Annotated in this window: 46 protein-coding genes and 1 CRISPR repeat array (2 of these 47 running past the window's edge); of the genes, 12 read left to right on the top strand and 34 right to left on the bottom strand. The window is 32.9% G+C overall.

Annotated features, from left to right (window positions below; all coding sequences use genetic code 11):
- On the top strand, positions 1-428 hold the 3' portion of the coding sequence (locus GCL57_RS06395; RefSeq protein WP_152212514.1) for a DDE-type integrase/transposase/recombinase. It extends 151 nt beyond the left edge of the window; the window shows 428 of its 579 coding nt (coding positions 152-579); its start codon lies beyond the left edge, outside the window; it ends in the stop codon at positions 426-428.
- A 120-nt stretch (positions 429-548) separates the two neighbouring features.
- On the opposite strand, the gene GCL57_RS06390 is transcribed toward GCL57_RS06395, so the two are convergent.
- Positions 549-1325 carry an IS3 family transposase gene (locus GCL57_RS06390; protein ID WP_281349644.1) on the bottom strand — a complete coding sequence of 259 codons (777 nt, stop codon included), beginning with the start codon at positions 1323-1325 and terminating at the stop codon, positions 549-551.
- A 181-nt stretch (positions 1326-1506) separates the two neighbouring features.
- Between GCL57_RS06390 and GCL57_RS06385 the strand changes: the two genes are divergently transcribed.
- On the top strand, positions 1507-2295 hold the full coding sequence (locus GCL57_RS06385) for an IS982 family transposase (protein ID WP_161597632.1): 789 nt from the start codon (positions 1507-1509) through the stop codon (positions 2293-2295).
- A gap of 238 nt (positions 2296-2533) precedes the next feature.
- Here GCL57_RS06385 and GCL57_RS06380 read toward each other — a convergent pair whose 3' ends face one another.
- A complete protein-coding gene (locus GCL57_RS06380; RefSeq protein WP_152212511.1) occupies positions 2534-2812 on the bottom strand; it encodes a transposase in 279 nt (92 codons plus the stop codon).
- Positions 2813-2826: 14 nt separating this feature from the next.
- Here GCL57_RS06380 and GCL57_RS14765 point away from each other — a divergent pair, with 14 nt between their 5' ends.
- Complete coding sequence (locus GCL57_RS14765) at positions 2827-2976, top strand: hypothetical protein (protein WP_161597631.1); 150 nt, start codon at positions 2827-2829, stop codon at positions 2974-2976.
- 163 nt (positions 2977-3139) lie between these two features.
- Here the strand turns inward: GCL57_RS14765 and GCL57_RS06375 are convergent, their stop codons facing one another.
- The 13 genes from GCL57_RS06375 to cas3 form a co-directional block, all read right to left on the bottom strand.
- The gene (locus GCL57_RS06375; protein WP_152212510.1) at positions 3140-3715 is read right to left on the bottom strand and encodes a hypothetical protein; all 576 of its coding nucleotides are present in this window, start codon (positions 3713-3715) and stop codon (positions 3140-3142) included.
- 9 nt (positions 3716-3724) lie between these two features.
- Complete coding sequence (locus GCL57_RS06370) at positions 3725-5119, bottom strand: hypothetical protein (protein WP_152212509.1); 1395 nt, start codon at positions 5117-5119, stop codon at positions 3725-3727.
- A gap of 12 nt (positions 5120-5131) precedes the next feature.
- Positions 5132-5872, bottom strand: coding sequence for a hypothetical protein (locus GCL57_RS06365; protein WP_152212508.1), 741 nt, complete (start codon positions 5870-5872; stop codon positions 5132-5134).
- Positions 5873-5902: 30 nt separating this feature from the next.
- Positions 5903-6487, bottom strand: a complete 585-nt coding sequence (locus GCL57_RS06360) for a Hint domain-containing protein (RefSeq protein ID WP_152212507.1) — start codon at positions 6485-6487, stop codon at positions 5903-5905.
- Positions 6488-6531: 44 nt separating this feature from the next.
- Positions 6532-6885: a hypothetical protein gene (locus GCL57_RS06355; protein ID WP_152212506.1), complete on the bottom strand. Its 354-nt coding sequence runs from the start codon at positions 6883-6885 to the stop codon at positions 6532-6534.
- 733 nt (positions 6886-7618) lie between these two features.
- A CRISPR array of direct repeats spans positions 7619-13330; the repeat unit is 29 nt; unit sequence CGGATCATCCCTACGGGCGTAGGGAAACT.
- Positions 13331-13425: 95 nt separating this feature from the next.
- Complete coding sequence (cas2e, locus tag GCL57_RS06350) at positions 13426-13704, bottom strand: type I-E CRISPR-associated endoribonuclease Cas2e (RefSeq protein WP_152212505.1); 279 nt, start codon at positions 13702-13704, stop codon at positions 13426-13428.
- Entirely contained in the window at positions 13685-14611 is a 927-nt protein-coding gene (cas1e, locus tag GCL57_RS06345; RefSeq protein ID WP_152212504.1) for a type I-E CRISPR-associated endonuclease Cas1e, read from the bottom strand. The genes cas2e and cas1e overlap by 20 nt, the downstream gene beginning before the upstream one ends.
- 1 nt (position 14612) lies before the next feature.
- Positions 14613-15296: a type I-E CRISPR-associated protein Cas6/Cse3/CasE gene (gene cas6e, locus GCL57_RS06340; protein WP_161597630.1), complete on the bottom strand. Its 684-nt coding sequence runs from the start codon at positions 15294-15296 to the stop codon at positions 14613-14615.
- Positions 15280-15987, bottom strand: a complete 708-nt coding sequence (cas5e, locus tag GCL57_RS06335) for a type I-E CRISPR-associated protein Cas5/CasD (RefSeq protein ID WP_152212502.1) — start codon at positions 15985-15987, stop codon at positions 15280-15282. The genes cas6e and cas5e overlap by 17 nt, the downstream gene beginning before the upstream one ends.
- Positions 15988-15990: 3 nt before the next feature.
- A complete protein-coding gene (gene cas7e / locus GCL57_RS06330) occupies positions 15991-17175 on the bottom strand; it encodes a type I-E CRISPR-associated protein Cas7/Cse4/CasC (protein ID WP_152212501.1) in 1185 nt (394 codons plus the stop codon).
- Positions 17176-17178: 3 nt separating this feature from the next.
- Positions 17179-17817 (bottom strand): type I-E CRISPR-associated protein Cse2/CasB, encoded by a 639-nt coding sequence (gene casB / locus GCL57_RS06325; protein ID WP_152212500.1) that lies wholly within the window; start codon positions 17815-17817, stop codon positions 17179-17181.
- Positions 17795-19294, bottom strand: coding sequence for a type I-E CRISPR-associated protein Cse1/CasA (locus tag GCL57_RS06320; RefSeq protein ID WP_152212499.1), 1500 nt, complete (start codon positions 19292-19294; stop codon positions 17795-17797). The genes casB and GCL57_RS06320 overlap by 23 nt, the downstream gene beginning before the upstream one ends.
- A gap of 131 nt (positions 19295-19425) precedes the next feature.
- Positions 19426-22410 (bottom strand): CRISPR-associated helicase Cas3', encoded by a 2985-nt coding sequence (cas3, locus tag GCL57_RS06315; protein WP_152212498.1) that lies wholly within the window; start codon positions 22408-22410, stop codon positions 19426-19428.
- 367 nt (positions 22411-22777) lie between these two features.
- Here cas3 and GCL57_RS06310 point away from each other — a divergent pair, with 367 nt between their 5' ends.
- The gene (locus GCL57_RS06310; RefSeq protein ID WP_152212497.1) at positions 22778-23167 is read left to right on the top strand and encodes an ACT domain-containing protein; all 390 of its coding nucleotides are present in this window, start codon (positions 22778-22780) and stop codon (positions 23165-23167) included.
- On the opposite strand, the gene GCL57_RS06305 is transcribed toward GCL57_RS06310, so the two are convergent.
- Complete coding sequence (locus GCL57_RS06305; RefSeq protein WP_152212496.1) at positions 23146-25989, bottom strand: DEAD/DEAH box helicase; 2844 nt, start codon at positions 25987-25989, stop codon at positions 23146-23148. The two genes, GCL57_RS06310 and GCL57_RS06305, sit on opposite strands and share 22 nt — an antisense overlap.
- Positions 25990-26542: 553 nt before the next feature.
- Here GCL57_RS06305 and GCL57_RS06300 point away from each other — a divergent pair.
- Positions 26543-28054 (top strand): SGNH/GDSL hydrolase family protein, encoded by a 1512-nt coding sequence (locus GCL57_RS06300; protein WP_152212495.1) that lies wholly within the window; start codon positions 26543-26545, stop codon positions 28052-28054.
- Positions 28055-28152: 98 nt separating this feature from the next.
- Here GCL57_RS06300 and GCL57_RS06295 read toward each other — a convergent pair whose 3' ends face one another.
- The 5 genes from GCL57_RS06295 to GCL57_RS06275 form a co-directional block, all read right to left on the bottom strand.
- Positions 28153-29574, bottom strand: coding sequence for a leucine-rich repeat domain-containing protein (locus GCL57_RS06295; protein ID WP_152212494.1), 1422 nt, complete (start codon positions 29572-29574; stop codon positions 28153-28155).
- 476 nt (positions 29575-30050) lie between these two features.
- Positions 30051-31286, bottom strand: a complete 1236-nt coding sequence (locus GCL57_RS06290) for a M13-type metalloendopeptidase (protein WP_152212493.1) — start codon at positions 31284-31286, stop codon at positions 30051-30053.
- Positions 31287-31489: 203 nt separating this feature from the next.
- Entirely contained in the window at positions 31490-32665 is a 1176-nt protein-coding gene (locus GCL57_RS06285; protein WP_152212492.1) for a thiolase family protein, read from the bottom strand.
- A 9-nt stretch (positions 32666-32674) separates the two neighbouring features.
- The gene (locus tag GCL57_RS06280; RefSeq protein WP_152212491.1) at positions 32675-33175 is read right to left on the bottom strand and encodes an EVE domain-containing protein; all 501 of its coding nucleotides are present in this window, start codon (positions 33173-33175) and stop codon (positions 32675-32677) included.
- Positions 33176-33179: 4 nt separating this feature from the next.
- Positions 33180-34277 carry a Glu/Leu/Phe/Val family dehydrogenase gene (locus tag GCL57_RS06275; protein WP_152212490.1) on the bottom strand — a complete coding sequence of 366 codons (1098 nt, stop codon included), beginning with the start codon at positions 34275-34277 and terminating at the stop codon, positions 33180-33182.
- A 520-nt stretch (positions 34278-34797) separates the two neighbouring features.
- Between GCL57_RS06275 and GCL57_RS06270 the strand changes: the two genes are divergently transcribed.
- Positions 34798-36084, top strand: coding sequence for an MFS transporter (locus tag GCL57_RS06270; RefSeq protein ID WP_152212489.1), 1287 nt, complete (start codon positions 34798-34800; stop codon positions 36082-36084).
- Here GCL57_RS06270 and GCL57_RS06265 read toward each other — a convergent pair.
- The 4 genes from GCL57_RS06265 to GCL57_RS06250 form a co-directional block, all read right to left on the bottom strand.
- A complete protein-coding gene (locus GCL57_RS06265) occupies positions 35984-37063 on the bottom strand; it encodes an aminopeptidase (protein WP_152212488.1) in 1080 nt (359 codons plus the stop codon). The two genes, GCL57_RS06270 and GCL57_RS06265, sit on opposite strands and share 101 nt — an antisense overlap.
- A gap of 21 nt (positions 37064-37084) precedes the next feature.
- The gene (locus GCL57_RS06260) at positions 37085-38938 is read right to left on the bottom strand and encodes a hypothetical protein (RefSeq protein ID WP_152212487.1); all 1854 of its coding nucleotides are present in this window, start codon (positions 38936-38938) and stop codon (positions 37085-37087) included.
- Positions 38939-39081: 143 nt separating this feature from the next.
- Entirely contained in the window at positions 39082-40683 is a 1602-nt protein-coding gene (locus GCL57_RS06255; protein WP_152212486.1) for an APC family permease, read from the bottom strand.
- Between the two features lie 191 nt (positions 40684-40874).
- Complete coding sequence (locus GCL57_RS06250; RefSeq protein ID WP_152212485.1) at positions 40875-41756, bottom strand: MBL fold metallo-hydrolase; 882 nt, start codon at positions 41754-41756, stop codon at positions 40875-40877.
- A 224-nt stretch (positions 41757-41980) separates the two neighbouring features.
- On the opposite strand from GCL57_RS06250, the gene GCL57_RS06245 reads away from it, so the two are divergent.
- Positions 41981-42730: a substrate-binding periplasmic protein gene (locus GCL57_RS06245; protein WP_152212484.1), complete on the top strand. Its 750-nt coding sequence runs from the start codon at positions 41981-41983 to the stop codon at positions 42728-42730.
- A 29-nt stretch (positions 42731-42759) separates the two neighbouring features.
- Here GCL57_RS06245 and GCL57_RS06240 read toward each other — a convergent pair whose 3' ends face one another.
- Positions 42760-44352 (bottom strand): FMN-binding glutamate synthase family protein, encoded by a 1593-nt coding sequence (locus GCL57_RS06240; RefSeq protein WP_152212483.1) that lies wholly within the window; start codon positions 44350-44352, stop codon positions 42760-42762.
- Between the two features lie 327 nt (positions 44353-44679).
- On the opposite strand from GCL57_RS06240, the gene GCL57_RS06235 reads away from it, so the two are divergent.
- Both GCL57_RS06235 and GCL57_RS06230 read left to right on the top strand, forming a co-directional pair.
- Positions 44680-45570 (top strand): ABC transporter ATP-binding protein, encoded by an 891-nt coding sequence (locus GCL57_RS06235; protein ID WP_152212482.1) that lies wholly within the window; start codon positions 44680-44682, stop codon positions 45568-45570.
- Between the two features lie 3 nt (positions 45571-45573).
- Positions 45574-46281 carry an ABC-2 transporter permease gene (locus tag GCL57_RS06230; RefSeq protein ID WP_152212481.1) on the top strand — a complete coding sequence of 236 codons (708 nt, stop codon included), beginning with the start codon at positions 45574-45576 and terminating at the stop codon, positions 46279-46281.
- 25 nt (positions 46282-46306) lie between these two features.
- On the opposite strand, the gene GCL57_RS06225 is transcribed toward GCL57_RS06230, so the two are convergent.
- The 4 genes from GCL57_RS06225 to GCL57_RS06210 form a co-directional block, all read right to left on the bottom strand.
- On the bottom strand, positions 46307-46894 hold the full coding sequence (locus GCL57_RS06225; protein WP_152212480.1) for a superoxide dismutase: 588 nt from the start codon (positions 46892-46894) through the stop codon (positions 46307-46309).
- Between the two features lie 168 nt (positions 46895-47062).
- The gene (locus GCL57_RS06220) at positions 47063-48625 is read right to left on the bottom strand and encodes a DHA2 family efflux MFS transporter permease subunit (RefSeq protein ID WP_152212479.1); all 1563 of its coding nucleotides are present in this window, start codon (positions 48623-48625) and stop codon (positions 47063-47065) included.
- A gap of 25 nt (positions 48626-48650) precedes the next feature.
- The gene (locus GCL57_RS06215) at positions 48651-49838 is read right to left on the bottom strand and encodes an HlyD family secretion protein (protein WP_152212478.1); all 1188 of its coding nucleotides are present in this window, start codon (positions 49836-49838) and stop codon (positions 48651-48653) included.
- 25 nt (positions 49839-49863) lie between these two features.
- Positions 49864-50949, bottom strand: a complete 1086-nt coding sequence (locus tag GCL57_RS06210) for a hypothetical protein (protein WP_152212477.1) — start codon at positions 50947-50949, stop codon at positions 49864-49866.
- A gap of 202 nt (positions 50950-51151) precedes the next feature.
- Between GCL57_RS06210 and GCL57_RS06205 the strand changes: the two genes are divergently transcribed.
- Both GCL57_RS06205 and GCL57_RS06200 read left to right on the top strand, forming a co-directional pair.
- On the top strand, positions 51152-51658 hold the full coding sequence (locus GCL57_RS06205; protein ID WP_152212476.1) for a hypothetical protein: 507 nt from the start codon (positions 51152-51154) through the stop codon (positions 51656-51658).
- A gap of 590 nt (positions 51659-52248) precedes the next feature.
- Entirely contained in the window at positions 52249-52515 is a 267-nt protein-coding gene (locus GCL57_RS06200; RefSeq protein ID WP_152212475.1) for a hypothetical protein, read from the top strand.
- A gap of 20 nt (positions 52516-52535) precedes the next feature.
- Here GCL57_RS06200 and GCL57_RS06195 read toward each other — a convergent pair whose 3' ends face one another.
- The 3 genes from GCL57_RS06195 to GCL57_RS06185 are packed head-to-tail and all read right to left on the bottom strand — an operon-like array spanning position 52536 to position 55660.
- Positions 52536-54062, bottom strand: a complete 1527-nt coding sequence (locus GCL57_RS06195) for an aldehyde dehydrogenase family protein (RefSeq protein ID WP_152212474.1) — start codon at positions 54060-54062, stop codon at positions 52536-52538.
- Positions 54063-54093: 31 nt separating this feature from the next.
- Entirely contained in the window at positions 54094-55164 is a 1071-nt protein-coding gene (locus tag GCL57_RS06190; RefSeq protein ID WP_152212473.1) for an A/G-specific adenine glycosylase, read from the bottom strand.
- Positions 55165-55210: 46 nt separating this feature from the next.
- Complete coding sequence (locus GCL57_RS06185; RefSeq protein ID WP_152212472.1) at positions 55211-55660, bottom strand: histidine biosynthesis protein HisIE; 450 nt, start codon at positions 55658-55660, stop codon at positions 55211-55213.
- Between the two features lie 225 nt (positions 55661-55885).
- Here GCL57_RS06185 and GCL57_RS06180 point away from each other — a divergent pair, with 225 nt between their 5' ends.
- Entirely contained in the window at positions 55886-56953 is a 1068-nt protein-coding gene (locus GCL57_RS06180; RefSeq protein ID WP_152212471.1) for a D-alanine--D-alanine ligase family protein, read from the top strand.
- A gap of 51 nt (positions 56954-57004) precedes the next feature.
- Here the strand turns inward: GCL57_RS06180 and gap are convergent, their stop codons facing one another.
- Positions 57005-57671: the 3' portion of a type I glyceraldehyde-3-phosphate dehydrogenase gene (gene gap, locus GCL57_RS06175; RefSeq protein WP_152212470.1), read on the bottom strand. 341 nt of this gene lie beyond the right edge of the window; 667 of the gene's 1008 nt are visible here — the last part of the coding sequence; its start codon lies beyond the right edge, outside the window — the gene reads right to left on this strand; its stop codon occupies positions 57005-57007.

The raw sequence follows: 57671 nt of genomic DNA, 5'->3' as shown, positions 1-57671 counted from the left end.
CGTTTTCTTTAGACTGTAAGGATAGAGAAGCTATTAGTTACGTTGCATCTAAGGAACCATTATTAGGAAAATCTATTCAAGAATTAATGATTCGTTCTGTGGAAAAAAGATTTAAAAGTTACAAGACAAAGCGGCAAATAGAATGGCTCAGTGATCGAGGCTCGATTTATAGAGATAAATCAGTTCAAAATATTGCGAGAAATCTTGGTTTAAAGCCATGCTATACCGCTCCATACAGCCCTTCTAGCAATGGAATGGCTGAAGCATTTGTAGGCACATTTAAAAGAGATTATGTTTATGTCAATGATTGTTATTCTGCTGATTGGGTTTTAGAGCATTTAGAAGAATGGTTTTACGATTATAATCATTACGCACCTCATTCAGGACTTGCAATGATGAGTCCAGTGCAGTATCAAAATTCACATTAATCATGTGTCAATTGAATTGGGGGCCATTGCAAATATATTGTGAAACATGCATTTATTCGCGGTATCGAAAATGTGTATATAGTGTCCCCCATCGTCAAGACAAAAAGACATCAAATTTCATTAAAGCATAACATGGCTGCATGCCTCTATACTTCTTATCCCATTTAAACTAAAATAATCTTCATGCAAACCTCTTAGTGTTGTAATTTTTTTCCAGTGAACTGACGCTGGTGTGTTGTAGTCTAAAGATTGATGTAATCTATCGTTATTATAAAATCTAAAATACTCTGAAATTCCTATTTTGGCATCTACAAAAGTTTCGTATGAATTAGGATAAACATTTTCGTATTTTAAACTCCGCCAAAATCGCTCGACAAATATATTATCAAGCGCACGGCCTCTGCCATCCATACTTATTTGTATGTCCTCTAAGAGAAGCCGATTTGTAAATTCATTGCTGGTGAATTGAGAACCTTGATCTGTATTGAATATCTTAGGCTTACCATGCTTTAAAGCCTCTTCAAGAGCTTCTAAACAAAAAGCTGTGTCTAAGGTATTCGATAATTTCCACGATAAAATGTAACGACTACGCCAATCAATGACGGCACAAAGATAAACAAAACTTTTTCCTAGCCTAATGTAAGTGATATCCGTACTCCAAACCTGATTTACTTCAGTAATATCCATACCAGACAATAAATAGGGGTATTTTTTATGCGCTAAATTTGGAATAGAAAGGTTATTCTTTGGATAGATTGCTTGCAATCCCATAAGCTTCATTAAGCGATCAACTTTTTTAATATTGATTTGCTTGCCTTTTACCTTGCAAAGATATTTAGTAATTTTCCTTCTTCCGTAAAAAGGACATTTAGTATGCCAGTTAAGAGTTGAAAAAATTATTGATGGTATTGAAAAAGTAGCTTCAATTTGTTAAATAGTTTTTGCAAAAAAAACGTAACAAAAGGAGCTACCAATGGACTAGCAGAGCCAACTCATCAAAATCTATCTTACAACCTGCAATTTCTTTTCTCAACTTTCTCCTCACACTTTTTTAAAAATAAGTCCCAATTCAAACCCCTTGTTTACTGATGAAGAAGTCATCAGTATTTATATTTTTGGAATTTTGAATGGACTTAAAAATGTTAAATCTATTTTTAAGTTTATAAAAAATTTCCTTTTCGAATGGTTTCCTCATTTGCCTTTTTATGAAGGATTTTTATTTAGACTAAACTCTTTAAATTTAGTTTTTCCTGAACTCGTAAAATTTTTACTTAAGTATGATAAATTTAAAAATGCATTCAATTCTTTGGAAAACATTACATTAGTTGACTCACAACCTATTATGCTCACAAAAAATTCAAGAGCATATAAATGTAAGACTGCCAATGATATCTCTTCTGTAGGTTACTGTTCCTCAAAGGAAACTTATTACTATGGATTAAAGCTTCATCTCATTGCAACATACAGAAATCAAAAACTATCTGCCCCCAAACTCGTTAAAGTTACACAAGCAAGTACTCATGATTTAACTGCTATTAAACAAGATCTTTTAACTCAAAAAAATACTAAAATCCTAGCTGACAAAGCTTATATAGATAAAAAAACAAAACGCAATTTAGGATTTATTGGGTCAGAAGTGCATACTCCAATTAAACTTTTAAAATCAAAAAAAGAGCTTTCCCATGATGAAGAAGTGTATTCAAAAATAGTAAGTTCTTTTCGACAATCAATTGAAATCCTTTTCAACTGGTTAATAGAAACGAGTGGAATTCAAATTGCATCAAAAGTTCGATCCACTAAAGGACTAATAGTTCACGTTTTCGGACGATTTTCTGCATGTCTATTTAAGTACATGTTTATATTTTAACTTAACATTCTCAACTCTTAACTGGCATTTAGTATAAACTTCATCAATAAGGTTCATGGTTTTAATGTCGCTATCGTCTTTTTCAACGGGCTTATAATAAAAAGAGGAACGGGGTACACCTAAAATTTCGCATTGCCTTGATATTGAAATTGTTAAATTTTCTTCTTCTATCAATGTTTTTCTATCCTTAACCTTTGATACCAGATTTTTTTTTCAACCAGTCAACTTCGACTTTAAGTTATCCTATTTGTTGATATAGCTGAGGAACTAAAACTTCATCAAGCTTTGCTTCCTTCTTTCTTTTATCTACAAATATGCTCCCAATTCCATCAAGAAGTTCTTTTTTCCAAGTGCAAACTTGATTAGGAAATACTTGATATTTGTTGGCAATTTCATTAATTGTCGCTAGTTCCTCTATTGCTTCTAAGGCAACCTTACTTTTAAACTCTGCTGAAAAACTTTTGAGCTGAATCGGACTCCCCAAAATTAGCAATTCGCTTATTCTTACCGCAGCCATGATTAAATGTCATCATGTACAGTTTTCGGGGGGCATTATACGGATCGGCTGATGCATTTGCTTCTGTACATGGCTTTAAAGGAGCGACTTTACTTTGGATAAAAGAATTGATTTCATTTGTAAGTGCTGGGTTTGGGTCTTCCCAATTAATAGGAAAATTATAATAATCAATAGTTGAGTCTCCCTTGGCAGGCCCACAGCTTGTAAATATAAAAAAGAAGAAAAAAAGAGAGAGTTTAATTTTTATTTTATTAAGTTTTATTAAGAGTTTAATTATCATAAATGTTTTCCAAATAAAATTAAAAATTTATCTCTTTAAATTTGTCATCAATGAATTACATCGACAGCTAACGAACTAATAAAAATCTCAGTTCTTTCAGATACATTTTCTATGCAGAAACTTATCCTTCCATCTGCATAACTTTTATTAAAATTAAGTTTTGAAACTATAAATTCATCATTTTCTGTTTTTGCTTTAATATAAGATCCGTTATCAAAATAAGATATAGTTTCTATGTCTCTTAACTCTTTAAGGTAAAAAGGTGCTGAAAGAATTTCTTGATATCCTCTATCATTAGCATAAGCTTTTAGTTGGAAGAGTTGAATTTTAGTCAAATCAGCTGGGGATGCAATCCATGTGTAAGCTGTAGATTTGATTTCTAATTGAGGATTAAGTTGAGCTTTTTGAGTCAAAAAAATAGGCACAGTTGATAAAGCGCAACCCTTAATAGGTCTAAAGTCAGAATAATGCCAGTACATATTATTTATGTTTCCATAATTCGAATAAAAATCGCTTGGGTCAAAGATAAATCGAGTGAAGTTATTATTTGTTTCACTTTTAAGTGCATTTGCATACGGGCCATAAGAAAAAATGGCTAAGAATAATATAAAATTACGTGACAAAAAAAATCCTTATTTTAAGAGTTGAAGTTCGTATATTGGCAATTGCTTATGTAAACTAGGATCGAATATAAAATTATTATTTTCATATAGTTTTTTTAAAAGCATGTTGTTCGAAAGCTCATTATTAGGGTAATCATTTTTTAATTGCATTTTTAAATTAATTAGATAAGAAACTGCAACTGGGGTGGCAAATGAAGGTGAAATCGCGGTTCCAGAAGTTGGATAAGCGCCAATGTTATATTTTGAAAAATGAATTACTCCTTTATTATAGCGAAATGGTCTTTTTATTTCAACAGCAAAATTGATATATAAATCTGTACAGAGTTTTGCATTCTTCTCGTATTCATTTAGATATTCTATATTTTTACTTCCTTCAAATGGAAGGGGTTGCTCAAGAATATTGGCGGTTCCAACCCGAACTCTATTGGTTAATTCTTGGCAATCAGAATAAAAATCTTTATCATGTTTTGATTTTATTAAATAATCTGATCCAGAGTTTGCTTGTACTAGAAGTGCTTTTGATTTTGTGGTCAATGGTTTTAAAAAATACTCAAAATATACTTTATTGATATTTGTAATTAATTTAGTTGAAACTTCTCTGCACCTATTATTTTGTAAGATTTGTCGCAATGTTCTTGCGCTATAGCCTTGAGAATAGGAGATAAAATTAATATCATATTGTTTTATTTTAGATAATATACTATTTGCTTGTCTGTCAAATAATTTACTAATTTCTTTTATTTTATTGTCTTCTGAATCATTTCCGCATAAAATGCTATTGAATTTACTATCATTTTCATGCACTAAAACAAATTGGCTATTGGGTGAATTATTGGCTATATAATTGAAAATAATAACTCCATGTCCTGTGCTAGAATTTAAAAATGGAAATTTTTCAATAAATGTATCCAAACTTGGAGTTAAAAGCTCAGAAGGTATTTTTTCATAGGCTGGATTCTGAAAAGAGTCTAATAAAATTTCCTTTGCAGCTTGAGGAATATATAAAGCTGGTGGTCTTGCATTATATTCTCCAGTCTTTTCATCTTCGAATAAATTTTCTAAAACTCTATTTCGATAGCGAGTATATGCAGCTAGCATCATGCCTTGGCTATCTATTAGCATAACTCGGTAACCTTTACTACTTGGCAGTGGTTCCGCTGTTCCTGCTTCAATTTTTTCAAGCCTGCAGTTTGGATGATTTTTTACATTCTCTTCTGTACAGGTGGGTATATTATTCATTTTACTTTGCAAAAATGTATTGATTTCACTCGTTAGAGCAGGGTTCGGATCGTTCCAATTGTTAATTGTACTAAAATTTTCAGTTGCTCTGAATTCAGTTTCCGCAGGTTTGCATGAAGTTATAAAAGTTATTAAAAATATGATTGCTAAATTAAAACCTCTCACTCAGAAACTCCTTTATGAATCTATATGTTTTTCTAATAATTTTTTTGCTTTTTCTCGGCCAATTTTTCCAACAAGATAAAAATAGAAAGAATTATCGTAAATACCTACAATTTCTTTATTTTTAATATTTTTATTGAATCCGAGTGTTTTTAAATGTTCTACTATATTTTCTGTAATTTCTTTTGTGTCATTTATATCAAGATATTCATTTAGTAAATCTTCTAGATCAGCCTTCTCACCATTATTCAAAATATCTCTATTTTGCAAATGAATGCTCAGTTCTTGAATAGTGCTAACGAGCGGTTCTTTATCACCCAAAAGTGCGATTTCTTTTAACGCTTTAATTGAAAAAACCCGCGCATAAGCCTGCTCTTCCTCGCTAATTTTTTTAGCAAAGCTATTATCGAGTAATATATTCTTAAAAATTAAAGATATTAATTTTTTTCTCTCATAGAGTTTTGAAATCTCTTCTTGAAAATCTTTGTCAAAATTGAGCTTCGAATAGTTGTCTTTCATAGTCATAACGAATTCTTTAATTTCTTTTAAATCAGCTTCTGAGATTTCATTTTCATTTTTTGGTATATCTTGAGTGTGTTTTATAATTATAGGTTTATCAATATTTACTTCTTTTTTTTCTTTAATATAGGATGCTTTCTCTATATTTTGTCTACTATTAGAGGGTAAGAAAATGTAAAAAATAAATATTAATGTGATAATTACAAAAATGGGAAAAGCTAAAGTTATTTTCTTCATAATAGTCCTAAATGTAGATTGCGATAAGGATTATTTTCTTATCGCAATAGCATTTAACTGCTTTTGTAAATTATTTTGCCAAGCTAAATCTCCAACTATAAGGCCTTCTGCAAAGACTGTATGCTCAATATTTGAATTGCCAGTAGTAAGAACATTGAGGACATTTTTATTTGTTTTAAGAGATTCAATGGACTTAATTCCTATTGGATTTCCATTTGCAAGAACTAATTGATCGGTCAATTTTACATTTTTAGCAGCAATCATTCGGCCATCTGCAAGCAAAATTGCATGTTCAGAGGTTACTGCTAAACGTAAATTATTGTTAGTCTTAAAGACAGAAACTAAATTATCGAATCTATCGCAAGTTGGAAAAGAATTTAATCGAACTAAGGAATTAAACTCATCTTGATTTATACAACCAATTTGCAGTGCATAATCCCTTTCTTTTTTACAGTAGCTTTCCTCCGGCACAAAGCCTGGAAGGCATCTACCGTTTCCGCTGGCTTTATCAATTCTATTTCCCGGAGGTGCTGCAAATGTTTGTATTGTAAGCAAGAGAGAGAAACAAAATATAAGAGATTTAAAGAAATTCATTGAGAAAACTTTATTGAGCATAATAAGCTCTCCTTAGTGCGGGTTTAAATTAAGTAATTGACTTTTTACTTAATATCGAAAATATTTAAATCGTGATTCTCAAAATTATTATTTGTTGTATCGCTACCGCAATTGCACCATGCTATTAATTCATTATTTCTATTACAAGCAGGAATTGCGCGATATATAACAAGCGAGTCATATTCATCTTGATTAATACACTTTTTTTCCAGAGCAAATATTCTTTCCTTATAGCAGAAATCTTCATTCATACTATCAATTAAGCATCGTAAACTGCGGTCAATTGGTCCATCTATCCGATTTCCCGGAGGGGCTGCATAAGATTGAACAGCAATTGAAATGGAGAGCGTTAAAAAGAAGCTTTTAGCAAGTTTTTGCAGAAATAGCTTTTTCTTCAAAGTAAGTCTCCGAAAATTTTAGAATTTTACTTCTGTGGATAGTTAATTTTTTTAAATGAATGAACAAGTTGCAGTCAGTTTGTCCAAAAAAATGACATTCATTTAACTTTAGTGTCGAGTTATCAGTATTTAAAAAGAAAAAAAAATTGTATGCATTTTTAGTAAAAAAAATGTGAGAGTTTTTACTAAAATAGTATGTCAAAATTTTGACGATTTTTTGGTAAAAAAGCATTTTTTTGTAAGTAATTAAATTTTTAAAGTACAATCAAAAACTCTTTTTTTAAGTTACAAATCTCTATTAAAAAAGATTGGATAAAAGAAAAATTCAGGGATTATTATTGAGAGTTCTATAATCAGAAATAAGTTTTAAGAATATTTAATTTCTTTGATTAATTTAATGCTATTTTATTGCGGAATATTTTAATTTTGGAAGAGGAATTAAGTAAAATAGGCCTAATGTAACAGATAAAAAAATATTTTTTACATAATTAAAATATTCTTTGTTCGAAATAAAAATAAGTTAATTATTATTATGACTATTGGAATTAAAATTATCATGAGATAAATTACTATTTGAATAATAGTAATTACCGCAAGGGCACCAAGCTATTAAATTATGACCTCTGTCACAAAGGGGAATAGATTGTTGCCAACAGATGAAAAAAGTTTAATGAAATTTTCCCTACGCCCGTAGGGAAACTCTGTTTTTTTATTTCCAGAACTAGCACCTACTCGGATCATCCCTACGGGCGTAGGGAAACTGCCGCAGTAGACCAGTGTCAGTATAACCACAGACCGGATCATCCCTACGGGCGTAGGGAAACTTTAGTAAGAAAACTTGATATTAGTCCGTCAAAGCGGATCATCCCTACGAGCGTAGGGAAACTGCCGCAGTAGACCAGTGTCAGTATAACCACAGACCGGATCATCCCTACGGGCGTAGGGAAACTGTAATAGACACTCATTCAATATCTCATAAATACGGATCATCCCTACGCCCGTAGGGAAACTTTCGACAAAATTCTATACGATATAAAAAAATTCGGATCATCCCTACGCCCGTAGGGAAACTAGGCAGCTTTCCACTTAAATCTAAATCCCGAACGGATCATCCCTACGCCCGTAGGGAAACTTTGATTTTCAGAATGATTTGTATTTTCTGTACCGGATCATCCCTACGGGCGTAGGGAAACTGCCACTTTTTTTTAAATTTCGTCGATCAATTGCGGATCATCCCTACGGGCGTAGGGAAACTGGTAATCTGATTTTTATTTGATGGTCTGTCACCGGATCATCCCTACGGGCGTAGGGAAACTGAATTTGCATTTTTGCTTTTGAGTGATTTAAATGGATCATCCCTACGGGCGTAGGGAAACTAATTTTTCCAATACGAACTCTTTCTTTCATTACGGATCATCCCTACGGGCGTAGGGAAACTAATTTTTCCAATACGAACTCTTTCTTTCATTACGGATCATCCCTACGGGCGTAGGGAAACTCTTTCCCTGGTATTTTCAAACCCTGAAATATCCGGATCATCCCTACGGGCGTAGGGAAACTTTTATTCCTATTTTTCGTTATTATTTCTTATACGGATCATCCCTACGGGCGTAGGGAAACTTACGTCAGGATTTAATATGAAATTATTTAAATCGGATCATCCCTACGGGCGTAGGGAAACTACTGACCCCTTGGATCCACAATAAGGCATTTGCGGATCATCCCTACGGGCGTAGGGAAACTTTTATTCAATATATTTAATACTGCTCAAGAAAACGGATCATCCCTACGGGCGTAGGGAAACTGATATTTCGTCTATTAAATCTCTAATTGAAATTCGGATCATCCCTACGGGCGTAGGGAAATTATGCTAGAAAAGTTTTAATTACTGACTCAGATCGGATCATCCCTACGGGCGTAGGGAAACTGATATTTCGTCTATTAAATCTCTAATTGAAATTCGGATCATCCCTACGGGCGTAGGGAAACTATGCTAGAAAAGTTTTAATTACTGACTCAGATCGGATCATCCCTACGGGCGTAGGGAAACTGATAAAAAGTTATGTACTTTGTGATAGTCAATCGGATCATCCCTACGGGCGTAGGGAAACTGCTGTACCAATAAGGAGCTCGATCAATGATAACGGATCATCCCTACGGGCGTAGGGAAACTCGTGTTTTGTTGGTATTCGTTCTGATGAATCCCGGATCATCCCTACGGGCGTAGGGAAACTTTTTTTTAATTCGTAAATAATGGCATGGTTTAACGGATCATCCCTACGGGCGTATGGAAACTGATACAAAAAACAAGGAAGTTCTGAAATAAACGGAACATCCCTACGGGCGTAGGGAAACTTTTAAATATTTTGTCTCAAAATAATTTTTTGCCGGATCATCCCTACGGGCGTAGGGAAACTTCACGACGCATATGATCAATGCTCGATCTGAGCGGATCATCCCTACGGGCGTAGGGAAACTTTTAATCCTTTTAATATTAAATATTTCCAAAGCGGATCATCCCTACGGGCGTAGGGAAACTTTTTTAAATTATTGAAGGTATCCATTTTAGCTCGGATCATCCCTACGCCCGTAGGGAAACTTTTATTAACTCTAAAAAGGAATTACAATCTAGCGGATCATCCCTACGCCCGTAGGGAAACTGAAAATATTCAATTTAAAATTGAGACAGGAAAGGGATCATCCCTACGCCCGTAGGGAAACTTTTTTTGTCGCTAATGTTGTCATTTTGTATTCCGGATCATCCCTACGCCCGTAGGGAAACTATTTTTATCTGGCCACAATGCACTTGCAATACCGGATCATCCCTACGCCCGTAGGGAAACTCTTTTAGGAAGGAACTGCATTTTAATTCATTTCGGATCATCCCTACGCCCGTAGGGAAACTTATTAATCGTATCTCTGTCTTTTATGAGATAACGGATCATCCCTACGCCCGTAGGGAAACTCAACATTGCTTTTTTTAAATATTAAATCGCATCGGATCATCCCTACGCCCGTAGGGAAACTTATTATCATCAGTCAAGTGTTTGAACTCAGTTCGGATCATCCCTACGCCCGTAGGGAAACTCTCATTTGAGTTTATATATTCATGTTTTGATACGGATCATCCCTACGCCCGTAGGGAAACTCCCACTGTACCAAGCAATCGAAGACTCGAAAGAGGATCATCCCTACGGGCGTAGGGAAACTGAAGGCTCTTCTTTAAAGAAAACCCAGGTGAACGGATCATCCCTACGCCCGTAGGGAAACTGAAGTACTTGGCTGAAGTATCAGATGCAAAAGCGGATCATCCCTACGCCCGTAGGGAAACTCTTACCGTGCACCAAATAGAGGGGGAGACGGGAGGATCATCCCTACGCCCGTATGGAAACTTGCTGTAAATGGATATTTTGATAAAGCCGAAACGGATCATCCCTACGCCCGTAGGGAAACTTCGATTTAAATTTGATTTCTGGTTCTAAATCATGGATCATCCCTACGCCCGTAGGGAAACTTTCAGGGTCGCCCCTTATGTGGGCGGTAGTAAGCGGATCATCCCTACGCCCGTAGGGAAACTATGTGTGTGAAACTTCCCAAGAATTATCATAGCGGATCATCCCTACGCCCGTAGGGAAACTTAAGTGGAAAGCTACCACGGCTCCACTTAAATCGGATCATCCCTACGCCCGTAGGGAAACTCTTGGTGGATTTACTTTTAAAGATATGGATAGAGGATCATCCCTACGCCCGTAGGGAAACTCTGAATACTACTCAAGTATAATTCTAAATTTTCGGATCATCCCTACGCCCGTAGGGAAACTTTATTTTCAGTATTAAAAATTATTTTCAATTACGGATCATCCCTACGCCCGTAGGGAAACTATGATAGTTTCTCCATTTTATTCAGGTCCAACCGGATCATCCCTACGCCCGTAGGGAAACTCCTCATCTACAAAAGTAGCGCAACAAAAAAACGGATCATCCCTACGCCCGTAGGGAAACTTGAAAAAAATGAATTTTTATTATCAGAAATTTCGGATCATCCCTACGCCCGTAGGGAAACTGTGTCTTTTTTGGAGATATAGGAAGAGGACAACGGATCATCCCTACGCCCGTAGGGAAACTTTTATTTGTCTGGTTATGAACAAGATTCAATACGGATCATCCCTACGCCCGTAGGGAAACTTGTCCCCATGCTTGTAATTGCACCCGAAAGGGCGGATCATCCCTACGGGCGTAGGGAAACTTTCACCAATTAAATTTGTTGCAACACCATCAAAGGATCATCCCTACGGGCGTAGGGAAACTTTCTTTTTTTTCGGATTTTGTGATTTTCAACTCGGATCATCCCTACGGGCGTAGGGAAACTACACGTGCATTGACTACGTCAGACTTTCCTAACGGATCATCCCTACGGGCGTAGGGAAACTGCGAGTTTAAATCTCGAATATTTTGAATAAAACGGATCATCCCTACGGGCGTAGGGAAACTGCCGCATTTTGCTTTCGCAATCAATCCCCAGACGGATCATCCCTACGGGCGTAGGGAAACTTATAACCTCCATTTGTTTCCTCAATTATACCATCGGATCATCCCTACGGGCGTAGGGAAACTATTCCAAACAATATCCGCTTCAAACTCGGCAGCGGATCATCCCTACGGGCGTAGGGAAACTCTCATATCCCGATGAAATGTGAGAAATAACCCCGGATCATCCCTACGGGCGTAGGGAAACTGAGGAAAAATAACTTTGACAGATTTAAACATGCGGATCATCCCTACGGGCGTAGGGAAACTGGATCTTGAGACAAATTTTAAAACAGAAGGATCGGATCATCCCTACGGGCGTAGGGAAACTAAGCTCAAGCAATGCTACAAACCACGCTGGAGCGGATCATCCCTACGGGCGTAGGGAAACTAATGATATTTCATGGTTTTATATCTGCGATCTCGGATCATCCCTACGGGCGTAGGGAAACTTGTGTGGAATCCTAAGTCGATTCCCACACATCCGGATCATCCCTACGGGCGTAGGGAAACTCTGCCAATATATTTCTCGGGATTACTCATCACCGGATCATCCCTACGGGCGTAGGGAAACTCCTTCATATATGGGTTCGTGGGGAGTCATGACCGGATCATCCCTACGGGCGTAGGGAAACTAAAATCAATATCATTATTTATCATATAGTAATCGGATCATCCCTACGGGCGTAGGGAAACTAAAAGAAACAATCGGTGCATTAATTGGCACTTCGGATCATCCCTACGGGCGTAGGGAAACTGTTTAATTGATGATCAAAATCAATTAATAAAACGGATCATCCCTACGGGCGTAGGGAAACTCAACTGAGATATTGGGTATCAGTATGCAGTTTCGGATCATCCCTACGGGCGTAGGGAAACTACACTATTTATGAGAAATATACTCTTTAACAACGGATCATCCCTACGGGCGTAGGGAAACTAATGTTAAAATATTATTTGGGAAATATACTTCCGGATCATCCCTACGGGCGTAGGGAAACTTTCATTGTGCTGAGTTGTATACCTTCATTTCGCGGATCATCCCTACGGGCGTAGGGAAACTACAATTTTCATATTTAGAAAGTAATTGATAAACGGATCATCCCTACGGGCGTAGGGAAACTTAAAACTGTTAAATCTCTATTTTTAGAAAGATCGGATCATCCCTACGGGCGTAGGGAAACTTCTAACATCTCATCTACGTCAAGCCAAATCGCCGGATCATCCCTACGGGCGTAGGGAAACTTTGATTTGGACGAAATCATAAAACAGCTGACTCGGATCATCCCTACGGGCGTAGGGAAACTAAGGACGTCCTCCGCCCGACTGGCTTTTAGATCGGATCATCCCTACGGGCGTAGGGAAACTTAGATGCGCAAAATTAATGCAAATAAAGCTCGCGGATCATCCCTACGGGCGTAGGGAAACTATTATGGCTATATGTTCAGTTATTCTTGCAACCGGATCATCCCTACGGGCGTAGGGAAACTCTCAGATTGTTCAGTGCGTCCACTCGTGTTTCCGGATCATCCCTACGGGCGTAGGGAAACTTCGTTTATTTTCCATGAAATCAACCTCGCAATCGGATCATCCCTACGGGCGTAGGGAAACTAACAAAAAAATGGAAATATAAGGGGATAAAATGGGATCATCCCTACGGGCGTAGGGAAACTTGTATGTAACAAGCCTTTTGGTTTTCCTGTTGTTGGATCATCCCTACGGGCGTAGGGAAACTAACTTGGAATTAGAAACTATGCCTTAATTCAGCGGATCATCCCTACGGGCGTAGGGAAACTGGATTTTTGCGTAAAATTTCGCATAAAAATATCGGATCATCCCTACGGGCGTAGGGAAACTTCTAGCTATACTGTCGCAGTTAATATAAATATCGGATCATCCCTACGGGCGTAGGGAAACTATTATGATAAGATTAGAGTTATCAAAATATTTTATATTTTATGTCTTATAAAATATAAATTTACGACTATTCTTTTATCAAATAGCATAGATAACCTACTTTTCATTGAATCGAATTAAAGAAAGTCCCTCAAAATCAACAATTTGCCTTCTTGCATCGCCAAAGGACACGAGTGAATAGCCTTGTTCGTTATTCATTGAATAAAGCAATACCCCACTCCCTCCTTTAGCTTCTTCTTGGCATTTGTTCCAGATATTTTCTCTTACCAAAGCTGATATTTTTCCAACAAAAACTCCAGCTTTAGGCTCAATCAACCACTTACTCAATTCACCTCGTAAACTTACAGGAACACACTCAAGAATGATCACCACCATGATTTTTGCCACCCTGAGAAATTGATTCTTCGCCTAATAAAAAACCAGGTTTTGCAGGATCGGAATCGAATGGTGAATGCTGTGAGCTATCATGATCCATGAGTTCTTGAATATCTTCAACAATTCGACTGAGAATGCGCTGATTTTTAAATTCATCTCGTAAATGAAGTCGTATATTTCTTTCATAATCTTTTGTTTTTTTAGAAATCATTTCAAATGCAATGGGAATAGTAAGTTCTGCTTTGTAAAAGTCCGCAATGTCATAAACAAATGCAAGCTGTTTTCCCGTATGAATAAAACCCAAAGCAGGTGAATATCCAAGTGCAACTATAGCTGAATGACAAACTCCATATAAACAAGAGTTTGCCACGCTCACAGCCCTGTCTACATCACTTCCTTTTTCCCAGTTTTTTCGATCGTATTTTCGACCATGCCAAGGGACATTGTATTTTTCAGAATTTAATTTATAAATTGCTCGAACACGGACTCCTTCTTTTCCTCTTAATTGCTCGATAGTAATGTCATCGGGCAAAATATCAGAAAATCTTTTATTATACATTTTCTTAGCAATTTCGACACGTGACTTATTATCAGCAAATAAAAGAGCTTGTTTAATTATACTTTCGGAAGAATTTGTTTCGCCTTTTCCAACAGCATAAAAGCGAACGCTTTCTTCACCCGTCCATGCAATTAAACATCCTGCATCACAAGTTGTTTTAATAGCAGCGTGCGTAATTTTAGTACCCGGACCAAGCATTAATAAAGTAAGAGAAGCCACAGGAATTTGCACTTTTCCGGTGTTGTCAAAAACAGCAATACTCTTATCATCTTGCTCAATTATGCCCTGCTCAATGTACAAGTAACTAAAGCTATCACGAATTTTTGGTAGAATTCTTAAATCTTTCATTTTAAATTCTTTTTATAGAAAGCATGCCAAAACCAAAACTCTTGGCTGAACCAATTCCATTTTGAATCGCATGCTTAAATAAAACGGCATCTGTTACTTTCAATGTCCCCATAAATAACACTGAATTAAAATATGAAGAAAATTTTCCTTGTAAGATGCTCTCCAATTCATGGCAGTCCTCTTTAAAGAAATCACAATTTATAATAGAAAAACCATGATTTTTTGCTTTTGAATCAAGCCATTTTTTCAGTTCTGTATAAATGATTTTATTTTTTTCTTCACAAGGTATACTTTTATCTTTTACTACACCTAAGGGTATTCTCTTACTTGTTTTACTGCCTAAAACAGGCATAGCTTTAGTTGGATTGGCACGAAGTTTAAACATAAATGTTTGCCCATTCTCAAAATTAGGCTCAAGCATTTTATATTCTATATTTGCAGTGAGATTTAAATTTTTTATTTTACTTAACAATCTTTCTTTATTTATCTCACTATTTACTTGAACTAAAATATTGGGAATACTTCTATTTAAAGAATCCATTCTCCATAATATTCTTGCATGAGAGTTTTCATCTTTTTGAGCACATTCAACCAATTGATGAATTTTATAAGGCAAATTTGCATCACCCAAAAAGTGAAAATTTGGAATAGATTGTTCAAATTTAATATTAATAAAATTTATCATATTTTGACACATCCTTATAATATTCAAAAATAGGATTAATCGCATCTTTAATTTTAGAAATATCAACCCAATCTTCTACGTAAGTTCTCTTTTCAAATTTCCGCGTATTAAATGAAATTGGAAAATCAAAATCAGAGCGCACAATATAATTATTTACTTGCATCTGCGAAGACAATTCTTTAAAGCATCGATATGTCCCTTTTTCAGAAAAAAGTTCTTCGAATGATCCTTCCTTTAAGGACTCTCCGATTAAAAATGGACTTGCAGATGGACAAGATTTTCTTCCTAAAAAAACAAGCCATTTAGGATATTTCAAAGCATGCATAATTTTTTCTAAAGCATCTTTTTCACCTTCTATAACTGCTATATAAAAGGAATTTGTAATATAATATCGAGTCGATAAATCCATATCTGTTTTAATTTTTCCACTTACATCAAGAACACCTTCAATAGTCTGATAATCTTTTTCAACATAATCTATATTCTTTAAGGAAATAGTATTAATGCGTAATTTATTTAATTGTGCAAGAGATTCTTCATCCTCTCTTTCAATACCCATTGAGCTTGCTAAAAGACCAATGATACCAGAGCGACTTGGCATGGTAGATGTGCTACGCAAAGAAAGCTTTGAATCAATACCCCATGATTGCATAGGGCCTTGCAAATTAATACATAAGCTCCATAAACTCATTTTTTAACTCCAAGCCGTTTCTTTAATAAAAAATTCACAATTTTTTGCAAAATTATTTGTAGTTACATTAATATTCATATCTTTCAACTTATCTTTAATCTCCATTTCTTCATCTAATGAATGAAAACATATTGATTTTCTTTCATCGCTCCAGTTATATAATTTATTATTTCTTCGCAAATAATCAATTAAATAAATACTAGAGTTTTCCATTAAGGACAACTTAGGATTTGTATCTTTTCTCACAGGCTTAAGAAATGAATTCACTAACGAAAAAGGTTGTCTGTGGGTTGCGCTCAATAAAATAAAATCAGGAACAGAATGAGGAGCTGTTGATGTTGCTTTTCCACTCGGTACGGCATGCACAAATGATTTAAAAAATGCATTCATTGTTTTGAGAGCCAGTTCTTTATCACCCCCTAAATTTTTTAATAATGTTTCGTATGAAACACAGGCATACCTGTAAAAACAAGGGCTGGCAAACTGAATATTACCAAGCATTGCTGCACCAGAGTCATTTTTATCATCAGACTTTATTAAATCATCTAAACCTGTAAAGAAATCATCTTCAATTAAAATTTCATTGACAGAAATAGCGTGGGCAAATTGAACTGCCGAGTCAACACTTAATTTAGCATCGGAAGCAGCCATTCTTCCAAATAAAGCAATGTCAGGCGCTAAAGTTGATGTTTTACGCTCTTTAATGAACTCAGTTGCAGCCTTCCCAGCATCAAAATCATGTTTTTTTAAAATATTTGCAGCCATTGCAATTTCAGTGCGACTGGTAAAAAAGAGGGTCATCAATCGATGCGACTCCTGTGAAGTATTTTCTTCGAGAAGTTCAAAAGTCTGATTTTCTTTTGCTTTTGATTTTTTCTTTACCGCTTCTGATTTTCCAAAACCAATTTTTTCAAGAAATTCAACAATATTTTTTGAAATCTTTTCATTTTCTAGAGAGACTTCAGTTATTTTACAAATTTCACTTAAAATAATTCGAGTTCTTATGCCAAAATCTTCTTTAAATTCATTATAAAAATCTTGATGATTGCGAATAGCTCTTTTCCAACATTGGGAAGAAACACGTTGCCTATTGTATCCGCCAAAATTAATTGTTTTTAACATATTATTATCATCACGATTCAAATTGACTGTGCTAAAAGATTGCAAAACAGAAATTTCAAAAAACATTATTTACTCCTTTTTTTTCTTATCATTTTTAGATGGTAAATTTAAACTATTATAAAACTCGACAGCCCATTTGTATTGGATTCTCTCATATTTATTTTTATACTCATATTTATTTTTATCCCAATAATAAATATCTAAATATAATTCGCACCAATTTATTTTATACATATCAAAATTACTATTCATAATCGAAATGAGAGAATGCAATCCAATAGATAAATGTTCTCGAGGTGTGTGAAGTAAATTAAGAAACCTCCTTTCAATTGAATTATAATTTTCACTATTTGGGGTTTCGAGCATTTTTCCAAGGGCTACGGGAAAATTTTCTTTTTTTTCGGCTTTTGAATAACCAAGTGAAGCTTGAATAGGACATAAAATCATTAAGGTATCTTGCAAAATATTTTCATTGAATTGAATATTTTTTTGATTTAAATCGAGTGCAATATTTTTGCGAACCAGCGCAAAATAAATTAAATGGAAACGATCTACACGATTACGAGCCGATTTTATTTTTGCAATAAGTTCTTTTGAAAGTGCTGATCTATCTTCTTCTCTTTCTATGAGTAAATCATCAATTGCTTTTGAAATTCCATAAAAATAATTTGATAACTCATCTGAATTACTGTGTGATTTTATGCTCATTTTTATGACCCTTATATAGTAAACCTAATAATTTATACTTTAAAACTCCATCGCTTATTGATTGAATAAATTTTTCCTTTGCTTTATCACACGCTTTATAAACTTCGCTATTAAACTCTTTTTTTAAATATTCTTCATTATAATTTTCAGAAATTTTAAAAATTAGATTATGTAAAAAATAAGAGCCCATTCTATTCCAGTAAACGTTAAGAGCTTCAGAGTGATTTAATAAATTAAAAAAATCATCTTTTGAAAACACTTCGGAAAATGCTTCTTTGAATGACGATTTAAGGCCAAATTCAATATTATGTATTTTTTCAATATAGCTTTCTAAGTCTTGCTTCTTTTCTGTTTCAAGTAGTTTTTTTGAAAACTCAAAATGCGAACGCATACTGCCAAAGGCCTTAGCTTGATCAGAATAAATTCCCAGAACTTCTAGTTTTATTTTTTCTTCAATACAATCAGGCGAAGATTTATTTAAAGTGAACCAATGCAAAATATTGTGTAGATCACGCCAAACTGCTTTATTTTGATCTGCCTTTAAATTATAAATTTCTTGTTTCTTTTTATTTTCTGCATAAATTAAAAATGGATAAAGTGTGTCTATGTTTTCACTTTTGAAAATTCCTTGAGCACGCTTAATACGCATAACTGTGGGCTGTGCTCCCGAATAATCCCATTCGAGTTGAAAAATACGTTCAAAACCAAATTTTTCACAGGTTGAGTGTGAGTCTAAAAAGTTTTTATATTTTTCTATCTGCGAAAGACCGTGATCAGAACACTCCCAAATAGGTGGAATAGAAAATTTATTTTCTTCTCCTTCCATATTGCTTCTATAGCTTTCGGTACATTCAAAATAATAAGCCGCATTGCTATAAATTGTTTTTTGTAAGTTAGACATAACAAAAAAAACAGACAGAGGTCTTGTGGCAATTGAGTCAACATAATTGTTCTTTTCGCCTTTCAGACCGCCACCCAAACCACCAAAACCAAATAAATGACCTTGCAGTAAGGCAAAAAGAACTTCGCTCACATTTAAATTTTTTGGATATAAATCACTATTTTTGGTAAAATGACTGCCATTGTTTCCACTTTCCATTTCAAGTAAAAGAGTCGCAATAGAATTAAAATCTTTTTCACCGAGTTTTTTATGATCTGGCTGTTGTAAGAAAAAATGATCGGGACCTGCCAATTGAAAATGTTTTTCGTATTGATCTAAATAAGGCACTAAGTTTTTAAAAAATACTTTGGGATCGTCATCAATTTTTTTAAATTTCCGTGCATAGGAGATTGCAGTGAAATTCATAAAATGCTGAAGAGAAATTCTATTAGGAATGCTGTCTAAATTATAGTCTACATAATTTTCACAATTTATTAAAAAATCTCTCAAATGAACGGTTTTTTTATTCCCAGATAAATCTATTACGGGAATCCATGCCACTTCTGTAAATATATTACTTTTAATTTCTGTATGCATATATTATATTCCAATTTTTGAAATCAATAAAATAAAAAAGCATAAGCCTCATTAAGCTAGCATTTTTTTTTAAGTACGCAAATATTTTTATCATAAATTTAATATTTTAATATTTTATTTTTCAAAAAATATTACAAATTTACAAATCTAAAACCAAGATGAGCACAGTATCTTAATTCCTTTTTTTCTGTTTTTTTGAATGCATAAACTCCATTCCAATTTAAGAAAATACCTTCATAATATCTTAAATTATCTGAATTTTTAACCACATTAAAAAACTCTAAAAGATCCCCTTTTGCAATATTGTTATAGACATAACCAGGAATTGTAATTTGTGTTTGAATAATTCTTTTGAGATTATTTCTATCTGAATCTAAAATATTTTTAATTTTAAATAAATTATTTTTTTCATCAATATAACATATATTATTTTCGCTTTTCACAAGAAAAATAAGTTGATTAGAAGAATCAAATAAACGAGTTTGAGATTTTATATCAAAATCAAATTGCCTTTCTTTAGTTAAATCGGGAAACCAGTTTGTTTTTTTATTATAATTTCTTGGCAGATTTAATAATACTTTAGCTGCACCTGATATTTTATCCAGTGAATCTGTTTCTAATTTTCTTTTTTCTTTAGTCAATCTCTCACACTCAATAGAATTAGATTCTTCACTATACACTTTATATATTAAATTCTCTAAATCAAAAATATCATCTATTAAATTATTATCTTTTAAAAACTCCTTAATAACAATGAAAGTTTTTAATAAAATATATTCAAAATAAACTTTTTTGCTACCTTGACAAAGCTTAAATTGAGGTAAATGATCTTCAGCACAATTCTCATAAAAAACACCAAATGAACTTGGTTTAAAGTCATTTCCCATTTCAAGATCCCAACGACATCTCCTATAATGACGTCCCATTCTTTGCAAAAGCAAATCAATTGGACATAAAAAAGAATACATATAATCAAAATCTATATCTAAACTTTGTTCAATGACCTGAGTAGAAATAATAATTTTAAAAAGTGGTCTTAAACTTTCTTCACCTTTTATAAATTTTTTAAACTCATCTTTACCCAATCGTGTTTTAATAAATTCTTCTTTTTCAAGACGTAAAGCCATGCTGAAGCGTGCATGAAAAAGAAGTATATTTTCATTTTTAATGCCTTTTTCTTCAAATGCTAAATAGACTTCTTGAGCTGTTTTTACAGTATTACAAACAATCCCCACCACACCAAAATAAGAACCATCTGAGGACTTGCTTAAATTATTTAAAACTTGCTCTACAATATCTAAAAAATTATTAATTTTTATTAGCTTTACAGGTGTTTTCTTAGATTTTAAATCATTTGGACTTGAAACTTTCTCTTGAAATGAGTCTACACAGTTTTTTGAAACCATCGTAATTCTAGGAAAACCAAAATTTAATGTTGATGTTTTTAAACCTGAATAAGCATTTAAGAATTTTTCACGTTTGCTCTTTGGCAGAGTTGCGGACAATAAAATAACTTGGCAATTATGTAAAGAAAGCCATTCTAAAAGATTGCAAATAAGTTTGTCCATATAGGCATCATAAGCATGAATTTCATCTAAAATAATCGTCTTGCCTGCGAGGGCAAAATGCTTTACAAAATAATGCTTTTCTTTTTTTAAAATACTTCTAAGCACTTGATCAATAGTACCCACAGCAAATTCTGCTAATAAACCAGTACGAGAAGAGGCATGCCAAGAACTTGTCACAATACCAGAAAGATCTTCTTTAAAATAATCATCATCGTAATCACTTTCATACACTTCTTCACAAGAATTATTTAAATTTGATTTTTGAATTTCATCATTATTCAAGCTCAATAAAGTATCTAAATAAACATCGTTCCATTTTTTATTTGCATGCATCAACTGATTTTGGACTGTTATATTTTTTTCTCCAAAAAAATAATTTAGAATAGAATTAATACGTCCATACATTTGATTGCTCGTTGCTTGAGTGGGTAAAGCAAAATATAAACCTCTACTTTGCTTTGAAAAAGGGGACATTAAAAAAGAAAGGGCTGCTTCGGTTTTTCCCATTCCCATTGGGGCTTCTAATATAACAAGAGAAGGGTTCTTTGCTTTTTCAACAAATTTTAAAACATCTTCTTGAAAAGATCGGGGTGAAAAATGAAATATGTCTTTAAAATCAGAAAATGTGAAATATTTCGAATTTTGATTTCCCCAAAAAATATTACCCGAAAGAACTGCACTTGCTTGCCTTCGCTTACAATGGAAATACTCAATGAGTCCATTATAATCACAAGGAGTTGAACAATAATTAAAATAATCTTCGTTTGATGCAATCCAATCTGCAGCACAAGCAAAACCTGCAAATTGTAAATCATTTTGGTATTTAATTTCATCGCTATCTGAAATATTTTCTAATATAAAACTCTCAAGCTTTAATTCTTCACCAACAATAATATTCCAAACATTTTCCATGACACTCATTCTTAAGCTTTGCCACTCATCGTCTCCAAAACTTCTCTGAGTAAATTCATAGAAGCTAAAATTATTCCACTTCTCGAACTTTTCTGTAGGTATTCCATTTAATTTATCATGATGGTGACCTGCTGCAATTGCAAAACGAATAGGATAAGATTTATAGTTCAACAGCGGGTTTATTGAAAAAAAATAATCTAAAAGTGTATAAGAGCTTATATAGCCATGGCAAATTCTTTTTTCAATATGAAAGCCTCGTTCAATTTGTTGCCAAAATTGAGTTTTCCCTTTCCACTGTTGTAAAGAAATATGATCTTTATTTTTTATTCCAATTAGGGATTGAAATACAGGAGAAAGCTTCCCTAAATCATGGATTGCTACAAAAAAAGAAAGAATTTTTTGACATGTATTTTGCGAATATATTTTAAGAAAAGAACCACATATACTTTCAATCATTCGAGGTTCGCGGTTTAAGATCTCATATGCACAAGCCCCTGCATCTAAAAGATGATAAATAACGGAATGAAATTCATTTAAAATTTTCCCTTTTTTTTCTTTGTCATTTTTCTCTCTTTTTATTTTTGCCCAACCTAAAAAGATTTCTCTATTAATTTCATCAGAATTTGTTAAAGACATGACGACCTCACTTTTTTAGATGTTTGAAGGTATAAAATAAGTATTTTTTTAATTTATACAATAATTTTATAAGTAAATCAGTATTTTTAAAATATTACATTAAATCAAATTTTTTTTATTGACAAATTTTTTTAAAAAATTTAATAATCAAATTGGTAAATGATATAGAGCCATATAATATTATTTATGAATTCAATTTTTTGTTATTCTAATCTACTCAATTTTTTAAGTTTATTTTAAATATGTAAATAAATATTGCTATTAAATAAATCTACTCTAATTAAGATACAGTAACTTATTAAACTATAATCAAAGTCAAAAATAACCATAGTACTCAGCAATAAGAGCTTTTATCAAGGTGTAAAAAATGATTAATAATATAGAACTTGAATTACTAAGTGAAGCTTATTTAATTGGTAAAACTTTAAATAAAACTCCACTTTCTTTCAACGATCCTGATCAATTTATCAGCATCATTTCGGATGATTACTATAATACCATTATTTGCCCTATTCATTTCAAAAAATGTTTTATGTTTCAAATTTCAAATGGATGGCGCGCATTGCGCATTAAAAGCACATTCGATTTCTCTCACTCAGAGATCTTAGTCTCAATTTTATTACCCCTTTCAAAAGAAGAAATCAGCGTTTTTATTACATCAACTTTTGAGACTGATTATATTCTCATAAAAGAATTTATGCTTGATAAAGCTCTTAAAGCACTAAATGAAGCCGGTCATTCTATTATTCCAGTTTGAAGAGATTCAGGAATGTTTTCAAGCTCATTTGCTTCTTCAACAAGCATTCTATTGCGTGCATCCAATGGTTCACGTAATAGAACTCTTTGTAACCTTTTTGCTTCAGCTGCAAGAGCAGGATCAAATTCCCCTAAACGCCCACAGCTTTGTAAGAAGGTAGAAAAGCGGAAAAGAACATTCATACAATCGCCTGCTGAAAAATATTTAGAGGAATGTTCTTCGACTAAATCTTCCCACTGTGTTTTTGGGTTTAACCAATGTTTAATAAGCGATGCTGCCCCTAAATTAAATTCCCGAAAGACAAGTTCATTTCCTTCTTGAATTTCTTCTCCACGCCTTGCTTTCACTTCATCATATAATTCAGGGAAAAGTGCACATGGATAATATTTTTCAATTAGAGAAGGAATTTTTAAATCATTTAAAAAAGCCATATCAGCAAAAGTATCTGGTATTTCTTTAAAATGAGCCGCACCAAATGCTGCCATTGCTTGAATATAATCTAAAAAAGTATCTTTATTTAAATATCCTTGAGCTAACCAATTTGCAATTATGAGGCCACCTGCTTGCGGAAAGTGACGGGCTAAATTACCCATTTCAGTAGGAACAGAATCATTTAATGCACCCACATCCTGTAAATGTGTGACAATTTTATTGAGCATACTGTTACGAGCTGTACCCATCATAGTGTGGCAAACTTTTTTTGCTGGGCAGCGATTGCAAGCAATATCAGATCGATTTTTCCCTTTTTGGAATTTTTTATATGTCTGTGGAATATCGGTGCAAGCAATATTTTCAAATCCACTTTTACGATATAAAGCTCCCGAAAGAAGATCATGGTCTGCAACAAGTACTTGTGAAGAATCTTTGCCAATCATAAAAAAAGATTTTTGATAAAAATTTGATAAATAAGCTATGCTTTGGTGCTGTCCTAAAATACCAATCACAGTTGTAGGATCAAATTTAAGTGAACTGCGACACAATTCTCGTTCTCTTGGCCGTTGTTCAGCATATCGCCCTGCATGAAACCAAAGAGAAAACCCTTGCTTATCATGCCCACGTCGTCCAGCTCTGCCAAGCATCTGCATTATTTCGGTATTAGAGTAACGAGTTTCTCCACTTTCGCTTGGTCGAGACTCATCTGATATAAATGCACTGCGCACAGCAAAATTAACGCCCAAACTGATTCCCATTGTTCCACAACAAATTCTTAAAAGACCTTCCTTTAATAAAGATTCAATTGCCACACGGCCAGGAGGAATCATTCCACTGTGATGATAAGCAATCCCATAGCGGGTGATGAGTCTTTGCAATTCAGGGGGTACATATTCAAAGCCAGATAGTGTTTTCAAACGTTCCCTTAATTTTTCAGCTTCGGGCCCCTCATAAGATTGTCGCAATTGTTTAGAAAAATTAAGGGCAATCCCTTCGACATCTGCTCTGCGTCCTGCATATATGACAATTGGCCCCATATTTAATTCAAGTGCTTGCAATATAGGCTGCGCAAAAGAATTATAAACATCACGTCCACGAAAGCGGCGTGTGTCCTTACGAAACTGTTTTGCTGCTTTAGAAAGTATTGCAAATTCTTCATTGCTTAATTTTAAATCTTCTGCAAACAGCCAGCCAAATTTTGTATAAACCATATGTACCAAAGGCACAGGTCTTTTTGTAACTTTAATAACGGCTGTTTCTTTGCCAGTTAATCCTGTTATCCATTGTGCAAACTCATCACTATTTGGCACACTTGCAGATAATAAAACCAATTGACTGTCTTTAGGAGTTAAAATAAGTGATTCTTCCCAAGCACTCCCCCGACTTTCATCTTGTAAAAAATGATATTCATCATAGACAACCACACGTCTATTCATATTAGGTTCTATTCCTAATAAACTGTTCCGATAGGTTTCTAGTGTTGCTAAAATGATGGGGGCACTTAAATTTTCTTTAAAGTCGCCCGTATTGATTCCAACTTTTTCACGCCCATATTTTTCGCTAAATTCACGATATTTATCGTTACTTAAACTTTTTACTGGACTTGTATAAATAAGTCTCCCACCTTCTTTCATACGATATTCAAGAAGTGCCTCAATAACTCTTGTTTTTCCAGCTGAAGTAGGGGCATCTACAATGACGTGTTTGCCTGCAAGAAGTGCTTCAAGAGCTTGATATTGCCAATCATCCAGCATCAAGCCACCTGGTGTTATTTTGGCATTTAAGGGTGATTTTTCTTTTACAAGTAACGATTTTTCAGAATAATTATTCGGAATATTTTTTAAACTTTCCACTTCACGCTTATGTTTTGCTAAAGCAAAGCCTCGAGTGGGTGCAGTGATTTCTTCTTTTGAAATCTCAATTGTTTTATTTATCTGCTCTTTTTGAGCTGCTTTAATATATGATTTATTGGGAGAAAAACGAGGTAAAAGTTTAGAATTTGTCTCTCTCTCTTTTGAGAGTTCTTGTGAGCTTTCTCCATGCGAGGTTAAAGCAAGTCCTAAATCGACTGCACTTATTTTACCTTCAACCAATTGCTGAATTTTCTTTTTTGCATTTTCAGCAAATTTTTTAAGGTTTTCTTCACCTTTTTTTGCAATTAAGAGAGAATCGAATTCAAATTGAGGATCTTTGTGAGCTTGAGGGTGCCAATTTTTCCGTTGGAAATTTTTTTGTGAAGAAAAGTTTCTTTGATCTTGTGGGCTTTTTTTATTTTGGGAGTTTCTCCCTCCGAAAGTTTTTTCTTTTACATTTCTTGGTGTTGATTCAGCGTCTCGGTTTTGGGAGCGTTCCACTCCAAAGCTCTTGTGCGAACGACTTTTTTTCTTCAAAATTTCCTCCAGTTATAACCTTCTAAAATCATCAAAGAGGTGAACAATTTTTCAGTTCATCTTTGTATGAATATACAAGCATTTTCTATAATCATCTATAGGAAATAGAGCAAGTAAAAATATACCAGAGGATCATTTGGCAAATCCAAATTACGCTCAATTTTTAAACATTTCTAAAAAATTTTTAATTTGAAAAAATAAAAATACTAATTGACTAAATTTGATATTTTTATTATTTGTAAAAAAATACTAAAATATTTTTTTACGTTTTTGAAAAAAACTAATTTTTGTAATATCTTATAAGACTCTTTTAAAATATTTTTAACCAAAGCATTCCACAACTTGATAAAAAAATTAAAATCATTATAATAATTTTATGAATTGAACGAATCAATTCATTATAAATAACTTAAGTATTAATAATTTAGACTTACATAGTCACAATTATTTTTATATAAATTTTTATTCTCAAATTGAAACTATTGCTATAATTAAACCGTTTAACAAATAATATAATAAATTTATAATTTGTTGTTTTTGATATGGATTTACTATGAAAACGATTAGATGCTCGATAAAACAAGTTTTAAATGGAAGAAAATTAATTGGAAAAACTAAAGAAACAGCAATTCAAGAGTGCCTGAATGAAGTTCATGAAAAAATTTATAAAAAAAGTATCAATCCAATTAATATAAAATTATGCTTAAAAATTTGTTTATGCCTTGAAAACGACTCTAAACAAATATTCAGTCAAAATTTTCTTGATAATATTGGAGAGCTCAATAAAAATCAAAACTTTATTTTTAGAAAAGTTTTGCCAAGAAGTATCCAAAAATTTATTGCATATTTGTATATTTCATTCGAATCAAATCAAAAAAAATTTATTGGACAAAATAAATCATATATCGATCCACAAACTCTAAATATAGAGGCATTTAAAATATGGTTTATGTCAAAATTAAATATAAATGAATCAACTTATATCTATATTATCGAAAAGGACTATATTAAAGATATTTTTCATGAAACTTCTAAAAAAATACAATTAGGCAGCACACCCAATAAAAAAGTTTCACGCATTGTTGTCTTTGGTGACAGTCTTTCTGATGCAGGTCTTATGTACTCATCGGCTTTAGGAAAAGTTTTTCTTAAATTGAATGAATTTAACAAAAATATTAAAATTTTAAATAATTCTCCGCACGGACGTTTTACAAATGGTTACGTTTGGTGCGACATTATTCCAGCTTATCTGCTTTTTATGGCTGAAAATAAAAAAGAAAATAAATATTATACATACGAAGATATTTTGACTCACAGATTAAATAAAAATAGAGTGGATCAGTTTTTATTAAATTATGCTAAGGGAGGTTCTACTGCGGGCAATTATTCTCTGTTTACAAATATTTCAAGTCTACAGTGCAAAACAATTGTTTTAGGCATGATCTTAGATTGTCTTGAAAATCAGGTAGATCGGCACTTAAAAGAACATACGAATATAGCAAATAATTTAAATATTATTTGGGCTGGACCAAATGACCTTGTCACTTTAGGCTGGGAAAATATAAAAGGCATTGAATGCGCGCAAAAAGGAATATTTAATACAATTAATAAACTTAAAGCATATGGAGCAAAAAATTTTTTACTCATAAATATGCCTGATATTTATATTTCTCCTCAGTTTCAATCTGCCTCCCAAGAAACTCGAAATCATATTTCTTGTTTGGTCGATAAATTTAATGCAGATCTTGAAAAAAAATCTAAAAAAGAAAATATTAAACTTTTTGATATTCGCCATGTCATTCGTGATTTATCTAAAAATAATTTTAAATATTATGAGTATGAAGGTTTTCGCTACGATATTAATTTAACAAACACACATGAAGGTATTGCTTTGGTAGATGAAATTAAAAAGAATGAAAGATATATGTATTTTGACGATTTGCATCCATCCTCAGTCACACATGGTTTACTTGGCTTTGTTATCGCTAAATATATTTTAAATAACTTTGAATTTAAACAAGAGAGAACCCTGCCTATACAGAGAAGTCATTCGTGTCAATTTTAAAATAAAATAACTTTGAAGAGCATGATGCTTTTAAAAAGAAATACTTAATCCTCCGCATTTTAAATACGAAGGATTAAGTTTATAATATTTGTAAAAAATTAATTGTTTATTCTACAAAATTTAATCGACTCTAGCATTGTATCTTTTATGAATTCTTCATTATCTAGTAGCTCAAGACTGATATTATTTTTAAGCATCTCTCTTGGATAACAAGGAATAGGGTTATTTGACAAATCGAGATTTACTAAAGAAACAAGATTATCAAAAAAACCATCTGGCAGAGAACTCAAATTATTGTTTTTTATATTGAGGAAAACTAAATTAGGATTTTCTTGAAAAATACGACTTTGTAGCTCACTAATTTTGTTTCCAAATATACCTATATTAACAAGTTCTTTATTGTTGTAAAAAGCATTCTCAGGAATTTGAGAAATTTGATTGTCATTAATTTCAAAGCTTACCAATTTTGTGAAATTATTTAATTCTAAAGGGAAGATTTTAAATTTATTATCAGATAATTCAATTGACTCAAGATTGACAACCTTGCTAAAGACTCCAGGCTCTAAATATTCAAGTTCATTCTCATATAAAGAAATCCAATTTAAATTTGGATTGTGATCAAAAACACCTAATGGAAGACTCGAAATTTTATTTTTCATCAGCCAAAGAATTTCTAATTGACTCAATTTATTGAAAGTTTCTTTTGGAATATGAGTAAGATTATTTTCACTTAAGATAATCCATTTTAAATTTGTTAGTTTATCAAATATTCCAATTGGTAAATGTGATATTTTATTTTTCACTAAGTTAAGAGTCGTTAAATTTATAAAACCTGTTAACAGACTGAGATCTGAAATATTCATGTCTTTTAAATTTAAGTCTTGAATTTCATTTGGATCAATTATGCAGGTTGAAGAAATATTTCTTGCAATATTAAAGATTTCAGAATTTTGCTCCGAATTCAAACACCACTCTTTAAATGTATGGTTTAAAAGCACGTTAAATGTGCTCACTCGAGCTCCATTGGAAGCAAAAATATCATATTGACAACTTGTCGCTTTTTCTAATTTGATATCTTTAATTTCAGGAATAATCTTATCATTAAGCAATTTAAAATGCACTTGCTTACAAGCCTGTTCGGAATTTACACTGGGAGCTATTTTAAAATTTGAACTTATTATGTCATTTTCACTTAGATTTGAAAATAAAACTTGAATTTCAAAATCTGAAAAATCGTTTAAATCTTCTGTTACTCCCGCAGTCGTAGAATTCCCTTCACGTGTAAGAGCTGACTTGGCACTTTTTACGCCATTTATATCTTTGACAACATATAAATTGCTATCATACTCTTTTAAAAAAATTTTATTCTCAGGAACATCTTCTTGATGTGACTTATCACTTTCAGTTAAATTTTTATTTAATAAAATATGATTTTCATTTATCTGTTCCGCATTTGTAGAGTTTGAAATACTTAATAATGGAAACATAAGTGCTGCAATTTTAAAACTATTGATTTTCAAAGCAAAATATCCTTATAAAACTATGTAATAACTATTAACTTTTAGAACATTTATGAATTATACGATAAATAAATTATTTTCAATGACAAAAGCTATGAATATAAATAATTGATCAAATTAAAACTTAAGTGATTTTCGGATGATATATTTTATTATAAAAAAAAGAGTGATTTTGATTTCCAAAATCACTTTACAGAATGGTTTAAACTTCTATTAAACAACAAATAAGCAAAAAACTCTATTAAAACTCTATTAAAAATTTATTTCAGTAGCTTTTATTTCCTTTGGTCCATATAATTTTTTTGAAATGAATGAACTTAAATATAATGAAATTTTATGGCAGGTCGATTTTACGAGGATTTTATTGCTATAAGATATTTTTAGAGTTTTTTTCATAAGAAAGAGTGGCCTTAATCTTTAAAGGTTAATGATATAAAATCTTTATATCATTTCTAAATAAAGATCAAATATTTTTCTTACCATATTTTTAAGTCAAAAACAGGTTTAAAAGAGAGCTTATTATGAGCTGCACATTGGAATGCTTCAGAAAATTGTGGCATCCTCCTCACACCTAAATCCACTCGATAAACAGCTCTAGCATGCATATCTGCTGGGATTAATTTATTTTCATAGCTTACAATGAGAGGCATTTCAGCATGCCTCTTAGTCGTACAAAAATTCTTTGCATAAGAGATAAAAAATTCTTTTTCATTATTATTTGTCCCTATTTTACTATTTTTTGAATTTTCTTCCATTTCATTTTGTGCTAAAAGAGAATCCTCATAGCTAAGCTGCATAGCAACAAGATCAGAAAAATTTTCAGAAAATGTGTATTCACCATATGTCAATCCAAAAAAATTCGGCAAAAAATTTTTACTTTCTTCTAAGTCATTAAATTCTTCTCTTAAACTTTTAAAAATATAACTCCACTGAGGACTTCCAATGAATGGATTCAATAGAATATGCCCAAGCTCATGTGCAATGATATGAGACACTGAGTTTATATTTGTTTTATTTGAATGGGATGTATTAAGTAATTGAACGACACTTAATCCAATAAATACTTTTTTATCTTTTTCATGGGCAATGTTATAAAAATAGTCATTTAGAGAGTTTAAAACTTCATAATCAATTTTTATATTTTCATTATTTGCATCCTCTTCTTGCAATTTTGGCTGCTGAATAATAAGTTGACTCTCATTCATTTCAGCAATCGCTTTATTTTTAATACTTTCATCAATTAAGTCACTTTTTTGTACATTTTGAATGAGATTAAATTTTAGACGATTAAATATTTCATTTGCTTTTTTTTCATGATCCAAAAAATTTGGAATAAATAAATTTATATTTTTTGCATATAAATTTTGTAAATATCTTGCTTCTGCAGCGCCTTGACAAAGATTTAAGTTATTATTTTCTGCTTCAAGACATTGGTCTTTAAATTTATTAAAATTGCTTCGAATTTCTTCAGGAACTCCTAATTCAGATTTTATATTTTTAACATGCAACCTGAAAATATCTGCAAAAATAAAGCCCTGCTTGTCATTGCTAAAAGGGTATCTTTCTCTTGTATTTGAACAGACATATTCATAAAAATGATCACATGGATTTATATTAAAGTTTAATGGGGAATCATCAGATTGACTCCGATTACATGCATTTATATTTATAAAAAACAATAAACTTAGTATAATTTTTGAAGTGATATTCATTTTTAATTCTCCAAAATGGATGGCAAAAAAGAGCCCTGCGAAAAGAGTTGTTCAATAAGAAATTTTATAAATTTATGTGTTTTTATAGAAAATAATGAGAAATAAAAGAAATTTCTTTATAAATGAAAAAAGAGATTTCTTAAGGCGAAGATAACTCAATTACAACCAACGTTGCAAGAAAATAAATAATTTTTTTAATTTTATTAAACTCTTTCAATCACCATTGCAATACCTTCTCCACCACCAATACATAAAGTAGCAAGACCATATTTCTTTTTTTGTTGAATAAGTGAATGTACAAGAGTCGTTAAAATACGCGCTCCACTGGCTCCAATAGGATGGCCAATGGCACAAGCTCCTCCATTCGGATTAACTTTTTCATGTGGAATTTCTAACTTACGCATTGCTGCCATAGCAACCAGAGAAAAAGCTTCATTTATTTCATAAATATCTATATCTTGAGAGGTTAATTTTGCTTTAATTAATACCTTTTGTATTGCAGCAATTGGAGCCGTTGTAAACCATTTAGGTTCTTGTGCGTGACCAGCCCAACCGATAATTTTAGCAAGAGGTTTTAAATTGTATTTTTTAACGGCATCCTCAGAAGCTAATACGAGGGCAGCTGCACCATCATTTATTTTAGATGCATTTGCAGCAGTAATTGTCCCATCTTTTTCAAAGGCAGGTTTTAAATTTTTCATTTTAGCAAGATCGGCCGCTTTAGGTTCTTCATCTTCAGTCACTTCAGTTGTTACCTTAAAAGAGGTAACGGTAACAGGAGCAATTTCATTTTGAAATAAACCTTGATCCATAGCATTGCGTGCACGTTTATAACTTTCAAGAGCGAATTCATCTTGTTCTTCACGGGAAATTTTATATTCTTTTGCACAAACTTCTGCACAATTCCCCATATGCAAATTATTATAGGGATCCCATAATCCATCTTGAATCATAGAATCAATAATTTCTTTATTTCCCATGCGTAAACCATCTCGTGCATTTGGCAAAATATAAGGAGCATTGCTCATGCTTTCTTGCCCCCCTGCAATAACAAGATGGGAGTCACCAACCATAATAGATTGAGCACCAAGCACAACAGCCTTTAAACCACTGCCACACACTTTGCCCACAGTTAAAGCCTGAACGGAATCGGGTAAACCTGAATAAATAGCTGCTTGCCGAGCAGGAGATTGCCCTACTCCTGCAGTTAAAACTTCACCCATAATGATTTCGTCAAAATGAGTGTTGCTCACGCCACTTGCTTCAACGGCTGCCTTGACAGCACAAGCACCTAAACGAGAAGCTGACACCGATTTTAATGCGCCTTGAAATCGACCAACGGGAGTTCTTTTTGCAGATACGATATAAACATTTTTCATTTTAACCCTCTATTTTCTGCTTGAAGCCATTGTTAAAATACAGTTGTACTCATGTTGAGTCACTGGCAAGATAGAAAGTCTCTGTCCTTTACGCAAGAGTAGCATCTCTTTTAATTCTTTTTTTTCCCGTAATTCGACTAAAGAAACAAAGCGATTGAGTTTTTGGGGTTTGCCTACAGTTACAGCAAACCACCGTGGTTGCTCTTGAGTTGCTTTTGGATCGTAATATTCTGAATTTGGATCAAGTGCAGTGACATCGGGTTTTGCTTCTTCAATAACTTCACAGAGCCCCGCAATTCCAGTTGGACTTGCATTTGAATGATAAAATAAAACTTTATCTCCCACTTGCATATCTTTCATCATGAAGTTTCTTGCTTGATAATTACGAACTCCATCCCACTGCTCTTTTTGATTTTTTCTTTTCTCAAGATCTGAAAAAGAAAAGACATCTGGCTCAGATTTCATAAGCCAGATGCGTGTATTTCGATTATTTTTTAAATTTAAATCCATGCCGTTACTTTATTATATTACCAATTGCAGAATGATTAAAACTCGACATTATTTTTAAATTTGCTACACTTTGAATCCGCTTTTCTGCAAAACGTTTCGCTGCTTCTTGTGTTGTCAAACTTAATTTGTCCGCCTCAATAAAAATAGATTCTAAAGTATTTGCAATTCTTGCAACTTCGGACTCTACTTTTTCAAGATTATACCCTGTGAGCTCATTTGCAACATTAATAAGTCCACCAGCATTAATGACATAATCTGGTGCATAAAGAATTTTATTATCTTTTAGATTTTTTGCATGCTTTTCTTCATCTTCAAGTTGGTTATTTGCGCAGCCAGCAACAACTTTTGCTTTAAGTCTTCCTATTGTTGAAGAATTTAAAATCGAACCACGCGCACAAGGTGCATAAACGTCAACATCCAATGAATAAAGCTCAGCTTCAGTTACAATTGTTGCATTATACAATGAATGCGCTTGTTTTAATTTATTGTCATCAATGTCCGTAATAAAAAGTTTAGCACCTTTTTCGTGCAACATTTTACATAAATGTTTTCCAACAGCACCAATTCCTTGCACTGCTATTTTAACTCCCTGTAAATCATTTTTACCAATTCTATATTTTATCGAAGCTTCTATTCCATAAAGAACACCTTTAGCAGTCATTATACTAGGATCACCACTGCCTCCAAATCCTGCAGACACTCCTGTCACATAACGGGTTTCCAAGCGAATGTAATCCATATTTGCAACATTTGTATTCATATCTTCCGCTGTGATATATCGCCCATTTAATGATTCAACAAAACGACCATATGAACGAAACATAGCCTCAGATTTTTGGTTAGGATCCGCAATAATAACGGCCTTCCCCCCTCCTAAGGCAAGTCCTGCACAAGCTGCTTTATATGTCATACCTCGACTTAACCTAAGGACATCATTCAATGCCTCATCTTCTTTTTCATATGGTAAAAGCCGAGTCCCTCCGAGAGCTGGCCCTAAAGTCGTGTTATGAATGGCAATAATTGCTTTTAAACCTGACTCCTTATCACTGCAATAAACAACTTGTTCATGCCCCATACTCTCAATCTGTGAAAATAACTTCATTTTTGTCTCCTCTAAGAAAAATGTAAGTCGATTTAGTGTCTAAATATCTAATATTATTTAAAATAATATCTAACTAACGTGCCCTCCCTATAGGATTGCTATTTGCTTTTCATAATTGTAATTAATACATCTCACTATTAACTAAAATATTACGAAAAAACAAGTTGGATGCTATCAATAAAAAATCCTTTAATTATAGCATATATAAATTCTCTGTTTTGTCGGATTTAGCGAATAAAAATAGAGGTTTATTTTTGTACTTGTTATTATTACGCAATTATGATATGATTTTAAGAGTACGATTTTATGGGGTTTTTATGAAATTCATTTCGAACGGCACAAGCCTCCTCCCTGCTAGCCCTGGACCGGCCTAAATATTCTTAGCCTGTCCCTAAATAAGCGCGACAGGAAAAATTAATTTATAAAATTAAATTTTTAACTCAGATCATTATAATATTTATTAAGATAATTAATAAATAAAATATAAAAGATCTCAATATAATAACAAAGGGGGACTGCTATGTATGCAGTCACTAATCAAAATAAAAATAAAATATTTGTTGTGATTGCAGTTGCTTTTGCGATGTTTGTTGATGCTATGAGCTATGGTATAGTTGTTCCTCTTCTTCCAGTTTACGCAGATAAAATACTCAATCTTTCAAATACAATGACAAGTTTATTCGTTGCTATATATGCTGTAGGACTTTTAATAAGCGTTCCATTTGTTAATTTATTGACGCAAAAAATTGGAAATAAATTGACGCTCATTTTGGGTGGCTTTCTCCTTTTCTTCAGTTTAATTCTTTTTCCTTTTGGCAACAGTATTGAAATTCTCTTTTTCGCTCGTTTCTTACAAGGTGCTTCGGCGGCAATCACTTGGACTGCGGGTCTGAGTTTAGTTGCTCAAAATGTCCACCCTCAAAAAAGATCCACTGCCCTTGGAACAGTCATGGTTGGAGTTTCTGTTGGCCACCTTTTAGGAGCTCCTTTTGCTGGATTTTTATATGAATTTGGTGGGATTCTCCTCCCCTTTTTAGGCGTTTCCATATTTGCTTTACTCAGCTTATCTCTCTTTTTTATGTTAAAAGACAAAAATGAAGTTATTGTAGACATCAATAAGTATAATAATTTTGATTTCTTTAAATTGATTGCAAAAAATAATATTCTTTTCGGATTGTGCGGAGTTGTTCTTATTGAATCTTTTATGATTTCAATGCTTGAACCCACCCTAGCACTTTATGCTTCTCGTCAATTTAACGCTTCGAGCGTTACAATAGGGCTTTTATTTGGTGTTCAAGTTTTAACCCTTGGTCTTTTTTCACCTATTGTTGGAAAACTTGCAGATAAATACGGCAAATTAAAAATGATTGTCATTGGTATGTTTTCCTGCGGAGTGATCTTCTTAAGCATAGCATCAACTCAATCAATTTTTTCAATCTTTTTCTTAATGAGTTTACTCGGAGTTTCTTCTGCCTTTTTTATGAGCCCCGTTCTTTCTGCATTTGCTGATGAAATTGATAAATCTGAGATGAAAGGCCTTTATCATATAGCCTATGGTATCTTTAATTTAATTTACTCTTTGGGTATGATTCTTGGACCCACTGCAGGTGGATTTATGACAGAAATTTGGTCAGAAAATGCAAGCTTTGCAGTTATCGGAGTTATTCTTCTTACCACTGTTCCCTTATTTATCTTTAGCATTTCTCTTAAGAAGAAGACTTACACTGCTCAACCTTCTGCCAAAGCTCCTGTTCATCTCGCGGAGAAGTCTCAAAGCAAAATTCAAGATTTTTCACCAATTGCTTAATATCTCCTCCTGCATTTTTAAATGCAATTTCAAAAGGCTCTTGTTTTGACTCATATACAGAATATGACAAAATAAGAGCATTATTTATTTTACCTGCCTTAAATGAATTTTCATAGACTGTGCCAAGTTCAACTCCATTCATAAATTTTTTATATTCTTCTGCTATATTATTAAACATCATTTCCCGTTGTGCTAAAAATATTTTTTCGCTCTCGTGATCTGAGTTTTTTGAAGATTCAGCATAAAAGAATTCAAGATCTTTTTTTATTTTATTTAAAAATTCTTGGAATTTTTTTTGCGCTATTTGCGTTTTTTTAAATTCATTTTCATAAAATTGAGGGTTCTCGCCTATTTCAGGATATTTTTTTAGAAATAAAACCGTCGATTTCTTTGCAACGAAATCTGCTAAGTTTTCATTGAATGCATAGTAATTTGGAATATAAATAGTCCTATGCAATGATTCATGAATTATTGTTTCTATAAATTGTGGTATTGTAGAGTTATCTACAATAGAAGAATATAAAGGATCAGGATAATACCCCAACAATGAAAAAGCAGTGACACCACCCGAGACAGTGTCATAGCCCTCATCAATAAGAGCTTTTTGCTTTTCAAGCGCTGATTCTTTATTAAAGTAACCAAGATATGGTTGAGAACCAACAAAAGGAAACCACCATGTTTTTAGTTCTAAAGAGCGTTTTTGTGCTGCCTGTACCACCCAAGACACGTAGGGTGTCTCAAGTGCAATGTACTTTTGATAACTGTTTCCTGGTGCTAAACCAATGTCATTCTTTGCAAATTCCAAAATTGTTTGCACGCATTTTAATTTACTCAATCGTTCTTTTGGTTCTTTATTTTCTTTTATGACATCTTCAATAGCTTCTTGCTTCATTAATAATTTAATTTGACCATACCCTTGGCTCAAAGAATAACAGCCTGTAAATAAAATAGAAGTTGCAAAAGTTAAGACAATTTTCAATTTAATATTTCCCTTTATTCATTACTGAGAGTTAGCCATATGCTTTGAAAATTCGGATTGAATAATTTTATCTGGATAACGTACAATTCGCACAATATCACTTTTTTCTATTTTATCGAAACCTGATATAATTTCCCCTAGGCTTTCTCTCTCATTTACACTTTTTATTTTTAACACTGCGACGGCTTTATCTGGGGGAGCAAATGCCGTTTTAGCAACATAAGCGACAAACATATCTCCAACTGAAATATTAAAATTTTTCCCAAGATTGAGAGTTGCTTCAAGTTTATTCTTTTTCAAAATTGAACCTTCTAAAGGAAGATCGGCACTTAAACTCGTAAACATCTTCGCCGCTGTTTTTTCAGCATCTATCGTATTAAAATTGATTCTTCTTTCCGAAATAAATCTACCCATTTTATCGTATACTTTTCCTTCTATAGAAAAAGATTTATTATCGTTATCTTCAACTAATTGTATCTGCATTAACATGTCAAGCTCTGCAACAAAGGGGGCGTTTTTCCAACCAGCTTTGGCCATTTCTACAGGGGAGAAATTCAATGAGTTTGCCAATTTTTGCACATCTTCAGAAATAATTCCTCGCATAAAAGTTTCATTCATAAATCTAGAAAAGAACTCTCTACGAATTCTTCTCCATAGCATATTAGTTTGCAAAGAACCAACCAAAGGAGGCTCAATAAGACCTACAGATGGTTTATAAGGCGTTAATGAAGAAACAAAAATAATTGGTATTTGATTTAAAAGATTATGAAATTCAATCGTCTTTTTTAAAAAAGACGAGTCAAATTTTTCTGGAATTGAATTCTTTTGCACAACACTCATATTTGATTTATCATCTAGAGCCTTTGCTAACGAAACAAAGCCCAAAACACCAGATTGATCGACTTTAAGAGAATTTAAATGCAATTCCGTTTTGTCCATTCCTCTCCCCATTCCATACGCAAAAGATTGCAATAAAAACTCTGAACTTTTTCCAGAAAGCATATCAATTTTTAGTTTTTGCCTTCCACTCCCTGATGAAATTGGTTTCGCTACAGTTAAATAGGAATTCTTTTTAATATATAGAATATCTCCTCTGCGCTGCTTTGGCATAGGTATAAGCAAATAACCTTTGATATCAGTAGATCCTACATATGTAACGTTTTGCGTTGCATTGCGACCTAAATATATTTGTACATTGTCAAGTGGTTTTCCATCAAAATAAACTTCAACACCAATTGAATCTTCAAATAAAATATTTTTATTTTCGGTTATGGTATGTATTTCGGGTGAGCTGTTTTCATTTTCTTTTATCTCGGTAATAATTTGTTTATTTTTATTATTTATCATGGAATTAAATATATTTGGATTAATAGCTTCAGGCAATAAATTACTTTCAAATTGGTTAATGGAAATACTTTGACTGACTGGATCTTCAGGAAAATCAAGCAGTGTCTCTTTTTGAGACCTTTTCTCATCAAGATCCATTTGATTTACAACTTTTTTCTGCTCTTGGAATTTAATTGCTCTTAATTGAAAAGTGATCTCCATATCCTGCTCTTGCCACCAAGAAGGTGTTTTAAAATATTTAATTTCTGGTAAATAAAGGGTTTCTAAATTTTCATTCTGAGCAACTATTTTAAATTCTTTAATTTGTGAATAGTCAATTTCCAAAACAACTTTTCCAGAAGAATCTGTTTGGGAAGTTTTGAGTTTTTCATCCTTAATTTGCTTATCAGAAGATCTATATAAAGTGACATCCGACTGGCCCAATTTTTGTCCATTGCTTAGCACTGTAACAAAAATCATTCCTTTACGTTCAAAATGACAAGAGCAAATAATCGAAAAAATCAATAAAAATGAAATCAACCTCACCATTTTTCACCTTTACAACTACATTAAATGACAATTCTTAAAAGCCTCTCCTCAGATTTTAAATTTTGTCTTTTTTAGAATTTGCAAAGAAATTGGCGAAGGATGAAAATAATACCGCTTAAAAATACGGCATTTAAATTTGAGTATTAAATGCCTTGATTTTTTTTCTCACTCTCAATTGAGTGAAGAGTTTCGTGAATAAGTTTTTCAGCTTTATTTTTATCAAGTTTAAATTTATTAGCAAGCATAACAGAAATATAACTTATAATTGCAATACAGACAAAATCATAACCATTTGGAATAAATTTTAAGGAACCATTTCCATATGTCCCTAGAAATGAGATGAGATTAAATGCAATAAGATAAAACCCAAGCCAAATCGAAGATTTGAGATCGATCGAAATACTCTTTTTATTAAAATGCTTCATTCCTGCAAGCACAATAATTCCAATGCCAATGACTATGTCTAGCTTCCAGATAATGTGCCAACCGCACCAGAAAAACAGCATATTGCTTATATAAAAAGCAAGCATTGAAATGATTTTATATGAAAAGATTTTAAAAGGTCTAGGTAGATTTGGAAAATCCTTACGCATAATAAATAAAGTCACAGGAATAACAGCATTACACAAACAAATTGCCGCCGCATAAAATGCAGCCATTTCCTGCCAATCATCAAAACAGACAAATATAACAAGAGATAATATGAAAGTAACAACTAAACCTGGTAAAGGAACACTGTTTTTAGACAGAATTTGAAAGAAGTGAGGCATTAATTTACTTTTGCTCATACTGTAAGAAGAGCGTGCAGAGGCAGCCATAAAGATCACCCCACTGCCAAATGGAGAAATAAGTGCGTCAGAATATAAAATAATTCCAAACCAAGCCAAACCAATGATAATTGCCAATCCTGCAAAAGGTCCTTCTTCACCCGCAAAACTCAACATGCTCCAACCTTGTGATAAATTTTCAGGTGGCACAGCCAAAATAAATGCAAATTGTAAAAAACAGTAAATAAACATGCAAATGACCATAGAACCCACAATCGCAATCGGAATACTGCGTTGCGGATTTTTAGTTTCTCCTGCAAGAGCAACTCCGGGCTGAAATCCATTGTAGGCTAAAATAATTCCTCCCACAGATAGAGATGCAAAGAGACCTTGCATTCCACTCGGAGCAAAACCATGCGATGTCAAATTTTCAAAGTGGTGCGCTTTATATAGAAATAAAACAATAAGGAGGCATGGAACTAATAATTTCCAAATTGTAATATAAAAACTTGTCTTAGACATAATACGAGCACTTGTTATATTAATTAACAATAAAATACCTGTTAGAAAAAAAGCTACAATATAACCATAGGGAGTGAGTTGATCTGAGGTTCCTACTTTTTGCATAAGTGAAGGAACAAATGTTGCACCATATTGAATAACAGCTAAAACTTCTATTGGAACAATAACAATAAATGCCAACCATGAAACCCAACCTAAAATAAATGATATTGTTGTTCCATGTGTAAAAAGAGGAAACGCACTGAGCCCACCTGAGACGGGAAACATTGTCGATAATTCTGCAAAACACATCGCAACAATTATAATTGCAACAGCTCCTATAAACCATGCTAAAATAGCAGCTGGGCCAGCCATTTTTGCCGTGTATAGAGATCCAAAAAGCCAACCAGAGCCTATTGTTGCACTGACCGAAGCAAATAGGATGCCCCAAGTAGAAATTCCACGCTTTAATTCCATTAACGAACTTCTCCTATAGTAAAATGGATTTAGACAATATCGTATTTGTTCTTGTTTGAGAATAAAAATTTTTATTTTTTAGTTATACTTATAAAATGATTAAAAATTATAAATTTGGCTGGCAATACGAATTGAATAAAAAAGCGTGAAAAACTTTCTGGCAAATATAAATTATTTACCAGAGAAGTTTTTTACATAGGCCACTTCATTTCGCCTTTAATAACTTTAGCACTCATTTCAAGTTCTGTTTTACCACCTGAACTAGGGTAAAGCTTTTGCATACGAGCAATTAATGTTTTAGCATCCTTAGCTTTTTTTGCTTCAACTTCAAAGGCCTTTAAATAATTACGAGTGTATTTTAAGGATTCTAAATTTTGTGGTGCATTTGCAAGAAAATGGCCGGGAACAATTCTTTTTGGATTTAATTTTTCCATAACATCCATTGTTTCAAACCAATGTTTACGAGATTCTTCTGACTGATTATCAGCAACCCATAGATGCATCTTTCCATAAACAATGACTCCACCCAACGCAGCTTTAATGGAAGGTATCCAAAGAAAAGTATCACTCGGACTTGCACCATCTAATCCGATAACTTCAATTTTTTCTCCTTCTAAAGTAAAGGAGTTGCCTTCTAAAACTGTAGGAAGGATCACTTCTTTAGGTGCATTTTCTTTTAAAATTGGTGCCCAATATTTTAATTTTCCGTCCATAGATTCTTTAATATCATTTACTGTATGCTTGGTTGCAAGAACTTTTGCTTTGGGAAAAGCTTTAGTAATGGTATCAAGCCCAAAATAAAAATCAGGATCTTTATGAGTAATAAAAATGGTTGTTAAATTTTTTCCTGTGGCACGAATTTTCTTTACCAATGCCTCAGCATCATTACGTTGGAATTGAGCATCGATTAAAACAACATCTTTCTTTCCAATAATAAGTTCAGACGACACTGGAAAAATACTTTTTGTTCCAGGATTATAGACCTCTAACTTAAACGGCTCAGCTACAGCAGCCACGGAAATAGCACTTAGAGCAATCGCTATAAAACCAAACACTCTTCGACCGATGTTCATTGGATGTCTCCTATGGGTTATTACAAACTTGACTTGATAAAATCACAAAACAACTGTTTAAGTCCTGCAAAAACAAATTCGCTCGTTACTTTATACCACTGGTAAAATCCTAAAATCAATATTGGCAAAACAAATAAATTGAAAAGTAACAGATTATAGTTTAATATATAAAATAACTTATAATCTGTAAAAAGTTTTTTTTATATATAAATGGAGTGTCAAAATTGAAATATCTAATGTCTCTTTTTTTAATTTTTACTTTTTTTATTTCAAATGCACATGCTATAGATAAAGTTATTAAAATTGGATATTTTGAATCATACCCATATGTATTTAAGAATAAAGACGGAAAAGCGGATGGTTTAATAGTTAATTCTATACTAAAAAAAATAAATGATAATGGCAATTATAATTTAGAATTTATTTATTTTCCATTGGCACGCGGATTTCACGAATTACATAATGGAAAAATAGATATTTTATCGATAACCACCGATAATCTCTTTTTAGAAATACCTGTTTTGCATCATTCTATACCTATCTGCCAGATTCCAGAGTATATTTTTGTCACAAAAAACTCAAACATTAAAGATTATAAAAATTCACATCTTTTTAAAAATAAAGTTATAGGTATTAGAACGGGTGTCACTTTACCAAAATATTTTGAACAAAAGAAAAATAATATAACTCTTTCAGAAACTTCAGGAGAAGCTCCCATTAATAAACTCTTACAAAAGCTAATTAACAAACGAGTTGATCTACTCTACTTAAGTAACCCCAAAGCAGGTATCTTAGAAGCTAAAAAAAATGGTTGGTTAAATCAGCTTCGGATTATTAAAATTGGAGACTTTAAAACATCCATTTATATAGGTTTTTCAAAAAATCTGGAGCCGAACGTAAAAGATACAATAAATAATATCATTATAAAGGATCAAGATAAACTTAAAATAAGTTGCGATATATTTGAAAATTGATTTTTTTTATTAAAGAAAAAATAATCCACTTAAATAAAGATAGGTCTAAAACTATCTGGAGAAGCAAGCTTTACAGCCGATTCAAAAGAAGCTGGTAAATTCTTTTCAAGCAGCGATCCTTCAGGAATGTATTCAAATATTTCACCATAATTTTTAGAATCCGTTTCACTCACTCTACGCATGACATGCCAAGGTCTTAACTCTTGCGGGCTATCAAGACCCATTGCTTCGATTATTTCAAGTAAACTTTTCATTGTTTCATGATGAAAATTTGTAACTCTTTTTTTCTTATCTGTCACATCAAGTCCGACCATTAGAGATTTATTTTGAGTTGCCACGCCGGTTGGGCAATGATTAGAATTGCATTTGAGTGCCTGAATACACCCCAATGCGAGCATCATCCCACGAGCAGAATAAACCGCATCTGCACCGAGTGACATAAGTTTTATCATTTCAAAAGCAGTTGTTACTTTTCCTGAAGACATAACTCGTATTTTATTTCTAAGACCAAAGCCAACTAAAGAATTATGGACAAACATAAGAGCATCAATACCCGGTGTGCCAACCGTATTAGTGAATTCAAGTGGCGCAGCACCCGTCCCCCCTTCAGCTCCATCAATTGAAATATAATCAGGCATCATTCCAGTGATTATCATCGCTTTACAAATAGCAATAAATTCCCATTTATTGCCAAGACATAATTTTATTCCAACAGGCTTTCCACCCGAAATTTTTCTTAATTTTGCTATAAAGTAACAGAGCTCAGAGGGTGTTCTAAATGCGCTGTGTGCAGGGGGAGATAAAACATCTTTCCCCATTAAAACTCCTCGAATTTCAGCAATTTCTTTTGTTACTTTTTGAGCTGGTAATATACCACCATGACCAGGTTTTGCGCCTTGAGATAATTTAATTTCAATCATTTTTACCTGGGGGGTATGTGCGGCTTTTTTTATAAATTCCAGATCATTAAAAGTACCATCTTTATTGCGACAACCAAAATAACCTGTCCCAATCTGCCAAATAATGTCTCCTCCATTTTCAAGATGATGAGGTGTTAAACCTCCCTCACCCGTATTATGAGCAAACTTTCCCGCTTTTGCACCCGCATTTAGGGCTAAAATAGCATTGCGACTTAAGGATCCATAGCTCATAGCAGAAATATTTAATAAACTTGCATTATAAGGTTGTAAACAATCTTTTCCACCGATCAATACACGCAATTTTTCTGGGCTGACATGGGTTGGACTTAACGAATGATTAACCCACTCATAGCCAACCTGATAGACATTTTTTTTAGTGCCAAATGGAACTGTATCTCGTGCCCCTTTCGCTCTTTGATAAACAACTGAACGCTGTTCACGATTAAAAGGCATTCCTTCTATATCAGATTCGATGAAATACTGCTGCATTTCAGGTCTGATTTCCTCCATTAAATATCTTGCACGGGCAAGGACTGGGAAGTTTCGCCTTAAAGTCTGTGAGGGTTGAATCATATCAATGATTCCCATGACAATGAGTGGAATGATAACAATGAGTGAAAGCAAAAACCAAGGAAACACAAAAATAGATATAATATTTAATAATATTAGAATAATAGATACCATTACAAATTGATTTCGCATTCTCTCCCCGAATTTTAAACAAAGTATTTAACCCTTTTAAGCACTCTCAATTCTCACTCTATTATAGCTGAAAATTGTCAAGTTATAAAAACAAGCGACAAAAAACTTTCTTATTTTATAAATTATTTTTTAAATTTAATTTATAAAAAAATATATTTTTTTATATACTTACATGGCATTTATAAAAATCAAACAATTAATATTTTTAAACATATGATTTTGAATTATTACAAAACACTTTAATACCTTCATAATATAAGTTAAAAATTTCTAACTTGCAACTAACCTAAAAAAACAATACATGTTCCATTGTCAGAGGAGAGCAACATGAAACAGGATTTCATCTTAGAGTTTAAAAATATTACTAAAAATTATGGTAAAATAAATATAATAAAAAATCTTAATTTAAATATCTCTCACAACGAAGTTATTGGTTTGTTAGGAGTAAATGGAGCAGGAAAAACGACCACAATAAAAATGATGCTCGGACAAGAAATACCTACAACCGGTAAAATAAAACTCTTTGGGAAAAATCCAACCAACCCCGAATCCCGCATTCATATTGGCTCCACTCCTCAAAATATAGAATTCCCTGAAGGTCTTAAAACCCTTGAAATTATCCAATTTGTCCAGGCTCATTACCCAAATCCGCTGCCCATTCAAGAAATGGTTGAAAAATTTGGTTTAACAAATTTTCTAGAATTAAAAGCCTCCAAACTCTCTGGAGGACAAAAAAGAAGACTTGCATTAGCACTTGCCTTTATTGGCAACCCTAAAATTGTTTTTTTAGACGAACCCACCACAGGTCTTGACGTCGAAGCACGAAAAATACTTTGGGAAGTTATTAAAGATTACAAGAATAAAGGGAAAACAATTTTTTTAACAACCCACTATTTAGAAGAGATTGAACAAATTGCAACTCGTATTCTCTTTTTACAAAAAGGTGAAATTATTGCAGATGAAAGTGTTGAAGGGCTACAAAAACTTGCAAATTCTACGCAATCAAAGGTGAGTTTTGATTGTGGAACAGAGTGCTCGTTTGAAGGGTTTCAGACTATAGATTCAGTTATTAATAAAAATAGAAATTATACGTTAATTACAAAAAATTCTGATGCTCTTATTTATGAACTTGTAAAACACAACATTCCATTTTCAAATTTGCAAATTAAGAAAGAAAATCTTGAGTCTGCATTTTTAAATCTGTCTAAAGGAGAGTAAATTTTGAGACTTGGTTTAGAGTATTTTAAAATTTATTTTTTAAGCACAATTCGTAATATTCCTGCCCTCTTTTTTACTCTTATTTTTCCACCACTGATGCTTTTACTCTTTGCACATCAATGGGAAGAAAAAAATGCTTTTGGCGCACTCATCGTTTTTTTTAATTATTCTGTCCAAACAGTCGCTCTCATGTTACTTGGTATGGGTGTCACACAAGAAAAAAACTCTGAATGGGCTAAATACTTACGTTCGCTTCCTGTCGGATTAAAACCAATGTTAATCGGAAGAATGCTTCACACTCTTTCACTTTCTTTTATTAATTTATTTTCTGTGTCGCTCGTTGCTCTTTTTATTCTACATATAAACGTAAATTTTGAGCAAATTATTTCTTTTGCTACAATTGCTCTTTTGGGTGCAATACCAATGGCTTTATTAGGAATGGCAATTGGATATGCAGCTAACCCTGAGTCGTCACGTAGTATATTTACACTTTTAAATCTGTTACTTTTCTTTGGTTCTTTTAGTTTGCCTGCAACAGGTATCTTCGGGACGGTTCGAAATTTTATCCCCACTTATCAGTGGACTGTTCTTTCTTATTCTTTTGTAGATAAAAGTATTTCGATTTTAAATCCACTCATTTGTCTTGCGGCTTATTCATTCTTTTTTCTGTTTTTATTTCAAAAAATGTACAGAAAAACGCAAAAGGTATAAAAAAACTCCCAAATGGGAGTTTTTTTTAATTAACAATTTGTGCAACCCGAGCATTTACAACTGACCAATTTATATTCTTAAAAAAGGTGTCGATATATCCACCGCGATTCGCTTTAAAGTCTAAAAAGAATGCATGTTCCCATGTATCCATAACAAGAACCGGAGTGTGATTTAATGGGAAACCAATATGGTGTTCCATAATTTGCACATTTCTTAATTTTCCTGTTGTTGTTTCAACACAAGTAACAACCCACCCTGGGACCGCTAAACCAGTTGCTTTGACCTCTGCTTTCCATGCATCCATGCTGCCAAAGCTTTCTTTTACAAGTTTTTCAAACTTTGTAGAGGGAGATTCGCTCGCCAACATATTATCAAAATACATTTCGTGTAGATAAGTTCCATTATAGGGAACGCAGTGACGACGTTTGAGTTCTGAATACTCACCAAAGCTGTAGTTTGTTAAGCCTTTGTCAACCTTCTCAAGCTTTTCTTCTATTTCATTTAATTTTTTAACATACCCTTCATAAAGGCCAAAATGTGCCTCAAGTTGTGGATCGCTGATTCCTTCTAATTTACCTAGAAGATGCTTAAAATTACGGATTTCTTTAGCCATACGAATTTCTCCTTAAACAAATAAAAAACTCGTTCTATTTTATCATCAAAATAGTTGAGTAGCAAACATATGAGCCAAAAACCTTAAATAATATAATATATAGAAAGTTAAAAATAAAATCAGCGTAATTTTTTTCTAAAAAGATAATTTTATAATATATCTAAATAGCTAGGCTGATTTTTTTTCTTCTAAATTTATTTTTTTCTGTTTTTTTATAAGCATAATAAAAAAAAGTGAAGTAGAGAAAAGAAAAGCTAAAATAAAAAATCCAGAATTAAATGCTTCAATTGTAGATTGCAGATTCACTCGAACTTGAAGCAATTGTAATGCAGCTTGCTTAGCGTCTGAAACTTTTCCCACTAGAATGGCTTCCATCATCTTCAATTGATTTTCTGCAACTTCATTGCCAATATTGACTTTAGCTTTTAATAAAAAATCAAATTCTTTAATATGATTTACGAGGAGCGAGCTCATCCAGGCAATGCCTATAGATCCACCAAGCTCTCTGGTTAAATTAAAAAGCCCCACAGCATTGCCAAGTTCTTTTGTTGGAATCCTTGAAATTGCAATGACAGATAAAGGAATAAATAAACAAGCAAGACCAATAGAACGAATAAATAAGATAGTTATTAAATCAAACTCACTGCTTGCTTGATTTAAATTGGAATTCAACCATAAACTAAAGGTAACTAAAATAATCCCAAATACAATTAGATAACGATTATCTATAAATTTAACTACTTTCCCAATAAGAGGCATTACAATAATTTGAATGAATGTTCCTTTTAAAAATAGCAGACCAATATTTAAAGGTGAATATTGCATCACATTTGCACAGTAAAGTGAAAATAAAAAGGAGACTCCAAATAGAACGGTGCCAAGCAAAAAATTTATTAAAGTACAAAATAAATAATTCCACTCAGTAAAAACACGAAAATTGATCATAGGTTTTTTAGATTCAAGCTGTTGAAAAATGAGGGTAACGAGGCAGGCCAAACTCAGCACACTAAAAAAAATAATGGCATTGCTGGCAAACCAATCATCACGATTTCCTTCTTCAAGGATAAATTGCAAGCTGGCAAGACCAACTGCCAATAAGGCAAATCCATAGCGATCCAGTGTTTCTTTACTGGGTATAAAATTCTCAATTTTAATACTTGATGCAGACATGATTAAAGCAAGAATTCCAATAGGAAGATTGATAAGAAAAATAAGATGCCAACTGGAATAATCAATTAAATATCCCCCGATTGTTGGTCCTAATAAAGGGCCTGTAATAGCACCTAAGCCAATAAATGCCTGCGCCATACCTTGTTCTTCGCGGGGATATCTTGAAATAAGAATTGTACTGGCCGTAGGAATAATAGCACCTCCTCCAGCTCCTTGCAAAATACGAAAAATAACCAATGATAAAAGATTCCATGAAAGTGCACATAAAACACTTGCAATAATAAATAAGGTAATTGAAAATAAAAAATAATTTTTTAGACCAAAACGATTTTGAAAATAACCTGTCATTGGAATAACAACAACATTTGCCATCATGTAGCCCGTAGATATCCAGGCAACTTGATCCATTTGTGCACCAAAACTTGCACGAATATCATTTAATGCAACATTAACTATGCTAATATCAAGGACAGCCATCAAAGAAGCCATCATTGCTGAAATGGTTATTAAAAGTTTTGATCCTTGAACAACCGAACTTGATTCTGTTTGAAATGAAGCCATAATTATTCCAAAAAAGAATTTAAAATCAACGAGTGTGAACGGTCACAACCGTGCTCATACCAGGTCTTAAGACAGCATCAGAGGGGCGAGAGGTTATTTCAATTTGCACAGGAAATCTCTGAGTTACTTTAACAAAATTTCCTGAAGAATTGTCAGGAGGCAACAAAGCAAAAGTCGCTCCAGATGCACCTGAAAGTCCTTTCACAACTCCTGTAAATGTTTTTGAAGGATAACTATCAACTTTAATTTTAACTTTTTGTCCTGCACGCATATTTTTTAATTGATTTTCTTTAAAATTGGCAACCACCCAAGTGTCTGTTAAAGAAACAATAGAAAGTAACGGAGAAGAAATTTGAACAATTTTTCCATTTTCAACTGTTTTATTCGATACAGTTCCAGAAAAAGGAGCTTTGACTAAAGTATAACTTAACTTTAATTCAGCTTGATTTAAGGCGGCCTCAGCTCTTTTCACCTTTGCTTGTGCTAAATTAACCGCAGCTGCAAAAGATTTAACCTGATTTTCTAAAGCTTCAGCTTGCAACATTTGTCCTTTTGCTTGTTGCAAGCCTCCACTTGACTGAGTTCTTGATGCCTGCATACTGGCCACTTGTGCTTGTGCAGAATGAAGAGCAGCACGTGCCTGCTCGTATTGATTTTGCTGATTATCCAATTCTGCTTGTGACACTGCTCCTTGAATTTTTAAACTTAGAAACCGTTCAAGATTTTTTTTGGCTAAAGATTCGGCACTGATCGCAGAATCTAAATTTGCCTTAGCCTGTTTAACAGCTTCCGCACTCGTTACAATTCCAGAGTTAGCTTGGGTGAGTCCCCCTCGAGCTTGGGCTAAATTTGCAAAATAATTTTTATCTGTGCGTGACAATTCAGCTTCAGCTTGTTCAAAAGATGCTTTGGCTGCATCTAAGTCCGCCATAGCAAGAGCAACTTCCACCTTTTGTTGAGCACTGTCGAGTTCAACCAAAGGATCTCCTTCATTTACATTTTGATTATCTGAAACAAAAATTTTAACAACTTTTCCTGATATCTGTGGTGAAATAGTGACGATATGTCCTTCTATTTGCGATGCATCTGTGCTTTCTTTCCCAAAAGAAAATATCCAGAAAATGACAAAAATTACAAAAGAAGCACTTAAAATACCAATAAAGATTTTAGAAGATTTCTTTTTCTTAAAATCTCGCAATTTATTCCGCAGCATTTTATTTTTCCTTATAAATGAACATTCACTTATTAAGGTTAGTATCTGATATTTTTGCTTTTGGAAAGAGGGTTGGATCTATTTTTAAAATGTCTCCAACTAATACGGGTTTCTCTTTGTCTTCATAGCGTATAAAAGCGATGCAAGAATCAATTTCACCATTCACTTCAGGTAAATAACGGATAATATGAAAAGTAGAATGATTCGGCCCGACGAGACGCATTCCTACCTGCAATCCAAAAGCGCGTCCTCGATTTAAATAGACCCAACCACGATATCTTCGAATAATCTTAAACTCTTCTGCCCTTATATCATGCAATAATGGAACTACTTTCGTTAAAATGTCATCTGCAATTTTTTGCGGATTAATATAATTCTCTATTTTATCAGAAAATAAATCTTCGTGTTTTTCCGCAAAAACTCCAGAATTCAGTTGTGCTTTATAATTTACCTTAGGCCAAGTTTCCTTTTCTTGCAACAGATTTGCACTAAAATTTATAATAATATCTCGATGAGCTCTTGCTGGATACTCCAACTGTTTATCACTTTTTAATTCTTTTACATCAATTTCTTTGCAAACAATTCTTGATAAATTTGTTAGATTTTGTATACCATTTGCTGCAAGTTTTTCTCCAACAAATGTTTCTAAAATATTTTGCAAGCGATATTCCGAACGAAAATTAAAAAAGGTATCAACCCGCAAAGGAGATTTATCTATAAAAGTGCGATTTGAAATTTTTAATAAATCTTCTGTAGAGTTTTCCATAGAAATAGGAATGAATGATTTATTAATAATTTTCCAAACAGAGCCCATTTGCACACAATCAGAATGTCGAATAAGAGATGCCGTTTCTAAGTATTCATCATTCTGTTTTTTACCATTGGGAAATGAAAAGTATGTTGCTAAATAAGCATTGTAACTTTTATTCCATAAAAAAATTCGAGTTCCTCGATAGGCTCCTTTTACAATCGAAGTCTGTTGTTGATTTTTTGCAATTCCCAATTGTTGTAAAAGTTGTTCTTGGTATGCCTTTGCCCGTGCCAAAGTTGCGGCTGCAGTCTCTGGATTTTCTGAAATCATCACTGTGGGGGGAAGAATTATAAAAGCCAATTCCATTCCCTTCAATTTATTAAATATATAAATACCAATAATTATCGGAATTATTTTTTACAAAATGATGTCAAATTAAACTTAATTTATTGATTATTATAGATATAAAATAACTCAATAAGTCAATTTTTTGACAAATTTATATGTAGAAAAAATAATCGAGTCAAAATATAATTTTTTTTTTACAATCAAAGGAGTTTATATGAAAAAAATTATTTCATGCTTTGCTGCTTCTCTATTGTTTTCCGTTGCAAATTTTGCATTTGCGGAACAAACTTCAAATCTTCTACCAAATGAATTATCTAATGATTCATATTCATTACCGACAGTGTTATCAACTGCTGTAATTGAAAATAAAGTTAATCCATCTTCATCTGGCAACAGTATAACTTTAATTAATCATTCAAACCGTATTGCATGTGTCACAGTTGTTGATGCAAATCCACTTAAGTCAAAAGGTTGGTACATTCTTGCAAATGGAGCTACAGGAACCTATCATAGTCTTTCATATTTTCGCGCTGAAGAATGTGGTACAGCAGGAGGAGTTTACTGGAATCCTGGTTGGGATATGCAGTATTTTTGTTTGAATTACAATACAGCATTTAACATTTACACGCCTGGAAATTCTGCAATGTGCACAAATTTGGGTGGTCAAATGAAACCATATTATCGTTTACCAGGAGATGTCACTTTAACTCTTCTTTACTGAAAAAAATATCAAGAATAAATCTATTTGCAAATAATTAAAAAATATTTTAAATATTGACTAACAGCCCCATATAAAATAATTAATCAATGTTCCTTCACCTCTATTTCCCTATGGACGTAGGGATGAACCGTTTCGATCTCTTCCTAAAACAGAAAGAGATCTATTCCCCTATGGACGTAGGGATGAACCGTTTCGAAATCAAATTGATCCAAGTAACACTCTTCCCTACATTTGTAGGGATTTAATTTTTTTAATAAAATATTAAAAAAAATTATTAAATAATAAACGCAAAATATTTTAAGTTTCGAAATCAAATTGGCTTGCATTGGCTTATTTCTTATAGTTTTGAAGTCAAATTATCTTGCACTGGCTTGTATTAACTTGTATTAATAAAAAAAAATCCTTATAGTTATTTCAGACCATTACAAGCTTCGGTTCTATTTTTAAATAAAGCATCTCAAACCTTCGGAGTTAAATCTCTGATAAAAGGAGAACATATGTAAAGACAAAAACAGGTATGCTCTACTTTTACGCTTCTAACATTTATATATTTCTTTTTATATCCTCATTTAAAATAAAAAAGGGTTCATATGAAAAATATTATTATTATAGAACTTCGTTTGCAAAACATCAAGATTTCTATCTCAGTTAAAGAAGAAGTTTCAAAAAATCAGAATGTCCCTATCCTACCCCACCGCTCAATTAAATTAAAAGAATTATTTTCAGAATTTATTAAAAAAGAAAATATAACCAAAACAGTCAGCTTCTTTGACTTACAGAAAAAGATAAATCCAATTTACATTGGCTATTTAATTCAATTCTTAATATTAATAATTAAATATTTTTTAGGAAATTAAAATTTAATTCTTTTAACTTTTCATCCTTTTACAACAGCCTTTTTAGTTCTTTTAACTTCCTTAAAATCACCTTCTGTCAATCCAATTGGTAAAGATAAATTTAAAGTCTGTGGATAAATTGTGGAATAAATAAAATGCAACCCAGTTATATAACTATTACCTGCTTTCCCACGCCCAATACTTGGTAATAAAGGATTGAGATCAGTGGTTGCACTGTTCCATAAAAGAGAAGGAACGTTCGACAAACGGCGTATTTCTTGTGCCTCTTCAGCATATTGGCTGTGAATGCCAAGACAGCGAGTCGCCCCTAAACTGTCAAGAATAGAAATAACATCTTCTTTACCATCCACAGGAACAAGACAAACATCAGGCCCAAAAAAAGCATTTGAAGCATAAATACTCTTTAAAATTTTTTCTGGTCTCATAAGATGCACACCGGGGGAAACAAAATAACCATCGCCTCCATTATCGATAGGCTTACCCCAACGAAGAGTTTCATCGGACTCACGCGCTGCAATTCCTTGAAAGCGTAAATAACGTTCCCAAGCATTCACACTGCAAAGAGGTTCCATAACATGTTTATCAGCACGTGCTAAATCTTCTCTAACACCAATTGGCATATTTTTAATTGAGGTCACAAATTGATCTTGGAACTCACTAAAAATTTTTTTCTCCACAAAAACAAGGCTCGTGGATTCCAATCTTTGTCCTGCATCGAGACAAGCCCCATATATTATTTTTTCAATTGCCTTTTCCATGTTTGCGGAGGCAGAAACGTATGCTGCGTTTTTCCCTCCTCCACAAAGAACTAATCGCGCATTTTGTTGTCCTTGAGTGTCTCTGCGAATTTGCTCAAGACTTTCTTCACCCCCTGTGTATAAAATAGTGTCAAATTGATGACTCAATACCAAGCGACGAAAGACTTCAAAGTCACCATAAATAATTTGCACCGTCCCCTCTGGAAATGAAGCCTGATGAAATCCACTGGCCAACAAAGAGCCTGAAAGAAGGCAGTGGGAGGATGGTCTCAAACAGACGGCATTCCCACTGGCAAGAGCAGGTAAAACACCACAGAGAAGGGAATAAACAGGCAAAGCAATATTAGAAGAGATAAGCACCAAACCTAGTGGAGAGTATTTCCACTCCCAGCCATCATCATCTTTTTTTAAAGAAAGTATTTGCTTACAAAATTCAGGAAGGGCTTTAAATAATTTTTCACATAATTTCCATTCTTCTTCGACGGAAACACGTGAACGAGCAAGCTCAAGCATCATGTTACTTTTTATTTCTTCAGAATTTTCCTTCAAATATCCAATAAATTTATTTATGTAATTTAATCTTTCTTCTGAAGAAACCAAATTAAATTTCTTTTGCGCCGTTTTCATTCCTTGAATAACAGGTTCAACAAGATCTTTTCCCCAGCCTGCTGCTGCTAAAATATCTGATGGATTTGCAGGATTATATATTGAAAAAATTCTTTCAGGTTTATTTAATGATGAAAAGCGTCCATTAATATAAGGAGGTATAAGACTCAAGTTCGTTGCCATGAAAATCTCCTCAGAATAAAATTTATTTGATCTATTCTGAGGATAGAGTTTTTAACACCTTAAGGTCAAGTGAAGAAGATATATTCTGTTTTATATGAGCGAGGGCAAACCACTCATTTTTTTCTGGCAATGCAAAGTGCTTTAAAAGTGATTTAACTTTATAATCATCTTCATTGCAATCTATTACAAAAGTATGCCCAGTGATTTTATGATGTGTGATCGAATGTTTAAATGTTTTTTCTAAACAAGTTGTCTTTAGATTTAATTTATTCGCGACAGCCAAAATTTTTTCTTTAGAGTATCCTTCCTTAGAACATAAAAGTGGAAAACCTTTAGTCTTAGCTAAAAATCCTTGATTTCTCAAAATAATTGAATATTCTAATTTCTTATTACGTCTTAATAAAAGTGCAAATATATTTTCCGTTTGAAAATCTTTTCGCGGTTTATTAGGGGGACATAACGAAACAATATTATTTTTAAATGAGTAACAATATTTTTGTATAGGACATTCTTGACAGATAGGATTTTGTTTTTTACAAACCGTAGCTCCAAGATCCATCATTGCTTGGTTAAAACAACCTGGATAATTTTTTGGAATACACTCATTAACGTAACAAGAAATTTTCTCTTGTCCAATTTTTTCCCAAACGTCTTTGTTCATTCCAAGAATTCGACTTACAACACGAACCACATTTCCATCAACACATGCAACGGGCTCATTAAAACAGATACTCGAAATTATCGATGCAGTATAAGGACCACAACCTGGTACCTTCAACCATTCATCTTTACAAGATGGAAATTTATTATCAAAATTTTGTAAAATGTATTGTGCACCATTTCTTAAATTGCGTGCTCGGGCATAATAACCAAGACCTACCCATAATTTTCTAAGTTTTTCATCAGAACAATTAGCTAGAGAATGGAGATCAGGAAGTTCATTTATAAATTCTTTAAAGCGCGGCAAAACAACAGCTAAAGTTGTTTGCTGACTCATAACTTCACAAATCCATGTGTGATAAACATTTATTTGTTCACGCCACGGAAAAGATCGTTTATTTAATTGATACCACGCTATGAGATCTTTTGAAAATTGACTCATAATAAAAAATAAGCACAAAATAGAAATAATTTATTTTGTGCTTAAATTATAATGCTCCCTGTTCGTTCATTGTGTCATTAATGACTGGAGTTTTTTCAGAAGTTTTTCTTGGACGACCGCGTCTCATTGATTGTTTTAATTTATCAAGTTTGCTTGGACGACCGCGTTTTTTTGGAGTCTTAACGACTGCCTTCTTTGGACGACCACGTTTCTTAGTAGAAGATTTCGCTGGACGACCGCGTTTCTTTGCTGTGCTACCAGCTGGACGACCACGTTTAGCAGTTTTTTTCTTTGCAGTGGTTTTACGAGTCGTTTTTTTTGCACCCGTTTTTTTCGTCGTTTTTTTGGTGGTTTTTTTCTTTGCAGTGGTTTTCTTAACTGGTTTCTTTCCAGCTACTTTCTTTTTCTTTGCAACTGGTTTCTTTCCAGCTCTTTTTGTTGTTTTTCTTGCTGCAGTTTTTTTCGCACCCGTTTTCTTACGCTTTGTTTCAGCCATGAAACACTCTCCTTTCAAAAAAAGAATTACAAACCGTTTTCACAATCACGGTTCAAAGATAATTTAACTCATGCCAAAAAAAAATGGTAGTGGCAATACCATTTTTTATAAATTTTTATTAAGAAATTATTTTTCCTTGTCAGACAAGGATAACTTTTTAACAGCAGGTAGCATCGTCAAAGACACAACATATGTTTATGTCATTTTCAAAGAAGGAAGAAAAACATGAGACAAAATTTTGAAAGAAAAAATAAAAAACTAACACTTGGGTTTGTCTATGATCTACCAGCGAAACTTGAAAATTCAAGTGAAATGATTTTTCCAGATGATGCAAATGGAGAATGGGAAACACAAAATACAATCGATAAAATCATTCAGACTTGGGAATCAATTGGTTTTTCTGTAATTCTTTTTCCCATGGATAATTCATTTCTAAAGAATTGGAGTGAGAAGAGTTCTCAATGTTCACTTATTCATTCTGTTGTCGAAGGTTGGGGATCACTTGCACGCGAAGGATGGATTCCATCTCTTTGTGAAATATCTGGTATTCCATTTATTGGATCAGATCCATTTACTCAATCTATTTGTATGAGCAAATCGCAAATCAAATTAACATGCCAATATCTCAATATTCCCACGAGTCCTTTTTACATAATCAAAAAACTAAAAGACCTTAAGAAAATTCCACGTGAATTTTTTAACGAAACACATTTTATCAAACCGGACGGTGAAGGTTCAGGTATGGGAATTAATGCATCTTATTCAATTTCAAATTCAAAATCACACACAGAAAAATTAACTTACTCTTTATTGGAAAAATACCCACATGGAGTTTTAATCGAAAAATATCTTAAAGGTGCAGAATACACATCTGCAATTATTGGTACGCCAATTCAAAATCTTCCCATTGCACAAATAGAAGTTAATGATGGAATTTATGGTCTTACAAACAAATCAAAAGATTTTATGGAAGAAAAAGTAACTTTTCCTAAACTCACAAAAAAAATAGAAAGTATTATTAAAAAAGGAACGGAAGATCTTTTTCAATTTCTTGAAATAAAAGATTTTGTTCGCATGGATTGGCGCTGTGATGAAAAAGGTGAAGTGTATTTTTTAGAAGCAAATACTTTACCAGGTATTTCTTACTACTATAGTGTTCTACCAATGATGGCTGAAAAAATAGGAGTAAATTATGAACAACTCTTTCAAATCCTCGCAGAATCGGCTTTAAAACGCTCATATGATAGGAATTTATGGTATGGGAAAACCAGAATTAAAAATAAAAACCTATAACATTCCGCTATAGGTTTTTATTTTTAACCGCTTTTAGATTTAACTAAAAAATTATAATTTTCCAGTCGCAACAAGACGAGTCAATTGGACCATACGATTGCTAAAGCCAGCTTCATTATCATACCATGAAAGAACTTTAACCATATTCTCACCAATAACAGTAGTATATTCTGCATCAATAGTTGAACTATTGGTACATCCATTATAATCACAACTGACGAGAGGTTCTTCAGAATAACCTAAAATGCCTTTTAATGAACCTTCTGCGGCCGATTTAAGTGCAGAATTGATATCTTTAGCAGTGACAGATTTTTCGAGTTCAAAAGTAACATCCACAAGAGAAACATTTGGTGTTGGCACACGAACAGCAAATCCATTTAATTTCCCAGCAAGAGATGGAATTACTTCTGAAATTGCTTTAGCAGCACCAGTTGTTGTTGGAATCATACTTAATGCAGCTGCACGTGCACGACGTAAATCTTTGTGTGGAAGATCGAGAATATTCTGATCGTTTGTGTAGGAGTGAATTGTTGTCATAAGACCTTTTTTTACGACAAATTTTTCATGAATAACCTTAGTTAAGGGTGCTAGACAATTTGTAGTGCAAGAACCATTGCTGATGATATTGTGTTTTGCAATATCATATTCTTCATCATTCACACCAATCACAATTGTTTTATCAATTGACTTACCAGGAGCGCTTAGAATTACTTTTTTT

It is taken from the genome of Fluviispira multicolorata, assembly GCF_009208585.1.
Lineage (GTDB): Bacteria > Bdellovibrionota_B > Oligoflexia > Silvanigrellales > Silvanigrellaceae > Silvanigrella > Silvanigrella multicolorata.
The sequence above is the reverse complement of the archived record's forward strand: the minus strand, read 5'-3'. Positions and strand labels throughout refer to the sequence as shown.

Excerpts from the sequence above, each read along its gene's own strand:
- GCL57_RS06290 (WP_152212493.1), bottom strand. The coding sequence starts at position 31,286 with ATGAATATCACTTCAAAAATTATACTAAGTTTATTGTTTTTTATAAAT.
- GCL57_RS06200 (WP_152212475.1), top strand. The coding sequence starts at position 52,249 with ATGAAAAATATTATTATTATAGAACTTCGTTTGCAAAACATCAAGATT.
- GCL57_RS06215 (WP_152212478.1), bottom strand. The coding sequence starts at position 49,838 with ATGCTGCGGAATAAATTGCGAGATTTTAAGAAAAAGAAATCTTCTAAA.
- GCL57_RS06275 (WP_152212490.1), bottom strand. The coding sequence starts at position 34,277 with ATGAAGTTATTTTCACAGATTGAGAGTATGGGGCATGAACAAGTTGTT.
- GCL57_RS06235 (WP_152212482.1), top strand. The coding sequence starts at position 44,680 with ATGAAACAGGATTTCATCTTAGAGTTTAAAAATATTACTAAAAATTAT.
- GCL57_RS06360 (WP_152212507.1), bottom strand. The coding sequence starts at position 6,487 with ATGCTCAATAAAGTTTTCTCAATGAATTTCTTTAAATCTCTTATATTT.
- GCL57_RS06220 (WP_152212479.1), bottom strand. The coding sequence starts at position 48,625 with ATGGCTTCATTTCAAACAGAATCAAGTTCGGTTGTTCAAGGATCAAAA.
- casB (WP_152212500.1), bottom strand. The coding sequence starts at position 17,817 with ATGAGCATAAAATCACACAGTAATTCAGATGAGTTATCAAATTATTTT.
- cas7e (WP_152212501.1), bottom strand. The coding sequence starts at position 17,175 with ATGTTTTTTGAAATTTCTGTTTTGCAATCTTTTAGCACAGTCAATTTG.
- GCL57_RS14765 (WP_161597631.1), top strand. The coding sequence starts at position 2,827 with ATGTACAGTTTTCGGGGGGCATTATACGGATCGGCTGATGCATTTGCT.
- GCL57_RS06300 (WP_152212495.1), top strand. The coding sequence starts at position 26,543 with ATGAAAACGATTAGATGCTCGATAAAACAAGTTTTAAATGGAAGAAAA.
- GCL57_RS06250 (WP_152212485.1), bottom strand. The coding sequence starts at position 41,756 with ATGAACATCGGTCGAAGAGTGTTTGGTTTTATAGCGATTGCTCTAAGT.
- cas5e (WP_152212502.1), bottom strand. The coding sequence starts at position 15,987 with ATGAGTTTATGGAGCTTATGTATTAATTTGCAAGGCCCTATGCAATCA.
- GCL57_RS06280 (WP_152212491.1), bottom strand. The coding sequence starts at position 33,175 with ATGGATTTAAATTTAAAAAATAATCGAAATACACGCATCTGGCTTATG.
- GCL57_RS06240 (WP_152212483.1), bottom strand. The coding sequence starts at position 44,352 with ATGCGAAATCAATTTGTAATGGTATCTATTATTCTAATATTATTAAAT.
- GCL57_RS06225 (WP_152212480.1), bottom strand. The coding sequence starts at position 46,894 with ATGGCTAAAGAAATCCGTAATTTTAAGCATCTTCTAGGTAAATTAGAA.
- cas2e (WP_152212505.1), bottom strand. The coding sequence starts at position 13,704 with ATGGTGGTGATCATTCTTGAGTGTGTTCCTGTAAGTTTACGAGGTGAA.
- cas6e (WP_161597630.1), bottom strand. The coding sequence starts at position 15,296 with ATGATAAATTTTATTAATATTAAATTTGAACAATCTATTCCAAATTTT.
- GCL57_RS06320 (WP_152212499.1), bottom strand. The coding sequence starts at position 19,294 with ATGCATACAGAAATTAAAAGTAATATATTTACAGAAGTGGCATGGATT.
- GCL57_RS06285 (WP_152212492.1), bottom strand. The coding sequence starts at position 32,665 with ATGAAAAATGTTTATATCGTATCTGCAAAAAGAACTCCCGTTGGTCGA.
- GCL57_RS06365 (WP_152212508.1), bottom strand. The coding sequence starts at position 5,872 with ATGAAGAAAATAACTTTAGCTTTTCCCATTTTTGTAATTATCACATTA.
- GCL57_RS06195 (WP_152212474.1), bottom strand. The coding sequence starts at position 54,062 with ATGGCAACGAACTTGAGTCTTATACCTCCTTATATTAATGGACGCTTT.
- GCL57_RS06205 (WP_152212476.1), top strand. The coding sequence starts at position 51,152 with ATGAAAAAAATTATTTCATGCTTTGCTGCTTCTCTATTGTTTTCCGTT.
- GCL57_RS06270 (WP_152212489.1), top strand. The coding sequence starts at position 34,798 with ATGTATGCAGTCACTAATCAAAATAAAAATAAAATATTTGTTGTGATT.
- GCL57_RS06190 (WP_152212473.1), bottom strand. The coding sequence starts at position 55,164 with ATGAGTCAATTTTCAAAAGATCTCATAGCGTGGTATCAATTAAATAAA.
- GCL57_RS06255 (WP_152212486.1), bottom strand. The coding sequence starts at position 40,683 with ATGGAATTAAAGCGTGGAATTTCTACTTGGGGCATCCTATTTGCTTCG.
- GCL57_RS06380 (WP_152212511.1), bottom strand. The coding sequence starts at position 2,812 with ATGGCTGCGGTAAGAATAAGCGAATTGCTAATTTTGGGGAGTCCGATT.
- GCL57_RS06180 (WP_152212471.1), top strand. The coding sequence starts at position 55,886 with ATGAGACAAAATTTTGAAAGAAAAAATAAAAAACTAACACTTGGGTTT.
- GCL57_RS06310 (WP_152212497.1), top strand. The coding sequence starts at position 22,778 with ATGATTAATAATATAGAACTTGAATTACTAAGTGAAGCTTATTTAATT.
- cas1e (WP_152212504.1), bottom strand. The coding sequence starts at position 14,611 with ATGAAAGATTTAAGAATTCTACCAAAAATTCGTGATAGCTTTAGTTAC.
- GCL57_RS06260 (WP_152212487.1), bottom strand. The coding sequence starts at position 38,938 with ATGGTGAGGTTGATTTCATTTTTATTGATTTTTTCGATTATTTGCTCT.
- cas3 (WP_152212498.1), bottom strand. The coding sequence starts at position 22,410 with ATGTCTTTAACAAATTCTGATGAAATTAATAGAGAAATCTTTTTAGGT.
- GCL57_RS06185 (WP_152212472.1), bottom strand. The coding sequence starts at position 55,660 with ATGGCTGAAACAAAGCGTAAGAAAACGGGTGCGAAAAAAACTGCAGCA.